The organism is Allobosea sp. Leaf344, from assembly GCF_001426225.1.
Lineage (GTDB): Bacteria > Pseudomonadota > Alphaproteobacteria > Rhizobiales > Beijerinckiaceae > Allobosea.
Genome location: NZ_LMRT01000013.1, coordinates 14,130 through 61,649, shown reverse-complemented (window position 1 = coordinate 61,649; position 47,520 = coordinate 14,130). Strand labels below are relative to the sequence as shown.

Genomic DNA, 47,520 nt, shown 5'->3' with positions numbered 1-47,520 from the left:
CCGCCCGCGCCACACGCGAGATGCGCAGGCATGCCGCCAGCGCCGGGATCCGCATGGTGCTGGAAAAGCCGCTGCAGGATTCCGCGCTGCTCGACGGCATTCGCGGCGCGCTCGGCCGCCCCCACTGACGGGTCATTCCGGCGGCGCCACGAACGCGGCGCACGCGACCTGATTCACCCCTGCAGCGGGCCCCCGCCCAGCCTCCGTAAAACCCCTTAGGGAAGCATCTGAATTTCGCACTTCGTCCTGCGCCGCTACCCCTTGAGCAACGTCACCGCCCACCGATGGAGGTTCCGATGCTCAGCGCTCTCGCCGTCTCGCCTGCCCAGATCGCTCCCGCCATCGCCCTGCGCGGCTATGTCGAACCCGCCCGGCCGGCCACTGACGCGCAGACGCTGGGTGCGACCCGCAGCTTCGGCAAGGATGAGGAGATTTTCGGCGAAGGCGACCGGGCGACCTGCTTCTACAAGGTCCTTTCCGGCGCCGTGCGCACCTCCAAGCTGCTCAGCGACGGACGCCGCCAGATCGACGCCTTTCACCTGCCGGGTGACATTTTCGGCATCGAGACCGGCGCCAGCCACCGCTTCAGCGCCGAGGCGCTGGGCGATGCCAGCATCATCGTCTATCGCCGCTGCAGCCTCGACAGCCTCAGCGCCGGCGACAGCGCCTTCCACAGCCAGATCGTCGCCGCGATGATGCGTTCGCTGGAGCGGGCGCAGAACCACATGCTGCTGCTCGGCCGCAAGAGCGCCGTCGAGAAGGTGGCGAGCTTCCTGCTCGACATCGCCGAGCGCGCCACCGATCACGGCCATGTCGAACTGCCGATGTCGCGGGTGGATATCGCGGATCATCTCGGGCTGACCGTCGAGACGGTCTCGCGCTCGCTGACCGGGCTCGAACGCCGGAACATCATCGCCCTGCCGGCCCATCGCCGCTCGATCGTGCTGCGGGACCGCGCCGCGCTGCGCCGGCTCGAGGCCTGAGAGCCGCCCCCGGGACCTAGCGGTTCAGCCGCACCTGCCCGGCGACGCCGGTGTCGTAGCCGCCGAGGATCTCGGCATGGCGATGGAATTCCGGCTCGCGCATCAAGGCGAAGAGGCGCTGCGGCCCGGGCTCGAAATAGCAGCGCCGGCGCAGCGCCAGATCGAAGCGCTCCCAGCTCAAGGGGATGAAGCCGAGCCCGGCCCCGTTCGCGATGGCCCGGCTGGCGATACCGCAATCGATCTCGCCGGCGCGGATGGCGAAGGCGAGATCCTGCCCGGTCGGATAATCCCCTCCGGCCAGCAGATCGGCCGGGGCCAGGCCATTGCGCGCCAGCAGCGCCGACAGCAGCAGCTGGGCACCCGCGCCTGACTGGCGCAAGCCGAAGCGCAGCCTGCGCTCCACCGCCTCCGAAAGCGACGTCACGGCCAGCGGATTGCCCTTCGCCGTCACCAGCCCCTGTTCGCGCCTGGCGAAACCGATCAGCACCCCGTCATGCAGCGCTTGCGCCGCCGCGACCGCGGCAGGGTTGGCGCCCTCGTCATCGTCGCCATGCAGATGGATCGCGGCCATGGCGACCTCGTCCCGCCCGAGCCGCGCCAGCCCCGCCGCCGAGCCCTCGCTGAGCAGAGCGAGCCCGCAATCCGAGCGGCGCGCCGCCCATTCCAGCAGCGGATCATGGCTGCCGCCGATGATCGGCGGTGCCGCGGCCGGGGCCGGACCGGGCGGCTGGATCAGCCCCTGCTCGATCCAGCGGTCCAGCGCCGCGCGCGGGAACAGCCATTTCCCGGTGACCTTCGAACAGGGCACCGCAGCCTGCGCCACCAATTCGTAGAGCTTGCGCTCCCGGATACCGAGATAGGCCGCGGCCTCCTCCGTGCTGAAATAGGCCTTCATGCCGTTTTCATGTCCCAGGATGCAGGAATTCCGTCCTTGCCGCTTTGTAGCGCTGTCTCGTAGAAAACGTCAAAGGATCACACCTATCGGGGCTTCATGGACGTCGCTTCGGCCTTCGCAGCCGCCTTCCAGCTCGTGCTCGGCCTCGACCCGCGATTCCTCCAGATCGTCGGGCTTTCGCTGTCGGTGACGCTGACGGCAGTCGTGCTGGCGGCGCTGATCGGCCTGCCGCTCGGTGCCTGGCTGGCGCTCGCCCGCTTTCCCGGCCGCGCCGCGCTGATCGTGCTGATCAACGGGCTGATGGGCCTGCCGCCGGTGGTGGCGGGGTTGATGGTCTTCCTGCTCCTGTCGCGCAGCGGCCCGCTCGGCGATTGGGGGCTGCTGTTCACGCCGAGCGCCATGGTCGCGGCGCAGATGCTGCTGGTCCTGCCCATCATCGTCGCGCTCACCCGCAGCACCGTCGAGGAGCTGTGGACGGAATATCGCGAGCATTTCCGTTCGATCGGGCTGACCGGCCTGCGCGCCGTGCCGAGCCTGCTCTGGGACGGGCGCTTCGCGCTGGCCACCGGGCTGCTCGCCGGCTTCGGGCGGGCCAGCGCCGAGGTCGGGGCGGTGCTGATCGTCGGCGGCAATATCGCCGGCTACACCCGCACCATGACGACCTCGATCGCGCTCGAGACCTCCAAGGGCGATCTGCCGCTCGCCCTCGGGCTGGGCCTCGTGCTGATCGCGCTCACCCTCGCCATCAATGCGGCCGCCTATGGCGCCAGCCGCGTCGGCGCGCGCTTCGCGGGATGACGGCGATGCGCCCACCGGCCACCATCCTGCCCCTGCGCGTCCGCGGCCTGAGCTTCGCCGCCGGCGGCCGGACCCTGCTGGAGGATGTCAGCTTCACCCTCCCCCGCGGCGGCATCACCGCCATCATCGGGCCGAACGGGGCGGGCAAGTCGCTCACCTTGCGCCTGTGCCACGGGCTGCTCGCGCCCCTGTCGGGCACGGTGGAATGGTGCGGCGACGGCGGCAGGATCGGCGGCACCAGCCGCCACGCCATGGTGTTCCAGCGCCCGGTGATGCTGCGCCGCTCGGCCCGGGCCAATCTGGCGCACGCCATCGCCTCCGTGATCGGCCGCGACGTCGCCGCCCGCACCCAGGCCGCGCTCGAGCGCTTCGGTCTCGAGGCTCTGGCCGACCGGCCGGCGCGCCTGCTCTCCGGCGGCGAGCAGCAGCGGCTGGCCATCGCCCGCGCCTGGGCGCTGGAGCCGGAGGTGCTGTTCCTCGACGAGCCGAGCTCGCATCTCGACCCCGGCGCGACACGCCAGATCGAGCAGATCATGACCCAGCTAGCCCAGGAAGGCCTGACCATGCTGATGACGACGCATGATTTCCAGCAGGCCCGCCGCCTCGCCGGCCGCGTGCTGTTCCTCAACAAGGGTCGCCTCGTCGAGGATGCCGATACCGCGCGCTTCTTCGGCGCGCCGGCGACCGAGGAGGCACGCGCCTTCATCGCCGGGGAGCTGCTCTGGTGAAACAAGACCGACCGACAGGGAGAATGCTCATGACGACGCGCAGAGAGATGCTGGGGCTCGCCGCCTCGCTGGCCCTGGCCTTGGGCGGCCTGGCGCAGGCGGGCGCGGCCATCGCGCAGGCGCCGCGCTTCATCACCGTCTCCTCGACGACCTCGACCACGGATTCCGGCCTGTTCGAGCATCTTCTGCCGCTGTTCAAGGCGAAGACCGGAATCGAGGTCCGCGTCGTCTCGCAAGGGACCGGCCAGGCCCTCGACACCGGCCGCCGCGGCGATGCCGACGTCGTCTTCGTCCATGCCAGGGCCCAGGAGCGGGCCTTCGTCGCCGATGGCTTCGGCGTCGCCCGCAAGCCGGTGATGTACAACGATTTCGTGCTGATCGGCCCGAAATCCGATCCGGCCGGCATCAAGGGCGGCACCGATATCCTGGCCGGGCTGAAGGCCGTGCAGGCCAAGGCCGCCCCCTTCGTCTCGCGCGGCGACAAATCCGGGACCCATGCGGCGGAGCTCAACCTGTGGCAGGCGGCCGGCATCGCCATCGCGCAGGCCAAGGGGCCCTGGTATCGCGAGATCGGCCAGGGCATGGGCGCCGCGCTGAACACCGCCGGCGCGATGGGCGCCTATGTCCTCTCCGACCGGGCGACCTGGATCAGCTTCAAGAACCGCGGCGATCTGGCGATCATGGTCGAGGGAGATGCCCGGCTGTTCAATCAATATGGGGTCATCCTCGTCAATCCGGCCCGGCATCCGCATGTCAAACAGGCCGATGGCCAGGCTTTCATCGACTGGCTGGTGTCGCCCGAGGGCCAGAAGGCGATCGCCGATTACAGGATCGAGGGTCAGCAGCTCTTCTTCCCCAACGCGGCCGAACCCGGAGCCTGAGCTCTCGGCGGCGGCACCCGCCTCGCAGGCCTGCCTCGCAGGCCTGATCGCAGGCTCGCCTGGGTCGTGCCGCCCTTGCGGAACCGCCCGCCCGCTCGTCGCGTTTCCCGGCAAACGAGACGAGGTTCATGACACTTCACCACCATACTCACTCGCAGCCCGCCCTCCTGCGCAGCGGCCGCAATTGCAGCGCGCTCGTCAACGCGTCCCGGGCCGCGGTGCTGGTCGACGGCTCCGCCTATTTCAGCCATCTGGAAACGACGCTGAAGCGCGCGCAGCGCTCGATCTTCATTCTCGGCTGGGATTTCGACGCCCGCATCGCGCTGCGCCCGGACCGTGGCGGGGAAGCGGAATCGCTCGGCGCCCTGCTGCGCAGCCGGGTCGAGGAAAACCCGGACCTGCACGTCTACATCCTGGTCTGGAGCGTCTCCGTGCTGCACGGCCCCAGCGCCATCACGCCGAATCTGCTGGGCGCGGATTGGGACAAGCATCCCCGCATCCATTTCCGGCTGGATACCCGCCACCCCTTCTACGCCGCCCATCACGGCAAGATCGTCTGCATCGACGGGCAGCTCGCCTTCGTCGGCGGCATCGATCTGACGGTGCGCCGCTGGGATTGCAGCGACCACCGGGTCGACTGCGCGGAGCGTTGCGATCCCGACGGCAAGGCCTATGCGCCGGTCCACGACATGCAGATGCTGGTCGATGGCGAGGCGGCGGCGACCTTGTGCGGCATGGCCCGGGAACGCTGGCACAGGGCGACGGGCGAGAGCTGCGAGGCGGCCGCTGCCCATTGCGGCGCCCATGACGCCTGGCCGGAGGGGCTGGAGCCGGATTTCACCGACATCCCCGTCGGCGTGGCCCGGACCATTCCCGACTATGACGGGCAGGAAGAGGTCGCGGAATGCGCCCAGCTGACCCTCGACATGATCGCCACCGCGCAGCGCGCCATCTATATCGAGGCGCAATATCTGACGGCGCCGCTGATCTGCGCGGCGCTGCAGAGGCGGCTGCGCGAGTCTTCCGGCCCGGATGTCGTGATCATCCTGACCTATGAATCGCGTGGGCTGATGGAGCGCTTCGCGATGGGAGCCAACCGCGACCGGATGCTGCGGCGTCTGGCGCGGGCCGATCGCGGCGACCGGCTGCGGGTGTTCTACCCCGTCACCCCCCGCGAGGATGGCGAGGAGCAGATCATGACCCATGCCAAGCTCGTCATCACCGACGATCATGTCGTGCGCGTCGGCTCGTCCAATCTGAACAACCGGTCGATCGCGCTCGACACCGAATGCGACCTCGCCATCGAAGCCCGCACCGACACCGAGCGCGCGGCCGTGGCGGGGCTGCGCCACCGGCTGCTCGGCGAGCATCTCGGCGTGGAGGCGCAGGAGGTGGAGCAGGCCGTGGCCGAATGCGGCAGCCTCGCCCGCGCCATCGATCGCCTGAATACCGGCGGGCGCGGCTTGCGGCCGTTCCCGGCTTTGTCCGCGGACGGCCCGGACAGGCCGCTTCTGCTCACGGCCTTGCTGGATCCGGCGCGCCCGCTCCGGCTGAAGCGGATGCTGGGCGATCGTGCGCCGCGGATCCTGTCGCCGCGCGCTGGATGAAGAGTTCCGAGGCGGCGAACAGCAGCGCGCCGCAGATGAGCGGAACGATGAAATAGACCAGCCTGAACAGCACCAACCCGGCGATGACCTCGCCGGCGCCGAAAAGATGCCCGACCACCGTCTCGATGACGCCGAGCCCGCCCGGGACATGGCTGACCAGGGTGGCGAGGTTGGCGAGGACATAGGCGGCCGCGACATCGGGATAGGAGGTCTCCGCCACGATCGCGAGCGCCTGCTGCAGGCAGGCCGCGACCAGCGCGAAATTGACCGTCCCGATGGCGAATTGCCCGAGCGCCAGCCGCAGGCTCGGCAGCTTCACTTGATGGCCGCGCAGCTCCCGCTCGCCGCGCCAGAAGGCGCAGGCCGCGAGATAGCCGATCAGGAGCAGCACGATGCCGCCGCCGATCAGGCTGAGTTGCAGCGGGCTCAGCCCGGTCAGCTTGATCGCCAGCTCCGGCTGCAGCGCCAGGCTGATCGCGGTCAGCATCGCCAACCCGATGCCGACCGTCGCGCCGCAGAACAGGATGACCTTCGCCACCTCGACGCCGGACAGGCCCCAGCGCGAATAGAAGCGATAGCGGATCGCGCCGCTGCTGAGCGCGGCGAAGCCGAGATTATGGCCCAGCGAGAGACTGGTGAAGGACGCCAGGGCGACGCGGGGATAGGCCAGCGGCTTGCCCGCGTAATGCAACGCCAGATAGTCGAACAGGGTCAGGCAGGCATAGCTCGCCAGCGCGAAGCCGAACGCGCCCCAGAGCCGCGCGGCGGGGGCGGCCGTGATCGTCTGCCACAGCACGGCCGGATCCTGCCCCTGCAGTGCGCGCCGCAGCAGGAAGGCGGCGAGGCCGAGGACCGCCACCGCCAGCGCGATCTTCAGCCAGCGAACCAATCCCGGCCAGCGTTCCGGAATGCGCTTCAGCGCCGCGATCATACGGGTTCTCCTGGCAGGACGAGGTCGGCATGCAGCGGGAAATGGTCGGATGCGATCCGCGCCAGCGCCGAGCGATGCACCCGGCTGCCGGTGATGGCGATGGCCGCGGAGACGAAGATGTGGTCGATCCGCAGGAGAGGCCGGAAGGTCGGGAAGGTCGGCTTGCCCCTCGCATTGGCGTCGAGCAGCCGGCTGCGCAGCGCCCGGTAGACCCGCCCCCCCGGCACCGAATTGAGATCGCCGAGCAGGACGAGCGGCGTCGTCTCCGGCGACCGGCCGAGCCAGTCGCTGCCCATCAGGGCTGCGGCCTGGAGCCGCCTTTCGCGCCGCCCCAGCCCGAAATGCGTGTTGAGGATCTGCAGCAGCGCCCCGTCGAGCGAAACCCAGACGGCGCCGCGCGTCTCGGCCGGACGCCAGCCGGTCGGCGTCGGCAGCGCGCCCGCCCGCACCAGCTTCGACGGTGCGCGCGTCAGGATCGCGTCGCCATATAACTCCTCGCCACGCTGCAGCGCGGGATGAAAATGCACATGATCGAAGCCGAGCTGCCTCGCGATCACCTCGGCCTGGTCGATGCCGCCGCTGCGGAGCCGCCCGACATCGAGCTCCTGCAGGCCGATCACATCGGCCTCGCATTCCGCCAGCACATCGGCGATGCGCTCCGGGCTGTAGCGGCCGTCGACGCCGAGGCACCGCCTGACATTATAGGTGAGAACACGCAGCCGCCGGTCCGGCGCTGCTTTCGGGGCGGATAGCGGCATGGCCTCACAACGCGTGGTCGGCCATGCGGTTCGCTTCGCCGACCAGTTTCGCCCATAATTTGGATCGATCGGTGCCGGGATCGCCAGAAGCTCGGCAGGGGGCCCCATCGGCGAGCCGCGTCGGCGCCGCAAATTCCTCCTATCCGGCAGCCGATGATCAGTATTCGATCAATCTGATCACGCAGGAACTATGGTAATGCGCGTGCTCGTCGCCGGCACAGCCCGCCCGCTCCCGCTGCAGGCGCGCCCAGCCCGCATCGAGCGCACCCGACCTCGACCGGGTCCATCGGACTGCTGAAACGCATGAGGAGCCTCCCGGCTGGGTTCGCGCGCATCCAGCCGCCCACGGGCGCGCATTGACCTGTAATTAGAAACCTGAATTTCCGAGGCTGCGGGCCGGCTCCGCAGCCCATCCGATGCCGCGCGGGAACTGCTCCGGCCCTGTCGCGTTTCCCAAGTCATAGCACCGATGGCGGCCGTCGCTAGAGAGGGTTTGCCAAGGTGTCGGCACAGTCGAGGGAGGATCGTCATGGGCGGCGTCTTGTTATGGCTTATCGGGATACCGATCCCGCTCATCATTCTACTTTATCTGATCTTCTGACGCAGCGGGCCCCGGATGACGGGGCCCGCTTCGTTTGAAGCCCCATCCCGCGGACCATGCGCGATCGCGAAGCGCCATCGCGCCGGTCAAAACACGGCATGGTCCGCGCGGTCCACAGAGGCTTCGCCCGAGGCCACGGCACGATAGAAATCCAGGAGGCTGTCGCGGCCGGTGGCCGGCGTCGCGGCGGCGTCGTAGCGCCCCGTCCGCGGGTCCAGCAGCAGCATCGACTCCGTGGCGTAATAGCGGCCGATGCGCGCGAACTCCGCCTTGTCCGCGAGCCGCGGCCAGATTCGGCTCATGCCGCCGAGCCCGGCGACGATCCCGTCGAGCAGCGCCACCGGGACCGATCGAAATCGCGGCGCCCGCCCTAGAGCCTCGAACAGCATCGCCCCCTGCTGGCGCGGCGTGATCGCCTCACCCGGCCCGCCGATCGGCAGGATGCGGTTCCAGCGGCTCTGCTGATCCAGACACCCGGCGATGTATTCGGCGAGATCGCGATCACTGATCGGTTTGCAGGCGGTGAGTTCGCCCGTCCCGAAAACCAGGAAGGGGCGGCCCCGGCGGACCCGCTCGATCTGGCCCGAGAGCGACTTGAACAGCGCGGTCGGCCGCACGATCGAATAGCGCAGGCCCGACGCCACCAATTCCGCCTCGAAGGCCAGCTTCGCATGCTGGAAGGCCAGACGCGGCTTCTGCACGCAGATCGCCGAGAGCAGCACGAAATGCGCCACGCCCGCCTCACGGGCCGCGCGCAAGGCGCCGGACTGGGCGAGATGATCGATCGCCCAGGCGTCGCGCGGGCCGCCATGGCGCGAGGCGAGGCAGGAGACGACAGCATCGAAACGCTCGGCCGAAAAGCCCTTCGCCAATGAGGCCTCCGCCAGTGCGACCGGTTCGAGGCGGGCCTGCGTCAGCAGCGGCAGGCTCTGCGCGCGCTTGCGATAGCGCTCCGCCCCGCCATCGGGTCTGACGAAGGCGACCACCTCATGCCCTGCCCTGACCAGCGCCTCGACACTGGCCGCCCCGACCGTCCCGGTCGCGCCGAGAACGCAGACGCGCAGGCCGGAGCTGGTCCGCCGCCCCACGTTCTCGGGCTCGGCGGCGGCTGCAGCCATTTGCGACGCGACGGGTCGGGTTTCGATCACGCGATCAGGCTAGGCAAGAGGCGCAGCCGAGGCAAATCGCGAAGGCGCCCCCTCGCCGCCGGCATGGCTGGACCCCGCGCTTCGTGCGAGAAGGACAATCCGCACGCCGCCCAGGATCGACCTGTGCGGCGGCGGCGACGGCGGGGACGAGATGGCGACGGCGATGACGGATATTGCGGAACGGGCGCGGCATTGGGCGATCTGGCTCACGCGTTTCGCCAGCGTCACCGGAACCGAGGGCGAGCGCGCGCTGCCCGCTGCGCTGGCGGCGCGGTTGCGGGAGGATCCGGCATGGCGCGGCTGCGAGATCTGGCTCGTGCCGATTCCGGACGACCGGCTCGGCCGCAGCTGCCTGGCCGCGCTGGCCCGCGGCACGGGTGGCGAGACCCTGCTGCTCACCGGGCATTTCGACACCGTGCCATTTGATGATTACGCGGATTTGCGCGGGCTCGCGACCGATCCCGAACCGCTGCGCGACGCTCTGCTGCAGCGGCTGCGGAACCCCGCCAATCCGGCCGAGGAGCTAGCCAGGGCCGATCTCGCCTCCGGCAGCTTCCTGCCGGGCCGCGGCCTGCTCGACATGAAGGCCGGTCTCGCCGCCGCTCTGGCCGCCATGGAGGCGTTCCTGCTGCAGCCGCGCCGGGACGGCAATCTGCTCTTCGTCGCGGTGCCCGACGAGGAGGTGAACTCGGTCGGCGCGCGTGGCCTGGGAGAGGCGATGCCGAAGCTCCTGGAGGAGCATGCGCTGCGCCTCGTCGGCGCAATCAATCTCGACTGCATCGGCGACCGGGGCGATGGCCGGGTCGGCCGCTCGGTCGCGCTCGGCAGCGTCGGCAAGCTGCTGCCGACGGCGCTGGTGATCGGCCAGCCGACCCATGCCAGCCACCCGCTGCAGGGCATCAACGCGGCCGCCATCGCCGGCGCCATCGCCGCCCGCGTGGAATGGGCGCCGGAACTGGCCGACGGCGCCGACGGCGAGGCCGGCATCCCGCCGACCTTGCTCAGCCTCAAGGACGGCAAGCGCCATTACGACGTCACTACCCCCGACAGCTGTTTCGCCTGCTGGAACGTGCTGACCATGGGCCGGCCCGCCGCCACGATCTTCGCCGCTTTCGAAGGACTCGTCACCGACGCCGTGCGGACGCTCGCCGCGAGCCTCGCCGAACGACAGCTCCGGGCGTCGGCGCAGCCGCACTCGCCGCCGGCGATAGAGGTGCTTCACGTCTCGGCGATCCTCGCCGAGATCGCCGAAGATCCGGAAGCCGCCGCCGCCTTGCGCGAAACCGCCGAGCGGCTGGCGCGCGAAGGGCTGTCGCTGCCGGACCAGAACGAGCGCCTCACTCTGGCCGCCTGGACGCTCACCGGCCGCAGCGGGCCGGCGGTGATCATCGGCTTCGGCTCGCTGCCCTATCCGCATGTCAGGCTGGGTGGCGGTGAAGCCGCTTGTGCCCTGGAGAGCGCCATCGCCATCGCCCGCGAACAGATGCGCGTCGGCAGCGGCGTCGAGATCGGCCTGCAGGCGCATTTTCCCGGCATTTCCGACATGAGCTTCATCGGCGAGGCCGATGTCACCAGCGTCGCCTTCATCGCCGGCAATACGCCGGCCTGGAGCAGCGGCGTGCGCTGGTCGGGCCAGGTCATCGGCACGCCGACCGTCAATATCGGCCCCTGGGGCCGCGATTATCACACCCCCCATGAGCGGGTGGAAACCGGCTATGCCTTCGAGATCCTGCCGCGTTTCCTGCTGGAGGTGGCGCAGGCCCGCTTTGCGGGGGCGACCCGGTGAGCATGAGCCAGATGCGCGCCGAAGGCGAGAAGCCGGGCTGCGGCCGGGCCCGCCGCCCTTGCCCGTGAACCCCGCGCCGATGCCGAGCGGACAGCCGGTCCTCCGCGGAGATCGCATGTGCAAGGCCCTCAACCTGTCGATCCTCTGCCTCGCGATCGTCGCCGCGCTGTCGGTCTGGTTCGCCGCGACCGCGGCCGTCGCCGATCTGATCAGCGGCGGGTTGATGACCAGCGCCGAGGCCGGGCTGCTCACATCCGCGGTGCAGGCGGGCTTCGTCCTCGGCACGCTCGCCAGCGCGGTTCTGGGCCTCGCCGACCGCATCCGCCCGACGCATCTCTTCGCGGCCGGATGCGGACTGGCCGGCGTCGCGACGCTGCTGCTGCCGCTCGTCGAGCCCACCGGCTGGACGAGCATCGGCCTGCGCGCCGTCGCGGGCGCCGCCATGGCGGCGGTCTACCCCGTCGGCATGAAGATGGCCGCGACCTGGGCGAAGGGGGATCTCGGGGTGCTCGTCGGCATTCTCGTCGGCAGCCTCACCCTCGGCTCGGCCTCGCCGCATCTCGTCAACGGCCTGATCGGCACCCTGCCCTGGACCACCGTCTATCTCGTCGCGGGCGGGCTCTGCCTGGCGGCCGGGGTGCTGATCCTCGCCTTCCGCGAGGGCGAAGCCCGCTTCACGCCCACCCGCTTCCGCTTTGCCGACATGGCGGAGGCCTGGCGCTCGCCGCGGCTGCGCCTGGCCAATCTCGGCTATGTCGGCCATATGTGGGAGCTCTACGCGATGTGGGCGTGGATCGGCGCCTTTCTCCAGCACGGCCCGCTCAACATCCAGGGCGCCGGCGCCAGCCTGATGGTCTTCTGGATCATCGCGGCCGGCCTGCCCGGTGCGATCATCGCCGGCCTGGCCGCGGATCGTTTCGGCCGCTGCGAGACCGCCATCGCCGCGATGATGACGAGCGGGCTCTGCGCGCTGGCGATCGGCCCCCTGGCCAATGTCGCCCCGGCGCTCGCCCTCGTCGTCGCGCTGATCTGGGGCTTCTCGATCGTCGCCGATTCCGCGCAATTCTCGGCCATCGCGATCGAGGTCGCGCCGCGCCAGCTGACCGGGACGATGCTGACCATCCAGACCAGCATCGGCTTCCTGATCACCATCGCCGCGATCCAGGCCCTGCCTTGGCTGCTGCCGCATACCGGCTGGAGCAACGCCTTCGGCCTCCTCGCCATCGGGCCGTTTCTCGGGGTGCTCGCGATGGGCAGGCTGCGCGCGGCGCAGCGCAGGCGGCCGGGCTGAACGACGGGCCGGCGCGTCTTCAGCCTGCGGCGGTCACAGCCGCATCCCGCCATCGACCGCGATCTCGGCGCCGTTGAGATAGGCCCCGTCCGCCGTGCAGAGCAGCAGCGCGAGCCCGGCGCAATCGGCCGGCCTGCCCAGCCGCCTCAGCGGGATCCGCTCCAGCGCCAGCGCCTCGCGCCCCGGCTGCCGCAGGATCGCCTCGTTGCGCCCGGTGCGGATGGCGCCGGGCTGGATGATGTTGAGCGTGACGTCCGGCGCCCGGAGCGTCCGCGCCAGCGTCAGGATCATGCTCGTCTGCGCCGCCTTGGTCGCGGCGTAATACAGGCAATCGGCATTGGCCCGGGCCTCCTGCACCGAGCCGATCGCGATCACGCGGCCGAAGCCGCGCGCGATCATGCCGGGCAGGAAGCACTGCAGCAGGCGCGCGGTGGCGTGGAGGTTGACAGCGCTCTGGAGCTGCAGCGCCTCCTCGCTGAGCGTCTGCCAGCTCTCGCGGATCTCCGCCGAGGCGCAGAGCACGAGGATGTCGGGCGCGCGGCCCGCTTCCTTCAGCCGGGCCAGCATCGCGGCCGGCGCGGCGGGCTCCGCGAGATCATGGATCAGCGGCTCGGCCGAATGGCCGGCGGCGGCCAGGGACGCGGCGACGGCTTCGGCCTCCCCGTCCCGATCATGGATGATCGCATGCGCGCCCGCTTCCGCCAGCCGGGTCGCGATCGCGAGCCCGATCCCGCGCGCCGCGCCGGTGACCAGCGCGACACGCTCTGCCAGAGGCGCGAGCATCAGCCGAGCAGCGGTTTGACGCGCTTCACCGCATCGTCCATCGCCTGCTTCGCCGGCTTGATCCCGAGCACGGCGGCCTGGGTCTCCTCGATGAAGATGTCATGGGCGCGCGCCTGTTCGTCGAAGGCCGGCAGATGGATCCGGGAGGCCTTGAGGGCCGCCGCCTCGTCGGCGGCATAGGGCATCGCCGCCTTGAGCTTCTCGTCGGAATAGGTCGAGATCCGCACCGGGCCATTGCCGTTCAGCGCCATGGCGGTGGTGCCGGCCTTGGACGACAGGGCGCGGATCATCTCCCAGGCGAGCGGCTTCTGCTTCGCGTTCTTCGGGATGACCAGCGACCAGAACTCGACCGTCGGCGCGAAGGCGACCTTGCCGACCAGATCGGCGGCCATCGGCGGCAGCAGCGACTTGAAGCGCCCGCCATATTTGCCCTTGGCGGGATCATTATAGGTCACCAGCCGCGCGAAGGGGTTGATGGTGATCGCGGCGCGGCCCTGCTGCATCCAGGTGGTGATCTCTTCGTTGTTCACCGTCGCGAAATTCCGCGGCAGCACCCCGGCCTTGTAGAGATCGGCCAGCACCGTCAGCGCCTTGACCATGCCGGGCTCGCTGGCGACGAGCTTTCCGTCGCTCGTCATGTAGTCGCCGCCGAGGCAGCGGGCCAGCGTCAGGAAGTTCGAGGCGAAGGAGGCGGTGAAGGCGAGGCCGTGGACCTGCGTGCCGTCCTCGCGCTTGAAGGTCAGCTTGCGGGCGAGCTCCACCAGCTCCTCGAAACTGGCCGGAAGCTTGGTGACGCCACGCTCCTCCAGCAGCGCCTCGTTGTAGATCAGCGCATTGGTGGCGTGGCGCACCGGCACGCCGTGCAACGCCCCGTCGAGTTTCAGCGGCGCGACCAGCCCCGGCGCGAAATCCGCGACATCCTCGAGCGGCGCCTCCTTCATCAGGCCGTCGAGCGGCTCGAACAGCTTCAGATTGCGCGGCACGGCCCGGCCATTGAGCAGATAGGCGACGTCGATCGTGGTCCCGCCGAGCGTCGCCTCGCGCAGCAGCCGCTCATGAATGGCGTTGACGTCGCCGAAGGTGACCCAGTTGACGCTGGCGCCGGATTGCTTGCGCCAGGCCTCGGTGGCGTCGCCGCCCGGCCCGGTCGTGGCGGAGGTCTGGTGGACGCGGTGGCCGAGCGCCGTCACGGTTTTGGCCTGCGCACTCGCCATCCCCGGCAAGGCGAGTCCGGCTGCGGCACTGCCGGCGAGCAGGCCGAAATCACGGCGGGACATCAGTTTCGACATGGCAATCTCCGAACAAAAGGATACTTGTGCCGCCGCCTCGCGCCGGACGATGACGATCTCAGGCCGGCAGGAGCGGCTGGACGCGCTTGACCAGCGAGGCCATCGCCTCCTCCGGCGTCTTCATGCCGAGCACCGCGGCCTCGGCCTCTTCCTTGAAGAAGTCACCGGCCCGCGCCGCCTCGTCGAAGGCCGGCAGCGGCACGCGCGCGACCTTCAGCACCTTCAGCTCTTCGGCGGCGTAGGGCACGGTCCGCGTGAAACCCTCATCGGCATAGGTCGAGGCGCGGACCGGGCCATTGCCGTTGAGCGCCGCCTTCAGCGTCGCCTCCTTCGAGACCATCACCTTGATGAAGCTCCAGGACAGCTCCTTGCGCCTGGCGTTCTTCGGGATCACCAGCCCCCAGAACTCCACCTTGGCCGGAGCGGCGGCGTATTTCCCCGCCAGCGCCGTCGAGGCCGGCACGGCCACGGTCTTGATCTTGCCCGGGAATTTCGACTTCTGCGGATCATTGTAGATCCGGTTGCGCCCCATGCTCTGCAGGCTCATCGCCGCGCGGCCGGTCTGCATCCAGACATTCACATCCTCCGGCGACAGCGTCGCGAAATTGCGCGGGAAGGCGCCGGCCTCGAACAGGGCGCGCAACAGCTTGATCGCGTTCAGCATGGGGGGCTGGTCGGCCACGCATTTGAAATCCGGCGTGATGAAGTCACCGTCCCAGGCCCGCGCCAGGTCGATGACGTTCGGATAGGTCACGCCCGGCATGCACAGGCCGACCACTGCGGTACCGTCGCCGCGTCGATAGGTGCAGGCGCGGGCGATCTCGATCATCTCCTCGATCGTCCGGGGCGGGCCGGAGAAACCCTTCTCGGCGAGCAGCTCCTCATTGTAGTGCAGGCCGGAGGAAGCGTGCCGGAACGGGATGGCGAGCTGCTTGCCGCCGACCTTCATCCCCTCCAACAGCCCGGGGAAGACGTCGCCGGCATCCTCGATCGGATCGCGCTTCAGATAATCGTCGAGCGGCTCGAACAGGTTGGCGGCCCGCGGGATCGCCTGGGTGTTGAGCAGGAAACCGACATCGACGGTCGATTCGGAGAGGCTCGCCTCCCGGAACAGCCGCTCCTGCAGCGGCCCCGTATCGAAGGTCGTCCACTGGATGCCGGTCTTGTTGGCCTCGGCCCAGCCCTTGGTGATGTCGCCGCCCTGCGCACCGGTCGAGACCGTCTGCATGACGCGATGGGCGAACACGTTCAGCGGGCCGCTCTGCGCCAAAGCCGCGCCTGCGTCGAGCCCGGCGAGGCCGAGCCCCGCCGTGGCTGCGAGAAACTGCCTACGGTCCAGCCCTGTCGTCCTGGTCATGGTCACCCTCCCGGAGTGTCGCGAGTTCCGCGATGGCGGCTTCGGCCGCTTCGAAATGCTTGTTCATGGCGCCGGCGGCGGCGGCTGAATCGCCGGCCCTGATCGCGTCGACCACCAGCACATGGCGCTGATAGGTCTTGCGCCAATCGGCCGCGGTACGGGCCTCGCGCGAGTTGAAGATCTCCATCACCTCGCGGATCACCGGACGCAGCCCCCTGATCTGGAAGTCGAGCAGGCGGTTGCCGGAGGAGGCGGCGACCGCCTCGTGGAAATCGAGATCCGCCTCGATCCAGCGCGGAACGTCGCCGAGCGCCGCCTCCATGCGCGCCAGGATGAAGTCGAGCCGCTCGACATCGGCGGCCGAGCGACGCTCGGCGCTATGGGCGGCGATCGGCGGCTCCAGGATGCGGCGCAGCTCCACCGCCTCGGTCAGGCCGGTCCTGCGGCCGCGGACGGCGAAGCGGAAGAAGCGGTCGAGCGGAGCGGCATCGAGCGCCTGCACCCGCGTGACCTTGCCCTGCTGGATGTTCACCACCCCCATCGCTGCGAGCTGGCGGATGGCCTCCCGCGCGATCGGCTTACTGACGCCGAAGGAGGCGGCGAGCCGTGCCTCGCTCGGCAGCGCGTCACCGGGCTTGAGGCGCCCGTCATGGATCGCCTGGGTGATCCGCGCGATCAGCGTGTCGCCGAGCCGGATCGGCACGACGTCGGACCCCGAAAACGGATCCTCGCCGCCCCGCGCCACGCCGGCCGGTCGATGTGCCTGAGCTTCCATGACGGGGATGATTGACAGAAGCCGGTCAGGTTTGCAACTGATCAACCTATCAGATAGGTAGACAATTGACGCGACGCTCCGCCGAGGCATTCCGATCCGCATGACCGCCCGCACCATCGCCAGCATTCAGAGCCATCCGCTGCGTGCGACCTTGCCCAAGGTCCAGCGGACGTCGCAGGGCGAGTTTCCGGCGATCGAGATCGTCCTGGTCGAGGTCACGACCAGCGACGGCATCGTCGGCGTCGGCGAGGCTCTGGCGCGCCGGGGCGCCGCCGGCTATGCGAGGCTGATCGACGAGGCGCTCGCGCCGAAGCTGATCGGCCGGGATCCGGCCGACCGCCGCGCCTTGTGGAAAACCATGCGCGGCGTGCTGACCGGGCGCCCGGGCGGCCAGCTGGTCGAGGCGATCTCGGCGGTCGACATCGCGCTTTGGGACATCGCCGGGAAGGCTGCCGGCGCCCCCATCCACAAGCTGCTCGGCGGCATGGGCCGGACCGAGGTCGCCGCCTATGCCTCCTCGATCAACTGGCTCGACGATGCGACGGCCGAGGCCGAGGTCGCCGCCGCGCTGGCGGCCGGTTTCCGTGAAATCAAGGTCAAGCTCGGCCATCCGTTGAAGGATGCGATCGCCCGCGCGCGGCTGGTCCGCAGGCTCGCGGGCGACGACGTCTCGCTCTATGTCGACGCCAACTGGGCCTATGACGTCGATGACGCGATGATCGTCGGCCGGGTGCTCAGCGATCTCGGCTACGGCTTCTTCGAGGAGCCGATCGCCCCGCAGGATCGCGACGGCTATCGGCGTCTCGCGCAGCATCTGCCGATCCGGCTGGCGGCGGGCGAGAGCGACTATGTCGCCTCCGAGGCGCTGGGGATGCTGCAGGACCGCTCGATCGGGCTGATCCAGCCGGATGTGACGCGCTCGGGTGGCATCACCGAGACCTGGCGCATCGCCGAGCTCGCGGCGAGCTTTCACACCGCCTACGCCCCGCATGTCGGCTGGTCGGGCGCGATCTGCGTCGCCGCCAGTCTGCAGCTCGCAGCGGCGGCCGAGAGCTTCCGCACCTTCGAGTGCATGGTCTACGCCAATCCGCTGCGCGACGCCTTCACCCGGCCGGTGGTCGGCGAAGGCTTCCAGCTCGTCGCCGGCAGGCTGGCCGTGCCCCAGGGGCCCGGGCTCGGCGTCGAGATCGACCGCGAGGCGCTGCAGCGCTTCAGGATCGCCTCGTGAACGGTCGGACGCCCCTCGGCGCGATCGCGCTCGTCGGACCGGTGCAGCTGATGGTCGGCTGCATCATCTTCCTGCCGGCGATCTATGTCTTCTGGCTCAGCCTGAACCAGTCGAGCTTCGGCCAGGCCGCGAGTTTCGTCGGCTTCGCCAATTACGCCAAGGTTCTGGGCGACCCGTATTTCTGGCGGGCGCTGGTCAACACCGTGATCGTCGTCGCGATCGTGGTGCATGTCGAGCTGCTGCTCGGCCTGCTGATGGCGCTGTTCTTCGCCTCCGGCGTTCCGTTCCGCCCCATCCTCCTCGCCATCGTGCTGGCGCCCTATGCGGTCAGCGAGGTCTCGGCGGTGGTGATGTGGCGCTATCTCTTCGAGCCGGATGTCGGGATGATGAGCCAAGTCCTGGCCTGGTTCGGCCTGCCGCCGATCGAATGGGCGGTGAAGCCCAATCACGGGCTGGCGATGGTCTCGCTGCTCTCGATCTGGCTGCATCTGCCCTTCAGCTTCATCATCATCTATGCCGCGCGCCTCTCGATCCCCGGGGATCTCTACGAGGCCGGGGCGATCGACGGCGCCACCGGCTGGGCCGCCTTCCGGCGCATCACCCTCCCCCTGCTGATGCCGGCGCTGCTGATCGCGGCCCTGTTCCGCTACATCTTCGCCTTCAGGCTGTTCTCCGAGGTCTGGCTGATGACCGGCGGCGGCCCGGCGCGGACCACCGAGGTGCTGGCCGTCTATCTCTATCTCGAGGCGTTCCGCTACAACGCCTTCGGCTCCGCCGCCGCCACCGGCTGGCTGCTCGTGCTGGCCTCGCTCCTGCTCGCTCTGGTCTATCTCCGCGGGCTCTACAGGGAGATGTTCCGCAAAAATGGCTAGGCGCGCGCTCCCCGCACTCCTGAAATGGCTCGGCGTCGCGCTGATCGCCGCATGGTCGCTGCTGCCGATCCTGCTGATCGTGATGTCGTCCTTCAAGGCCGACCGCGACATCTTCTCGACCGCCTCGCGCTTCGCCTTCACGCCGACCTTCGCCAATTACGAGCAGCTCTGGAGCCGCTGGGGCGATTTCTTCCACGGGCTCTGGAACAGCTTCCTCGTGACGGCCGGCGCCACCATCCTGGCGGTGCTGGTGTCGCTGCTGGCCGGCTTCGCCTATTCCCGCCACGCCTCCAGGGGGCTGCAGGCCAGCGCCTTCTTCCTGATCTTCATCCGGCTGATCCCGCCGATCGTGATCACCCTGCCGCTCTTCCCGGTGGTGAACCGTCTCGGGCTCAACGATACCCATGCGATCCTGATCGTGCTGTACGCGACCTTCTTCGTCTCGCTCGGCACCATCGTGATGCGCACCTTCATCGACCAGATCCCGCGCGAGCTGGACGAGGCGGCGATGATGGACGGCGCGACGCAGATGCAGATCGTCTGGCGCGTCATCCTGCCGATGGCGGCGCAGGGCATGCTGGCCGTCGCGGTCTTCGTCATCGTCTATGCCTGGAACGAGTTCCTCTTCGCCTTCATCTTCACCACGACCAAGGCCAAGACCGCCCCGCTGGTCATCTCCGAGATGATCGGCGCGGTCGAAGGCGTCGAATGGGGCGTGCTCTTCGCGGCCTCCACGGTCCAGCTCCTGCCCGTGCTCGCCTTCGTCATCCTCATGCAGAAACATCTCGTGGCGGGTCTGACCGCCGGCGCGGTGAAAGGTTAGGCCATGACCCAGCTCGACGACATGCGGCGTGCCCTGCGCGAAGCCGACCCGCGGCTCAGCCGCTTCGACCCGCTGCCGCGCATCATCTGCCTCGACGATTTCGACCGCGGCATGTGCGGCTGGACCCAGCTCGTCGGCAATTACGAGCATTCCCTGGACGCGATGCTGCCGGGCTATGCTCAGCACAGCCACGCCATGCTGTCGACGCTGCCGAACTGGGATTTCGGCTCGCATGGCGGCGTCGACGGCTCCTATGCGCTGAAGATCGCGACACGGCCGCGCAAGGGCGCCCAGAACGTCGCCATCAAGCGGCTGACCTTCCGCAAGGCAGGCCCGATCCGGATCGAGACCTATTTCACCTTCAAGCCTGAGGCGACCGCGCTGGAGCTGTCGGAAACCGATATCCGCTCCTTCGGCTTCCTCTACGACCTGCAGGTCGGCGACCAGCACGGCGCCGGCGGCGAGAGGGTGATGCCGCATCTGCGCTTCCTCAACGCCGAGAACGGCGTGCATCTGCAGAAATGGCAGTTCAAGCGCAAGACCACGCCGATCCAGCCGATCGGCACCGCCGGCAAGACGATCACCCATTACCATCTCTCCCCAGATGATTGGGAGGATCTGCCGGGCGGCGGGCAGCGGCTCTGCTACAACGAGATCCCGACCAAGGTGAACTGGCACTATCTGCGCTTCGATTTCGACCTGGCGAGCATGCAGGCCACCGGCTTCCAGGTGAATGACCGGGTCTTCGACCTCGGCAGCTACGAGCCGATCCGCATCCCCGCGATGAAGAACCTCTGGTGCATGCTGAATATCGGCTTCTTCGCCGAGACCGATACGGATAAGCGCGCTTTCGCCTATCTCGATTCCGTCTGCCTCTCGGGAGATTTCTGATGCTGCCCGAGAACCTGACCGCCATCGTCGCCCGCAACGAGACCTGGACGGGCGCCTGTGCCACGGAGCCCTATGAGGCGGGCTGGGCGAAGGAGGCGATCGTCTTCGTCCGCGCCCTGAAGACGCCGAAGGGCCCGCTGCCGAAGGCCCGCATCGAGCTCTCGGCCGATGGCATGCATTGGGTGCCGGAGGGATCCGAATTCGATCTTCCGGCCGGCGAGAACGCCGTGACCTTCCAGCGCCTGAGCCATTTCGGCAATTTCATCCGCGTGGCGGCCAGCCTGCCGCCGGGCTCGGAGATCACGCTCCTCGTCGCCCTGCATCTGAAGGCCTGAGGAGGCGAAGGTCTCGGGCGGCCGCTGAGGCTCACTGTCCGCGTCGCCGGCCAAGGTCCCGTTCGGACCCTGGCCGTCAGCGGGACGCTGCCGCTACCAGTACCTGTAATAGCCGGCGTCACGGGCGCGGCGGCCATAGGCGCGCGCATGCGGAGGCGGGCCCCCATAGACGCGGCCATAACCATGGCCCTGCTTCCAGCCCTTATGGCCCTTGAATTTCCCGCCGCCATTCTTGATCTGCTCGACCAGCTCGGGCGTTTGCAGCGCGCTGGCCGCCGCGACCGGGGCCGCCTGCGCCGTCTGCGCGAACCCCATGCCGAGGCCGCCGAGGGCGAGCATAGTCATCATGATCTTTCGCATCGATGCCTCCATGTCGTTTCAACGAAAGAGCCCACCTTCGAAAAGGTGGGCTCCTTTCGGTCAGTCGATGATCTGGACGATCTTCCGGGTCTTCGGCTCGACCAGCACGGTCTTGTTGTTCACGACCGTGTAGCGATATTCGGTCTTGCCGTATTTCGCCGGCACCTCGCGATAGGTGACGGTCTCGGGCAGCGTCGCGCCGACCACGACCTGCTCCTTATAGGTCACCGACGGGACCTTCTGCTCGGTCACATAGGTGCGGAACTCGCTGCGCCGATCGGCGGCGATGCCACCCACGACCGCTCCGGCGACAGCGCCACCGGCAGCGCCGACGGCGGCCCCGGCCGGCCCGCCGACGATGGCGCCACCGACGGCACCCGTGGCTGCGCCGCTGGCGGCACCGCCGGCGGCGCCGGAGCTGGACTGGGCGAAGGCGGCCGGAGCGATGGCCAGCGCAGTGACGACGACAAGTGTCCTGATCATGATGTCTCTCCCGTTCGAGGTAAGTCTGACCCCTGAGCCGGAAGCTGAACTGTGAACTATGAGTTCAGTTCCATGAACGCTTGTTCATCGTCCAAGCATTCGCGTGTGTTTACTTGCAGCCACCTCGGAAAATTGTATCGTCAGCTGTTCATGCCCGGCGATCGCCAGAGAAGAAGGCGCGCCCGGAGGGCCAGACGGCGCGCTCCGTCGGCTCCGCCCGGGCGGCGCTCCCTCCCCCGTCAGGCGGGACGTTCGGGCGCCGGCATCGAGACCGGGCGGGCGAGGCGGGATTGCGCGCTGAGCCGAATGCCGGCATTGGCGGCACCATAGCCGCCATAGCCGTCGCGCTGGACGATCTCGAAGAACATGCCGCCATCCAGCGTGGTGGTATAGGCCTGCCAGAAGCAGCCCTCCCCGTCCCGATCATAGAGGATGCCGAGGCTCTGCAGCGTGGCGATGGTCTCCGGAGAGAGATCGGAGCGGGACAGGAGATCCTCGTAATAATTCTCCGGGATGGGCAGCATGGTGACGCCGTTCGCCACCAGCCGCGACACGGTCGCGACGATGTCGCGCGTCGCGAAGGCGATGTGCTGGACGCCGGAGCCGAAGAAATCGGTGATGAAGCGCGCCGACATCGTGCGATGGCTCTGCGATCCGTTGAGGATCAGGCGCAGGCCATGCCCCGCTTCGCCGTCGAGCCCGCTTTCCACGACCTGGCTCTGGACGACCCCGCCGGGATCGATCACCGCCTGGCTCGGCGTCTTGGTCGTCGCGAACAGGGACGAGTAGAACAACAGCCAGGTCAGCATCTCCTCATATTGCATGGTCTGGGAGATGTGATCGACGGCGACCAGCCCGGCGCCGGCTCCGGCCGCGGCGACCGGCGCGAAATCGATCGCCGACCAGCCGCCCAGCGCCGAATTCCGGTCGATGAAATAGACCAGGCTGCCGCCGACGCCGCGCACCGCCGGCAATTCGAGCTCGCCCGGCGCCGCCGCGCCGGTATGCGGACGCTCGAGCAGCGCGCGCGCCCTTTCCACGGCCGCCGCCGCATCGGGCACCCGCAAGGCGATCGCGCAGACCGCGGCGCCATGGCTGATCTGGTAGCTATGTGCGAAGCCTTCGCTATCGGCGTTCAGCACGATGCGGATATCGCCCTGGCTCCATAATTCGACGTCCTTGCTGCGATGAAGCCCGGTTCGGCTGAAGCCCAGCGCCTGCAGCAGAGCGGAAAATTTCGGCTGTTCGGCTTCCGCGATCGCGAATTCCACGAATTCCACGGCCTCGACCGGCGCGGGCGGCGGCATCGCGACGGCCCCTTCCAGCGTCCGGCCCAGCGAGCGCGAGGTCTCGTCCAGAAGCCAGATTAGGGAGCGATGGCCATCGCGCGCCACTGACCGGGCCGACCCCGCGCGAAAGCGGTCGTTGAAGATTTCGAGCGAGAGCACGCCCTCATAGCCGGTCGCCGCGAGGTCGCGCATGAAGCCTTCGATGTCGAGTTCGCCCTGGCCGGGCAGGCAGCGCCAATGGCGGCTCCAGGAGAGATGATCCATCTGCAGCCGCGGCGCATCGGCCATCTGCACCATGGCGATGCGGTCGCGCGGGATGGTGCCGATCGTCGCGGTTTCCAGGCCGCGCGAGAGAATATGGAAGCTGTCGAGGATGATCCCGACATTCTCCTGCCCGGCGCGGCGGACGATCTCCCAGGAATCGCGGTAATCATGGACATGCCGCCCCCAGGCGAGCGCCTCATAGCCGACGCGCAGGCCGCGCTTCGCCGCGCGCTCTCCCAGCTCCGCGAAATCGGCGGCGAGCCGGTCGATCCCGCTCTGGGCCTCCGGCGAGGTGCTGGAGCAGACGAAGAGCAGCTCGGCGCCGAGCTCCTGCAGCAGGTCGAATTTGCGCTCGGCCCGCTCGAATGTGCGCTGGCGCCGTGCCGCCGGCATGCCCTCGAAATCGCGGAAGGGCTGGCAGGTGACGATGTCGAGCCCGAGATCATGGCAGATGCGCCTGATCTCGCCGGGCGAGCCGGGAAAGGCGATCAGGTCGTTCTCGAAGATCTCGACGCAGCGAAACCCCGCCGCCGCTATCGCCTCCAGCTTTTCCAGGAGCGAGCCGGAGAGGCAGACCGTGGCGATCGACGGGATCATCTGGAGCTCCTCGACAGGCGCAGGGATGCCTCGGCCGGCGCGATACAGCGAGCGTGCTCGGCAGCCTTCGTCGAAGCCGGTCACGCCACGCCGCCAGCATAGAGCGCCGGCGGTCGGGCGCAATTGCAAATGACAAAAAGCGAAATGTCCTATGAAAGCCCGTTTGCCGATTCAGCTCTGACGCGGCTCCCGGTCGCTTTCGGTCGGGAGGTGGTCGGCGCCCCTCTCAGCCTCAAGCCCTGCCTCAAACCCTGCCGCGCGGACGGGCCGGATTGCCCATCACCGTCACCCCGGCCGGGACGTCACGGGTGACGACGGCCCCCGCTCCGATGATCGCGTCATCCCCGACCGTGACCCCCGGCAGGATCAGCGCGCCGCCGCCGATCCAGACATTCGCCCCGATGCTGATCTTGCGGCCGCTCTCGACCCCCTCGCGCCGGAGCGCCGGGTCGCGCGGATGGTCGGCGGTCAGGATCTGCACGCCCGGCCCGATTTGCGTCAGGGTGCCGATCACGACCGGGGCGACGTCGAGAATGATGCAGTTGAAGTTCAGGAACACGCCGTCCCCGAGCGAGATGTGCTGCCCGTAATCGCAATGGAAGGGCGGGCGCACCACCGCGCCCTCGCCGACATGCGCGAAAAGCTCGCGCAGCAGCACGCGTCGTTCGGCGGGAGATTCGGCGAGCGTGCCGTTGTAGCGGACCATCCAATCCCGGGCCCGCTGGGCATCCGCCTGCAGTTCCGGATCGCCCGGCCGATAGGCTTCGCCCGCCAGCATCTTCTGCTTTTCGCTTCTCATCATCGCTCGTTTCCGTCCGACATGCTGCGACAGCGGCGCCGTTCCCGCCCGCAAATCCCGGTTTCATCGCGCCGGAATCGGCTCGCGAAGCCCCGCCTCGGAATGCGGCGCTTTCACTCCGCCGCGATCGCCAGGAAACGGTGGCGGTAATCGCCCGGGGACAATCCGACGACCCGGTGAAAGATCTTGCGGAACGAGGTCGCATCCTCGTAACCGACCGCGAAAGCGATCTGGTCGACCGGCCGCCTGGAAAATTCCAACAGCTCGCGCGCCTTTCCGACCCGCAGATGCTGGGCATATTCGGTCGGTTTCATCCCGGTCGCGGCCTTGAAGCGCCGCTGGAAGGTGCGCTCCTCCATCGCCACGAGCCTGGCCATCTCGACGACGCTGACCGCCTTGGCCTCGCGGGCCTGCAGCCAGTGCTGCACCTTGAGGATGGCCTCGTCGCCATGCGTCAGCCTGGGCGCGAAGCGCGAGTAATGGCGCTGCTCCCGCCCCGTCGTGTCGATCAGCATGAAGCTGCCGGTATCGGCCATCACCGTCGAGCCGAGCAGCCGATCGACCAGCCGCAGCCCCAGATCGGTCCACGCCATCAGCCCGCCGGCGGTGAGGATGTCGCCGTCCTCGATGACGATGCGGTCGGTGTCCAGCCGCACATCGGGAAAGCGCGCGCGGAACTGATCGCCGAAGAGCCAATGCGTCGTCGCGGGGCGGCCCGAGAGCAGCCCGGTCGCGGCCAGAGCGAAGACCCCGCCGCAATTGGCCGCCAGCGTCGTTCCGCGCGCGTGGCGGTCAAGCAGCCAGCGCGCATAGGGCGCCGCCTCCTGCGCCTCCATCGGGCCGGTCAGCCGCCCCGGCACCAGCAGGATGGACGGTTCGATGTCCTGCCGGAGCTCCGGATGGCTGTCGAAGGCCCGCGCGAATCCACCATCCGGACCAAGCCGCCAATGGCTGACGCGCACGCTGGCGCCGCCCCGCTTGACCGAAAACTGGCCGGCGATCTCGAACAGGTCGGTCATGCCGTGGACCATCGCCGTCTGGCAGCCGGGATAGAGAATGATCCCGAGCTCCGCTCTGGCTGCGCCTGTCATGGGTCGCGACATCGGATCGCCCTCTTTGTCGGTTTTGCCCCGGCTAATGTCGGTTTCGCCGATCCCCATCATTTCTGAAGCAATCTATTCATTCAATCACAGGGCGCCGCTGCCCTGGCGAGGTTTTCGGCAACAGAAGGATCAATATCATGGCCATGATCACCACCAGGGACGGCACGCGCATCTTCTACAAGGATTGGGGCAAGAAGGACGGGCAGCCGATCGTCTTCTCACATGGCTGGCCGCTGACGGCCGATGCCTGGGATGCGCAGATGGTCTTCTTCGCCGATCGGGGCTTTCGCACCATCGCCCATGACCGGCGCAGCCATGGCCGCTCCGACCAGGTCTGGGCCGGCAACAGCATGGACCAATATGCCGACGATCTCGCCGAGCTGATCGACACGCTCGATCTCCGCGAGGCGATCCTGGTCGGCCATTCCACCGGCGGCGGCGAGGTCACCCGCTATATCGGCCGCCATGGCACGAGCCGGGTCGCCAAGATCGGGCTGATCGGCGCCGTGCCGCCGCTGATGCTCAAGACCGAGGCCAATCCGGGCGGCCTGCCGATCGACGTCTTCGACGGCATCCGCAAGGGGACCTATGACAACCGCTCGCAATTCTTCCTCGACCTGACCATTCCCTTCTACGGTTACAACCGGCCCGGCGCCGTGATCTCGGAGGGGATCCGCCAGAGCTTCTGGCAGCAGGGCATGATGGGCGGGCTCAAGGGCCAGCTCGACTCGATCCGCGCCTTCTCCGAGAGCGATTTCAACGGCGATTTGAAGCGCTTCGACAAGCCGACGCTGGTGCTGCACGGCGATGACGACCAGATCGTGCCGATCGGCGCTTCGGCCCTGTCGACGGTGAAGATCGTGAAGCACGCCGTTCTCAAGGTCTATGAGGGCGTCGATCACGGTCTGACCCAGACCCATCAGGACCGCTTCAACGCCGATCTGCTGGCCTTCATCGAGAGCTGATCGGCCGCCGGCCCGCCGGCTCGCCCTCCTACTGAACCGGACTACCCGGACGGCGATTGCGCCGTCCGCAGGCTCCCGCTCGCCCCCGCACCGCTCCCTCCGCAACCCCGCCACCGCGCGACCGCGCCCGAGGCGCCGGCCCAACCAAGGACATCGTCATGATCCCCGGCCTCCCCATCGAAACCCTGCTGATCATCCACGTCGCCATCAGCCTGGCCGGCATCGTCACGGGTCTCGTCGCCATGGCGGCCCTGGCGGCCGGGCGCTGGCTCGGATCCTGGCAGGCCGCCTTCCTGGTCACCACCGCGCTGACCAGCCTGACCGGCTTCCTATTCCCCTTCGGCGGCGTCACCCCGGCCTTCCTCTTCGGCGTCGTCTCGATGGCGGCGCTCGCCATCGCCGCAGCGAGCTGGCCGGTGAGGAGAATACGCGCCGCCGGCATCGCCTACGCCGTCGCCGCGACGCTCGCGCTCTATCTCAATCTCTTCGTGCTGATCGTGCAGTCTTTCCAGAAACTGCCGAGCCTGCAGCCGCTGGCGCCGACGCAGAGCGAGCCGCCCTTCCTGATCGCGCAGATCCTGCTGCTGGTCGCGGCCCTCGTCATCGGCACCCTCGCCATCCGCGCCGATCGTCGCCCGCTCACCCCGGCGCGCTGAGCTCCGCGGCCGCATCCCGGTCGATCAGGAAGGTCGTATCCGGGTGGCCCTGCAGGGCCGAGGCGGGTCGCTCCGGCCGGGCCGGAGCCGCGAGCGCATCGGCCACCGCCCGGGCCTTGCCGCGACCGCAGGCGATGAGCAGGATCCGGCGCGCGTCCAGAATGCTGGCGATGCCCATGGTCAACCCGCGCATCGGCACCTGTTCCCCGCCGGCGAAAGACCCGCCCGCCGCCTCCCGGGTGGTGGAAGCCAGGGTCACCGGCCTGGTGCGGCTGGCGAAGTCCGAACCCGGCTCGTTGAAGGCGATGTGCCCGTTGCGGCCGAGGCCGAGCAGCTGCAGATCAATGCCACCCGCAGCTTCGATCCTGGCCTCGTAAGCCGCCGCCTCCCGCTCGAGATCGGCCGCCATGCCATTGGGCATGTGGCAGCGGTCGGGGGAGATGTCGATATGGTCGAACAGCGTCTCCTGCATGAAGCGGCGGAAGGAGGCCGGGTGCGCGGCAGGCACGCCGACATAATCGTCCAGGTTGAACGCCGTGACGCCCCGCCAGCTGGTGCCGTTCTCCCGGACATCCCTGACCAGCGCCGCATGGAGGGGCCGCATGGTCTCGCCGGTGGCGAGGCCGAGCACGAGGTTCGGGCGGGCCCGGACGGCCGCGATCACCAGCCGCGCCGCCTGCTCCACCACCTCCTCCGGTGTGGCAAACTGCCTGACCCTTACCATGGCCCGCTCCCGCCTATCGCCTGCCGCCAGGGCGCAGGCCCGGCCCTGCCGGCGAGAGCAGCGCCGACAGCGCTGCGAGACCGGCTCCCGCCAGCACCGCATGGGGCCCGAGCGCGCTGGTGCGGACGGTCGGGGCGAATTCATGCGCCTGCGCCTTCGCCGCGACCGGTTCGGCGATCTCCGGCTGGACGCCGATGCTCCCGCCCAGCACGATCAGCTCGGGATCGGCGATGGCGCTCACCGCCAGCAGCGCCTCGAACAACGCCTCGCCCGTCGCCGCGATGGCGGCGCGGGCCGCCGGCGAGCCGCTGCGCGCCTCCGCGAAAAGCTGTTCGACGGTCTCGGCCTGGACCGGCCCGGCCCGCCGCGCCGCACAGATGATGCCGACACTGCCGATCTCGCGCTCCAGAACGCTTCGGCCTGAATTGCCGCCGCCTGACGGTCCCGCCGGCAGCAGTGCGATCTCGCCCGCCATGCCACGATGCCCGCGGGCCAGCCGGCCATCGAGCACCAGACCCATGCCGATGCCGGTGCCCAGAGCGATGAAGGCGAAGTTCTTCAGGCCCTGCGCGTAGCCCGAGGCACTCTCGCCCAGCGCCGCCAGATTGACGTCGTTCTCGAGCGCGACGCCATGCCCGAAGCTCTGCTCCAGCTCGGCCCGCAGATCGCAGTCGTCGAGCCCGGCGATGTTCGGGGCGAAGCCGACGCGCCCGGTTCGGGGGTGGACCGCGCCCGGCACGCCGATCGCGGCGGCGGCGATCATGGCGAGGGGGATCTCGCAAACGGCGGCGAGCTCGCGCCGGAGCCTGGCCATCTGCGCGATGACCGCATGGACACCGGCCGCCGTCGGCTCCTGGCGCTCCGCGAGGACAGCACCGGTCTCGTCGACGATGGCGGCGTGGAGCTTGGTTCCGCCGAGATCGGCGACGAACAGGCGCAGCGCGCGGCCGGTCCGGCGCAGCCCGGGCCCATCCCGTTCCACCAGCCCGGCCCGGATCAGGCCGTCGACCAGAGCGGCGATCTGCGCGGGCGACAGCGAGACGGATGCAGCGGACCCCGGTGCAGCGACCGCTTCCCCTTGCCGCGAGCCGGACAGGACGGCGCGGGCGGCGAGCGGCGCCACCAGATCGAGATCGGAATCAGAGAAAGCCATATCGGTCTCGCGCCGCCTGCGCCCCCCGGATAGCGACCCGGGAGGCGCGGAGCCATGTCAGCTGCGATAATGATCGTCGATCATCTTCTGCTCGGCTTCCGCCATCTGCCGGACGGCGGCGAGCGGGTCCTGGTTCTGCAGCAGGATCCGGTCGAGCATGTCCTGGAAGAGCTGGCCCTGCGCTTCCTCGGCGACGAAATCGGTGGTGAAGGCGTCGTTCATTCCCGCCAGCATCGGGCCGCTGAGCGGATCGGCCAGGTTCTTGGGCGTGAGCGCCGAAGCCTTCTTGGCCGGCAGCTCGCCCGTCTTGTCGAACCAGAGCTGCATCGCCTCGTCGCTGGTGATGAAGGCGAGGAACTTCACCGCAGCCTCCTTCTTCGCGCCGGTCACGTTCGCCGCGAGACCGTTCACCCAATAGGAGGAGTAGTTGCCCTTGACGCCCTTATGCGCGGGCAGCTCGGCGACACCCCAGTCGAAGCCGCGCGCGGTGCGGAACGAGCCGAGCCGGAACGAGCCGTCGACATGCTGGGCGGCGCGCCCCGCCTTGAACGCCGCCTGGCTCTCGGAAAGGAACCCGGCCTGCGCGACCTTATGGCGGCGCTGCAGATCGGTGTACCAGGCGATGCCGGCGGCGCCGGCTTCATTGGCATAGGTCACCTTTTTGAAATCGGGGCTGTAGGGCGTGCCGCCATGCTGCCGCACCAGGACCTCGCGCCACCAATGATAATCCTGCGAGGGAATGCCGATCGTCGCGCCGGCCTGGGTGAGATTGCCGCTGCCGTCGCGCTTGGTCGTGGCCAAGGCGTATTTGACGTAGTCGTCGAGCGAGGAGGCCGGGGTCTCGCCGAGATTGGCCTCCTTCATCAGCCGCTTGTTGTAGAACATGCCGAGGCTGCGCACCGCCGTCGGCAGCGCCCAATAGCCGTCGGCGTTCTTCATCATCTTCACGACGTCGAAATATTCGCTGTCGATCTGGGCCGTGTTGAAGACCTCGGCGGGCAGCGGCTGGATCAGCTTGGCCTTCGCATATTCGCGCATCCAGCCGAAGAACAGCTGCATCACCGCCGGGCCCTCGCCGGCCGGCACGGCGGCCGCCGTCTTGGTGCGGTATTGGGCATAGGGGAAATGCGTGTGCTTGACCTTCACACCCGGATTGGCCGCCTCGAACTGCTTGATCAGCGCGTCCATGGCTTCGACGCGTTCCTTGAAGAAATACTGCCAGTATTCGATCTCCACGNNNCGCCGCGATCGTGAGAGCGGCAGCCGCCGAGCCGATGGCGAAGCCGCGGCGCGTCAGGGTGGTCTCGGTGGTGTCCTTGGCCATGTCGTTCTCCCTCTTTCTATGGCAATAGGAATGGGTCAGCGCCTCGAGCCGCTGGTGGCGGCGAAGCGATCCTGCGATGCGTAAAATTCAGTTCGGCGATGCGACGCTCGTCACCCTGACGGATGCGCGGCCGCCTCCGGCGGATTTCCGCTACGCCTTCGCCGCTCACACGGCAGATTTCGACGCGCCGGCGCGGCAGATCTGGGCTCCTGACGGCCTGTTCCACACCCGCTTCGCCGTCCATGCGCTGGTGCAGGACGGAGCCGTCACGCTGATCGATGCGGGAATCGGCCCGGAACCCAGCGCCTATTTCAACGGGCTGAGCGGCCGGCTCGACACGGAGTTGGCGCAAGCCGGGCTCGATGCCGCGATGATCACGCGCGTCGTCTTCACGCATTTCCATCTCGATCATGTCGGCTGGGCGAGCCGCGAGGGCCGGCCCTGTTTCCCCAAGGCCCGCTATGTCGCGCCGGAGGCGGAACTCGCGCATTGGCAGCGTCTCGGGGGCGAGGCCGCTCTGCCCCATCACGTCGCGGCCTTCGCCAGGAGCATCGCGCCGCTGCTGGCACAGGGGCTGGTCGATCCGGTGCGGCCCGATCATCCGCTGCCGGGGCCCCTCGCCCTGACCTACAGGTCTTTGCCCGGCCATACCGCCGGCCATTGCGCCGTCATCGCCGCGGATGGAGCGCGGCGGCTGGCGATCGCGGGGGATAGCTGGCACAGCCCGGCGCAGATCGAGCGGCCGGATTGGGGCCACAGGGCCGATGCCGATCCGCAGGCGGCCAGCGCCGCGCGCCGCTCCTTCGCGCGCTGGGCCCATGACACCGGCGCGGTGGTCGCGGCCGGGCATTTCCCCGAGCACCAGGCCTTCGGCAGGGTCGCGGCCGGAGACGATGGCGGGCTCGTCTGGGAGCCGCTGGGCTGAGGCGGGTTTCACTGCCGCAGCTCCCGATTGCGCTTCGCCGGCAGCAGGACAGGGCGTAGCCGGGCGATCCGCGCCGCCCGCGGCTGCGGGCTGAGTGCGCGGAACAGAGGCAGGGTCGCGCCGCCGAGCGCCGAGGCCGAGCGGCCGCTGCGCGCGATCGTCAGGCGCGGCTGCGTCCGGTTCGGGCGTAGGCTCACCGAGGCCGGCAGCGGCTCGAGCCTCTCCGCCAGCTGCAGCAGCGCGCGCGTCGGCAAAGGCCCGCCCAGGACGATCGCCTCCGGATCGAACAGGTTTTCGAGGTTCAGCACGGCGAAGCGCAAAGCGGCGGCCGCCCGCCCATACCATTGGTCGCGCGTCGCGGGATCGAGCTCCAGCAACTCGTCGGCTTCGGCCGTCAGCGCCTCGGCGTAGCCTGCCGAGACCAGCATCTGGCGCAGCGCGCTGATCGAGGCGATCGACTCCAGCGCCGAGGCTCCGCCGCCCTCGGGATCGACGACCAGCATCCGGCCGATCTCGCCGGCATTGCCATAGGCGCCGGTCAGCGGGTGGTCGTCGATGAAGATGCCGCCGCCGATGCCCTCCCCGATATAGAGATAGACGAAATTGCGCAGGTCGCGGGCCGCACCGTCGAGATGCTCGCCGATCGCGGCCGCGGTCGCGTCATTGCCGACGATGACGGGGCAGCCGAGCGCGGCGCTGTAATCGGGCACGAAATTATGCCGCGTCCAGCTCGGCATGGTCAGCGGGTCGGCCTGATCGGCCTCGACGCCGAAGGGCCCGGGCAGGACGATGCCGACGCCCCAGATCCGGGCCCGCGCGATGCCGGCGCTCGCGACCAGCCGGTCGACCAGCGCGTTGACATCGGCCAGCGCCGCGGCGGGATCGTCGGTGCAGCAGGGCATATGCTGCTGGGAGCGGATGCGGGTTTCGATATTCGCCACCAGCCCGGTGACGCTGCCGCGGTCGATCTGCAGCCCGATCGCGAAACCGCCCTCCGGATTGAGCCCGAGCTCGATCGGCGGCTGGCCGCGCGCCGCCTGCCGGCGCCCGAGCTCGATCAGCAGCCCCTCGTCCAGCAGCTCGTCGACGAGCACGGTGACGATCTGCGCGGACAGCCCGGTCGCAGCCGCCAAGTCGGCGCGCGACGCCCGCTCCGCCCGGCGCAGCGCATCGACCAGCAGGCGGCGCTGATGCCCCCGGCGGTCGAATGGCGCGAGACCAGACAGCAGCATCAATCTCTCTCCAGCGGCGCCCGAGCGGGTTTCCTTCTTGCATCATGGCGCGTCATCCGTCTTAAATCAACGTGACGGACTTAATCGCAGCGGTGGCCGCCCGGAGGAAGAAGCGAGCGCGATGAGAGGGGGCGGACGCATGACGATCGAGCGGAAGCTTGCCGTGCAGGCCTGGATCTTCCTGGCCTTGCCCGTGGTGTTCTTCTGCCTGATCCGCTTCTATCCGGCGCTCGAATCCTTCGGCATAGCCTTCAGCGAATGGAACCTGCTCTCCCCGCCGAAATTCGTCGGGCTGGCCAATTTCAGCCGGATGATGGGCGATCCGGTGTTCTGGCTCGCCTTCCGCAACACCTTCCTCTACCTCGCCATCGGCACGCCGCTGAGCCTGCTGCTCGCCTTCCTGGTGGCCTATTACCTCGATCAGGTCCGCTTCGGGCATGGGCTGATCCGGGCCTGCTATTTCATCCCGCATCTGACCTCGGCCGTCGCCATGGCCTGGGTCTGGCGCTGGTTCTACCAGCCGCCCCCGGTCGGGCTGATCAACAATCTCCTCAATGCCGGCGGCTTCGAGACCCAGCCCTTCCTGCGCTCGACGGCGCAGGCCCTGCCCGCCGTGCTGGCGCCGGCGATCTGGGCCGGGCTCGGCTTCCAGATCGTGCTGTTCATGGCGGGCCTGCGCGCCATCCCCTCGAGCTATTACGAGGCGGCGCGGATCGACGGCGCGGGCCGCTGGATGGTGCTGCGCGAGATCACCATCCCGCTGCTGCGCCCGACCATCGTCTTTCTGGTCGTGATCTCCTCGATCGGCTTCCTGCGGATCTTCGACACCGTCTACAACATGACCGATAACGGCGCCGGCGGCCCGCTCAACAGCAGCAAGCCCCTCGTGCTCTACATCTATGAGAGCGCCTTCCGCTCCTACCAGATGGGCTATGCGGCGGCGCAGACCATCGTCTTCTTTCTCATCCTGCTCGCCGTCAGCCTTATCCAGCTGCGGCTGATGCGGACCCGGTGACGCGATGAGCCAGATCCCGCTCGATGCCGATCGACCCTGGCGGCAGCGCCTCGCCGCCTCGCCTGGCCGCGTCGTCGCCTGGGCCCTGCTGGTCCTGGGCGCGATCGTGATGATGACGCCGCTGGCCTATATGGTCGCGACCTCGCTGAAGCCGCCGCACGAGGTCTATGACATCAACATCATCCCGATCGAGCCGACGCTGGAGAATTACCGCTATATCCTGGCGAACAGCCCCTTCGGCCTGTGGTTCCTGAATTCGCTGGTGACCAGCACGCTGGTCACGCTCTCCGTGCTCTTCTTCGATTCGCTGATCGGCTACACCCTGGCGAAATTCGAGTTCCGCGGCCGCAACCTGGTCTTCATCGCGATCCTGACGACGCTGATGATCCCGACCGAGATGCTCGTCGTGCCCTGGTACGTCATGGCCAAGAATTTCGGCTGGCTGAACGGCTATTGGGGCATCATGTTTCCCGGGCTGATGACCGGGTTCGGCGTGTTCCTGATGCGCCAGTTCTTCATGGGCGTCCCGGACGACTACATCCATGCGGCGCGCATCGACGGGCTGGGCGAATTCGCGATCTTCTGGAAGATCGCCCTGCCCCTGGTCACCCCGGCGCTCTCGGCGCTGGCCATATTCACCTTCCTCGGCAATTGGACGGCCTTCCTCTGGCCGCTCATCGTCACCAGCAGCCGCGATCTCTACACGCTGCCGGTCGGGCTCTCCTCCTTCTCGAGCGAGAACCTGACCGCCTGGGAGCTGGTGATGGCGGGCGCAACCATCGCGACGCTGCCGACCCTGATCGTCTTCATCATCTTCCAACGCTACATCATCCGCGGCGTCGTGCTCGCGGGTCTCAAGGGTTGAGCATGGCCACCATCGCCCCATCCGCAGCCGTGGCAGGCAGCGACGACCGCTTCCCCGCCCCGGAATTCGCCGAAACCGTGCTCGGGCCGGGCTTCGCGCATGCGCAGGCGCATCATCTCGGCCATCTCCTGCAGCTGCACCGCGCCCATGGCGTGATGCTGGCCGAGCAGAAGCTGCTGACCCGGGCCGAGATCGGCGCGCTGCTGCAGGCTCTGGACGAGACGGAGCGGACGCTCGCCGCGCGCGGCGCCAGTGCCTATACCGGCGAGCACGAGGACATGTTCTTCTTCGTCGAGAGCCTGCTGCGCGAGCAGGTCGGCGCCGAGACCGCCGGGCGCCTCCATACCGGCCGCTCGCGCAACGACATCGACCACACTCTGTTCAAGATGCGGTTCCGGGAGGAGCTGGACCGGCTCACCGCCAGCCTCGCGGCGCTGATCGATACGGCGATCGCCCGCGCCGAGGCCGACAGGGCGACGATCATCTGCGCCTATACCCATGGCCAGCCGGCCCAGCCCTCGACCTACGGCCATTATCTCGGCGCGGTGATCGAAGCCCTGCTGCGCAGCGCGGAGCGGCTCGAACAGGCGCGCGCCATCGTCGATCTCTGCCCGATGGGCGCCGCCGCGATCACCACCACCGGCTTTCCGCTCGACCGGCGGCGGATGGCGGCGCTGCTCGGCTTCCGCGACATCCTGCGGAATTCCTATGGCTGCATCGCCTCCAGCGACTATACGGCCGGGCTCTTCGCCGCGCTGAAGGTGCTGGCGCTGGATCTCGGGCGCTTCGCCCAGGACATGGCGTTCTGGACCTCCTTCGAGGTCGGGCAGCTGCGCTTCTCCGACGGTTTCGTGCAGATCAGCTCGATCATGCCGCAGAAGCGCAACCCGGTGCCCTGCGAGCATATGCGGCTGATGGCCTCGCTCTGCGTCGGCCGTTGCGACGCGGTGATGACGGCGCTGCACAACACGCCCTTTACCGACATGAACGACAATGAGCATGAGGTGCATGGCCAGGGCTATGCCGCCTTCGCGATGGCCGAGCGCGTGATGACGCTGATGGCGGCGGTCATCCGCTCCGCCTCGATCGACGAGGCGCGGGCGCGCGGCAATATCAGCCGCTCCTATGCGACGATCACCGAACTGGCGGATACGCTGGTGCGTGACGAGGGCCTGCCCTTCGTCGAGGCGCACCATATCGCCGCCGATCTGGCCCGCGCCATGCAGGGTACCGGCGACACGCTGGAGAGCGTGGCTTTCGCGACCTTCGCGCGGATATTCGAAGCCCGGGCCGGCCGGGCGCCCCGCCTGGCGGAAACCCGCTTCCGCGAGATCGTCACGCCCGAGCATTTCATCGCGGTGCGCAAGCTGCCGGGCGGGCCGGCGGCCGAGGCCATGACCGAGAGCCTCGCGCTCTACAGGGAGGCTGCGGCGCGGCTGCGGACGAGGCTGGCCGCGCATGCGGCGGCCAAGGCCGAGGCCGAGGCGCTGCTCCGATCCGCCATGATCCGAGCCGGGGCCTGAGCGATGGCACGCCTGACTCTTCGCAATCTGGTCAAGCGCTACGGGCAGACCGAGGTCGTGCACGGCATCGATCTCGACGTCGCCGATGGCGAGTTCATCGTGCTGGTCGGGCCGTCGGGCTGCGGGAAATCGACCACGCTGCGGATGATCGCGGGGCTGGAAAGCGTCACCGGCGGCACGCTTACCATCGGCGAGCGCGTGGTCAACACGGTCGAGCCCAAGGATCGCGACATCGCGATGGTGTTCCAGAACTACGCGCTCTACCCGCATATGAGCGTCTACCGGAACATGGCCTTCGGCCTGCGGGCCGCGAAACGCCCCGCCGACGAGATCGACAGGAAGGTCCGCAAGGCGGCCGAGATGCTCGGGCTGACGCCGCTGCTCGAGCGCCGCCCGCACGAGCTGTCGGGGGGCCAGCGCCAGCGCGTGGCGATGGGGCGCGCCATCGTGCGCGATCCGCAGGTCTTCCTGTTCGACGAGCCTCTGTCCAATCTCGATGCGCAATTGCGAGGCCAGGTGCGCACGGAGATCAAGCGCCTGCACCAGGCGATCGGCACGACCATCGTCTATGTCACCCATGACCAGGTCGAGGCGATGACCCTGGCCGACCGGATCGTGATCATGCGCGAGGGCCGGATCGAGCAGGTCGGCTCGCCGCTGGAGGTCTTCCATCAGCCCGCGACGCAATTCGTCGCCGGCTTCATCGGCACGCCCACGATGAACCTCATCCCGATGCAGCTGAGCGAGATCGGCGGCGCCCCCGCGCTGGTGCGGGAGGGACAGAACGACGCCGGGGGCCTGCTCATCCGGATCGAGGAGGAGCATGCCCGCCGTCTCGCCGGCCGCGGGACGATCACGGTGGGGCTGCGCCCGGATGATCTGAAGGTGGCGCCGCTCTCCGAGGCCCCCGGCCACAGGCTGACCGGCACGGTAGTGATCAGCGAGCCGCTCGGTCCGACCACGCAGATCACGGTCGCGAGCCATGGGCTGGACCTGATCGGCATGGGAGGCGGCCATTACCTGCCCCGGACCGGCGAGGAGGTCGCCCTGACCTTCGAAACCGCCAATCTGCATTTTTTCGGCCCGGACGGCCGCCGCATCGACGCCTGAGCCGACCGGCGCGCGTGGTCCGGCACGCCGCGCCTCCCCCGGGACAGGGCCGCCTCGCGCGGGACCCGCTTGCGCCCCGCTTCGCGCTCGGGCTGGGGCGCCCGAACGGACCCGCGCCCACTTCTTCGCCCGCGCAGGACAAGGCCCGCCACGCTCGCGCAGCCATTTGGCCGCGGCTGGAACGTACGCCCCGGCGGCTCGTTATGTGGACAATTTCCAACCACAGGAGCCGACCGATGAACCGCTTTATTGGAGTTGCCACTATCGCGCTGCTGGCTCATTCCGGCGCAGCCCTCGCCCAGCCCGTCCTCGTCGCGCCGCCCGATGACGGGCCTCGCCTGCGTGTCGAACGCCCCGGCGGCGCGGAGAGCCGCAATCCCGAGACGCGCGGGTCTTCCGAGACGCGCGGTTCGGCGGAGCGCCAGGCGCAGGAACGCCGCTCCGAGCCCTCCTCCCGCACGCAGCGCGGCGCCGGGTCCGACGAGCAGCGCGCCCAGGACGGGCCGCGCTCGCAGCAGCGGGACCGCGACCAGGCGCAGCGCGAACGGCCTGCCCAGCCCGATGCGCGCAGCCCCGAGCCGCAGCGCGCGCAGACGCCCAAGCGCGACGATGACAAAACGCAGCGCGACCAGGCGCAGCGCGACAAGGCGCCCGACGCCAATCGCGCCCAGACCGAGCCGGCAAAGCCCGACAGCCGGTCCCTGCAGAGCGCCGAGCCGCAGAAGACCGAGACGCAGCGCAGCACCGACACGGCGCGTCCCGCCGCGCAGCCCGGCCAGCCCTCCGGCGACACGGCGACGCAGCGCAGCGCGCCGCAGCCCGGCAGCACCACCGCCGGAGCGCCCGCGAGCGATACGCAGCCGACGGCCAACACGGCCGGAGCGCCCGCGAGCACGACCCAGCCGACCACGAACACGGCCGCGACGAGCTCCGGGAACGAGGCCGAGCAGCGCATCGCCACGACGGTCCGCGAGCAGATCGAGCGCAAGGAGATCAGCCCCGTCTCGGATTTCGGCGTCTCGGTCTCGGTCGGTGCGGAGCTGCCCTCGCGCGTGCAGCTGCAGCCTCTGCCGAGCGACATCGCCGCGATCCGCCCGCAATATCGCAACTATCGCTTCACGGTCTCGGAGAAGGAGATCGTGATCGTCGATCCGCGTACGCGCCGGATCGTCGAGGTCATCGACCGCAGCGGCGGCCGCGGCGGCGCCGATGTCTACACGGTGTTCGAGCAGCGGCGTGACATCCGCCGCTGGGAGCGCCCGACCAGCATCGTCTTCCGGGAAGGCATCGAGCTGCCGGCCTCCGCGCCCTATTACGACGTGCCCGTCGAGATCGTCGAGCGCAACCCGCAATGGCGCGGTCATAAGTACGTCATGACCAGCAGCGACGAGATCGCCATCGTCGAGCCGCGCAGCCGCCGCATCGTCGAGGTGGTCGACCGCAGCGATGGCGGCATGCGCAATGCCTCGGCCGGCGGCGCCACCTCCTCCCAGCCGGCGATGGCCTCCGCCCCCCGCAACGGTCTGGCGCGGATGATCCTGAACGCCGCCCGCCCGGGCGACATCAACACGGTCGACAGCCTGAAGGGCGTGGTGCTGCCGCAGGACGTGATCATGCAGCCGCTGCCGACGGAGGTCGCCGAGCGCGAATCGCAGCTCAGGGGGCTGAACTATGCCCTGCTGGGCGACGAGGTGCTGATCGTCGAGCCGAACACCCGCCGGGTCGTCGATGTCATCAAGTGACCGAAACGGCGCGTTTTAGCTGACCCGATCGAACGCCCGGCGCACAGCCGGGCGTTTTTCTTGGCCGGGTCGCGTCGTTCGGCGATTGGCAACGACAGGCGGGCGACCGGCTCGTCATCGCGATACGGCGTCGGTCCCGCCTCGCGCCCCGAGCGGCTCGGGGCGCCGTCGCCCGCTTCAGCCGAGGGCGGAGGATCGGCGGGCGAAAGCCGTGCCTCCGCTCAGCCATCTCAGCCCGGCGGGGACCTCGACGCCCTGGCTCGTGCCGGAGATCCTCAAGTGCCAGACGGCGTTCAGCGCCAGCGCCAGATCGGCCAGACTGACCGGCTTCTGGATGAAGGCTTCGCCGCTCGCGGAGGTGAGCGTCTGCGCGAGCGGGGTTCCGGAGAGATAGAGCACGGCCGGCCGCCCCTGCTTCTGCCCACAGCAGAAGATCTCCGTGCCCAGCTGCCGGCCGAGATGATAATCGACGAGGGCGATGTCCGGCCGCCGCGCGGCGATGCTCTCTACTGCATCCGAAACAGTGCCGAAGGCACCCAGTACTTCGAAACCGACCTGCTCCAAATAATCCGCGAAGAGCTCCCGGAGCATTTCGCTGTCATCGACGATCGTGACGCTCGGCATGGCAGGCCCGTCCCCTTGGAATCGAACAGCACCCCTGCCTGACGGAAACCTAATAGACTTGCGTCGCGCAGATCAAGCCGGAGGAAAGGCCGGCGAGCTTTCGGCGGGGAAGACTACTCGCAGCCTCGGCGAAAGGTCTCGTCATGCTGCGGTGGGCTTCGGATCCGGCGAATCTGTCGAGGTCCGATGAAAGACTGGTCGACGCAGCGCGAGCCGGGTCCGGGCCGGGTTTGGCCGGCTCGGCGGAGGGCGCGATCGGGATCGGCGCCCGGAGGATATCCGAACCCGTCTGGGTGGTGATCGCTCGCCATCTGGAGAAACTGGCTGACGACGCAGTCAGAGGCAAACCGGTCTCAGGGCGAATTCCCTGGAAACTGGGTATTTACAGGGAAAATTCTGATTTTTCGCAACCTGACCGGCCTTTCGAGGAGGAAAAGCCGTCGTATGGCAGTGGGTTATGGAGATTTTCCCTATGCAACAAAACAGGGAATTTTGTTCGGATAACAGCGACGCAAATTTGCGCATCAGTGAACACAGCTGTGACTATCAACAACCCAGATCTTGTCGCTGAAGACCGCCTCCTCGGATCCCTGTTTTGCCAGGAAAAACAGGGAAATTTCGCACGGAAACAGGGGTTGACGTTACAGTGAGCCGAATTTCGTGGGCGTTGCTTGCGACGCAAACAGCGAAGCCTGACTCGCCTTCATCCTATTGACATTGGGCGGTGCGGCTCGTAGCTGCGATAGTGAGGTAGGGTCCGTCAATCTTCGGACCTGAGCTTCAGCGTCAGCAGCACCCAATATCCTCCCCGGTGCGAAGGGGCAGCACAAGCGGAGCAGCAGACGACATCACCGGATCTCCTTGCTGGAGATCGGGGAGTGTCGATTCTTGCCTGGTCCGGTACATCGCCCTCTTTCCCGATCCCGACATCGAGATCCTCACGTCACCAGTTCCGGTGTGTCCGGACTGCTTGAGAGGATCAGATCATGTCTTCGAGGATAAAGGCCGCGGCATCGAGTCCCGCCCGCCGTCAAAATGATACACTTGGCGACAAAAGTAACACGCTGCTCGCCAGCGTGATCGAGCACCTGCCCATCACGGCGGTGGCTGCCTATGAGCGCAATCCGCGCGATCACGACGACCGTCAGGTCAACAAGCTGGCCGGTATCATCCGCGCGGTCGGCTTCCTAGTACCGATCGTCGTCGATCATGCGGGCATCGTCATCGCCGGCCATGGCCGGCTCGCCGCTGCAAAGGAGCTGGGGCTGCGCACCGTGCCCGTGATCCGTGCAGGGCATCTCAGCCCCCATCAGGTGCAAGCCTTCCGCCTGGCCGACAATCGCATCGGCGAACTGTCGAGCTGGAACAAGACCGCCCTCGCACTCGAGTTCAAGGCCCTCACGGAGGCGGTCGATCTCGATCCGGATATCCTGGAGCTCACCGCGTTCGAGACCGCCGAGATCGATCTGCACATTCACAGCCTCGACGAGCACGATTCTTGCCCCGACAAGGCGGACACCCTCCCCGAGCCCGGCCCAGCCGTGTCGCAGCTCGGCGATCTGTGGATCATGGGAGCGCATCGGCTGCTGTGCGCCTCCTCGCTCGAGCCCCACAGCTATGACCTCCTCCTTCAGGGACACGAGGTGCGAGCCGTCTGGAGCGACCCGCCTTACAACGTCGCGGTTTCCGGTCATGTTTGCGGTCTCGGCCAGGTCCAGCACCGCGAGTTCGCCATGGCTTCGGGCGAGATGAGCGAGGATGAATTCGCCGGGTTCTTGGCGAGCTATCTGGCGCTGGCCAAGCAGCACTCGCTGCCGGGTTCGCTGCACTATGTCTGCATGGACGGGCCACATGCCCTCGAACTGCTGAGTGCCGCCCGTCGGGTGGATCTGCGCTTCAAGGTCACCTGTACCTGGGCCAAGACCAATGCCGGCATGGGCAGCTTCTACCGTCAGCAGACAGAGTTTGTGCATGTCTTCAAGAACGGCGGTGATGAGGTCCCGCACGTCAACAACGTCCAGCTCGGCAAGTATGGCCGCTACCGCACGACGCTCTGGACCTATGCGGGCGTGAACACCTTCCGCAAGGGGCGGATGGACGATCTGCAGGCGCACCCGACGGTGAAGCCCTGGGCCCTGGTGGCTGATGCGATCAAGGACTGCACCCGGGTCGGCGATAGCGTCCTCGATTGCTTCTGCGGTTCCGGCACAACCCTCATCGCCGCCGAAAAGGCCCGTCGGATTGGCTATGGCATCGAGCTCGATCCCGTCTACGTCGATGTCGCGGTCCGGCGCTGGCAGGCCTTAACCGGGCAGGACGCGGCCCACGCCCAGACCGGGCAGAGCTTCGCCGCGATGCAGGCCGAGCGCTGCGTCCCGCCGGCCGCTGCTACGAATGACGCGGAGGTGCGCCATGGCTAAGCGGCCCCCTGCCCCGGACGAAGTCCCGACGCCGGATCCGGCCAGCGCGCCGAAGGACTACGAGGTCGGCCGTGGCCGACCTCCCATCGCCAACCGGTTCAAGCCTGGACAGTCCGGCAATCCCAAAGGCCGGCCGAAGGGCGCGAAGAACCTGAGCACCCTCACCCTGGAGAAGCTGCAGGCCAAAGTTCCTGTGCGCGAGGGTGGGCGCGAACGGCGGATGTCCAAGGGCGAGATCGGCGTCACCAAGCTGGTCAACCGCTTCGCCGAGACCGGCGATCCGAAGCTGTACCTTGCCCTCGTCAAACTGTCCGAGGGCAACGCACCAGCCAAAGAAACCACAGCCACCACGGTTCCCGAGGCGGCGGAGGAGCAGGCGTCGCATGCCGAAATCCTGACCTGGTTCCTCAAACAGAACCGGACCGATGGAGGGCGGGAGTGATGAACGAGCAGACCGTCGTGAAGGCGCTCCAGCGCCGGCACCTGTTCCCCTTCGTGTGGCGCGCCTTCGAGCTCCTGCATCCGGGAAAGCAGTTCCTCCCATCCTGGCATGTCAACGCAATGTGCCACGTCTTGGAGAAGGTCGCGTCGGGAGAAACGAAGCGGCTCATCATCACGGTTCCGCCCCGGTATGGAAAGTCGATCTGTGCTGCGGTGGCGCTACCGGCCTGGATGCTCGGACTGGATCCCGCTCTCAAGGTTATGGTGGCGAGCTATGGCGGCGATCTCGCAGTCAAGCACGCTCGCGACTTCCGCGCGGTGATCACCTCGGACTGGTACAGCGCCCTCTTTCCGGGCACCCGCCTCGAGATCGGGGGCAACCGGATGGATGAGCAGATCACCCAGGCTCAGGGTGGCCGCAAGGCGGTTTCCCTCGGTGGGGCTGTCACCGGCTTCGGCGCGGATCTGATCATTGTCGATGACTTGATGAAGGCAGCCGACGCCAATTCGCCGGTCGAGCGCCAGAGGGCGCGGGACTATTACGAACAAACGTTGCTTTCACGCCTGAACGATAAGATTGATGGGCGAATCGTCGTCATCCAGCAGCGCCTGCATGAAGACGACCTGCCCGGCCATCTGTTGGCAACCGGCCAGTTCGAACATCTGAATTTGCCGGCCGTAGCCGTGGACCGCGAGGAGATTTCGCTCGCCTTCGGCAAGGTCATGCGTCGACAGCCTGGCACCGCGCTCTGTCCCGAGCGCGAGCCGCTGGAGACCCTTGAGAAATTGCGTGTCGAAATGGGCGCATATGCCTTCTCAGCTCAATACCAGCAGACCCCGACGCCGCCCGGCGGCAATCGCCTCCGCTGGGAGTGGTTCGGCACTCACGAGGGAACGCTTCTGCGGCAGGACTACCAGTGGATCGTCCAAAGCTGGGACACTGCCCTCACCGCCGAGCCGACGAGCGACTTCTCCGTCGGGACGACCTGGGGCTTTCACGCCAAGCGTTGGTATTTGTTGGATGTCATCCGCGAACGGCTCGACTTCCCCGACCTGAAGCGGCGGGTTCGAGGAGCCATGCAAACATGGAATGCCGATATCGTTCTGATCGAGCACGCCGGCTCCGGGATCTCGTTGCTGCAGCAGCTTCGCCAAGAGGACAACCGCTCATGGCGATACCATGCGCTCAAGCCCCGCCTCGACAAAGCGACGCGGCTTGAGGCTCAGACCGCACGACTGGAGACTGGGCAGTATCTCATCCCCGCTGAAGCGCACTGGCTCTCCGAGTTCCGGCGCGAGCTGATGGCTTTCCCGATGGGCAAATATGACGATCAGGTCGACAGCCTGGTGCAGTTCGTCGAGTGGTCCGCCTCGCCGCGGACGAACGCCCGCCTGTTGGAACGGCATCCGGAAACTGGCCGCCCGCTGCGGGTCAACCGCCCGCAACGTCGCTTCTGAAGCCAATTGATCGATGACACGCGCGCTGCAGATGTGGGTACGCCAATGGCCCAGGCTGACGTCAGGAATGTCTGCTCTCTCGCAGCCCCATAAGGTCAGCCATCGAGCGACCGTAGCTGGCCCTTAGCCGACCTTGAGAATGTCTGCTTCTGGTAGCCCGGTGAGTCGGCGGCCAAGCAGCCGCCCGCGATGATCGTAAGCGAATTGGGTCAGGGAAAAAATACCTTCAAGCTGCCTTCATGTCGGCAAAGAAGGTGCCGACCGCACTGCGCAGCTCATGGGCCTCCTGCGCCAAATTCTCAGCGGTGCTCAGCGCCCGGTTGGCGGACAGCATAGCTGCTTGGGACGTCGCGGTCACCTGCTCCATCTGATGGGCCACGCCCGCCGTGCCGCTTGCCGTGGCCTGAGCACTTCTGGCGATCTCCGAGGTCGCGCTCATCTGCTGGGAGGTGGAGCCGGCAATGGCGACCGTATGCTGCGCCACCTCGCTCATGACGTGCGCGATCGTTTCGATCGCCGCGACCGCACCTCTGGTCTCGCTCTCGAAGGCGAGGATGCGCTCGGCGATCTCGTCGGTTGCCTCGGCGGTACGCTTAGCCAGCAGTTGGACCTCGCCGGCGACGACCGAAAAGCCGCGCCCTGCATCGCCGGCGCGGGCAGCCTCAATCGTTGCATTGAGTGCCAGCAGGTTGGTCTGCGACGCGATTTCGCGGATGAGGTCGACGACCCGCGCGATGCTTTCTGACGCACCTAGCAGGTTCCCAACGTTGATGCGCGCCCGCGTCGCATCCTCGGCCGCCGATCGGATAACGCCATTAGTGTGGCCGATGCGTTCGGCGATCTCGGTGATGGACCCGGACAGTTGCTCCGAGGCGGCCGCGATTGAATGAACATTTTGGAACGCGTCAAGGGCTGCTCCCCGTGCTTCATTGGCCTGGGCGGTAGCGCTTGTGGCGACGGCGTTGAGGCTGCGGGCCGTATCCTCCATCTCGTCGACACTGACCCGAACCGTGTCGAGAACCTGATCGATGCGGATGTTGAACTCGGCGGTAAGCTCGTCGCGCTTGACCTGGCGACGCAGCCGCGCCGCGTCGCTAGCCTTGGCCTTGGCCTCGAGCTCCGCGCGCTCGGTCGCAGTCCGGTGGAACACGGCCACCGAGCGCGCCATGTCGCCTATCTCGTCGCGCTGTAGGATTGACGGGATCTCCGCGATGGGCTGGGCATCGGCAAGACGCTGCATTGTCGCCGCAAGATGGCGCAGGGGCCGCGCCACGCGTAGATGAACTAGCGCGAGCGCTCCCGCGAAGCCGGCCACCACCAGCAACCCACCCCCGAGCTGCAGCCACAGGCTGTGGCGTTGCAGCAGGTCCCGCTCGGCATTGGTCACCTCGGCGCGGCTTTCATTGAGGAGGGCCACACGCCTAAGCGCCGTATTAAGCGCCTTACGGTTGTCGCGGTTGCTTTCGTTGTTGCCGAAACGGTCAGCGGCCGCGGGCCCATCCGCACGCGCCCGTTTGACCAGCTCCGTTCTGAACCTCAAGAAGGCGTCGAGTTGCTCAGCCACCGCGCCGAAGGCTGACTCGGGGTAACCGCCGTGCAGGCTTCGCCAGTCGCGGACGAGGCGCTCGATCTCCGCGAGATTGGCGAGCAGCGGCGCCACGAAGCGCTCCGCGTCGGCGATGTCCCTCGCCAGATAGATCCCGCGCGATTCCATCACCGCGCCGTTGACGAGGCTATCTATGCGCTCGACCATGAGGATGCGGCGCGTCACCGCCTCCATCTCGCTCGTCATCGTTGCGTAGCGCGAAAGGGTCTGGACGCCGAGCCCCACTGCCAGGGTGGCAGCCAGCGCGAATAATGCAAAGGCGCCAAAGATCTGGGACGATATCTTACGCGGGCCGATCATCTCTAAAATTCCTGAGGGTAAACCTATAATCTGCTGTTCGCGGTATGATGGCCCGAAAGCATTAAGGGCGCCTAACTCCTGTTTTAGGGCCGGGATACGGGCAGTCCGCGGCTATTGGATTTGCCGCCCTAACTATGCAAAATCGGCAGCGGACGCATAGGAACGTGGCGACAGAGCTCGAGGTTCGCCACTAGATAAAGTCGAGATAGTTTCTGAGGGGGTCTTGCGGATCTTGAACCGTCTGCAGCGGTTTGGGCGTTACAGATGGTTCACCTGGACCAGGTGGAGCCTTCGCTGCCGCTCGCTCCGGAACAATCGACGACGGCTCCCAAGACGGCGGCGCAGCTTCAGCGAGAATGATCGTTAACGCGCTAACGAGCTTCGCTCGCCTAACCTCTGGAACAACAAACCGAACGGCGAAGCTGCCTTGCTGCACCCGGACCGCGATGCCTTCTAATCGACCGACGCGGTCCAAATAGAGAATGACGCGCTGCCCTCTAAACGGCACGAAATTAGCCTCAAGGCGGGCGCCCGTGGGAGAAATGTCGACCGTAGTGCACGCAGCTTCTGTCCTGTCCGGCAGCATATAACGCCCAGAAAGCTGAACGATTGCACGTGCCTGGGATCGGCGACTGGACGACATAAATATACCGTTGGGGGGCCGTTTATATACGGGTGGCAACCTAGCTCAATTATTGTTTTGGGCTAGCTGCCATTCGTCCCCTAACTGTGCTGGATTCAACCTAAAGTACTGCCCAATCGCTTTGGCTCGGTTTTACTTCATCCAATCCATGCGGCTTGCACGGGGTTACCGTCAGCGATGGTCCTGGCGTATGTTGAGGCATGAGCCAGCGCCGCGCACCATCCTGACGGCACCGAAATTCCGCCGCTACGGTGGGCGGCCATCTCGCGAAGGACCTGCACCTACTCGATGTGCAACGACTGCAACTGCTGCGTGGAGGGGGGTCTCGAAGGTGTGCCCCGCAACCTGCCGATCCCTGACATCGCCCTGCGCTTCCTCTGCTCAACCTGCGGCGGCCGGAACACCAGCAGCAGCATGAGCACCGCCGAGTTCTACCGCAGCTTCAAAATGCGATGATTGCAACCTGCTCCGGTTGCACCGGCCTTACGCGCTGATACGATCCCTCGCCCGCTCCCAACCACCCCCGGTCCAGCGGGCCGGTTGCTGGCGGGCTGATGGTCAACTTCGCAGCCCGCCAGCGACTGCCCTCGAGGCGCCCACTCGTGAAGCTGGGAGAGCCAAGCGTTGGTCGACCCAACGCTGCGTTTGCCGTCCGGGAAAGCTTACATCTCGTCCATGTTCGGCGGACGCGCCTGCCCAACTCTCTATGCTCGAATGGCCCGACCTACTGCGTCAGGCGGACGGCGCTGATCTCGGCTGCGATCTTCTGGAAGACTGGGGTCAACTGCGAGGCGTTCTTGACGTCGTAATACATGGAGGGGTCGGTCGCGCAGTCGCGCAGCAGATTGGCGTCGCCATCGATGACGCGGACCGTATAGATCTGGATCCCGGCCTTCTTGGCTTCCTTGCAGGCGAGGCCGGTGCGGGCGTCGATCGCGTTGCCGTTCTTCGTGAAGCGGTTTTCGGTGTTCAGCCCGTCGGTCAGGACGATCATGTATTTCGACAGGCGCGGCGTGCCGTAATCCTTGGCCTCGTCGAGCGGCAGCGCCTGGCTGAGGCTGGCCCAGCCCCAGCTGACGCCGATCGTGACGTTGGTATTGCCCGACGGCGTCATCTGGTCGACCTTGGCGTTGAGGTCC

Annotated in this window: 43 protein-coding genes; 23 read left to right on the top strand and 20 right to left on the bottom strand. The window is 67.8% G+C overall.

Translation table 11 applies throughout. From position 1 onward, the window contains the following. Positions 1 to 296 precede the first annotated feature (296 nt). Entirely contained in the window at positions 297 to 983 is a 687-nt protein-coding gene (locus tag ASG72_RS08945) for a helix-turn-helix domain-containing protein (protein ID WP_056712508.1), read from the top strand. 16 nt (positions 984 to 999) lie between these two features. Here the strand turns inward: ASG72_RS08945 and ASG72_RS08940 are convergent, their stop codons facing one another. Beyond that, positions 1,000 to 1,878 carry a helix-turn-helix transcriptional regulator gene (locus tag ASG72_RS08940; protein WP_056711276.1) on the bottom strand — a complete coding sequence of 293 codons (879 nt, stop codon included), beginning with the start codon at positions 1,876 to 1,878 and terminating at the stop codon, positions 1,000 to 1,002. A 96-nt stretch (positions 1,879 to 1,974) separates the two neighbouring features. Between ASG72_RS08940 and ASG72_RS08935 the strand changes: the two genes are divergently transcribed. The 4 genes from ASG72_RS08935 to ASG72_RS08920 all read left to right on the top strand — a co-directional run bounded on the left by ASG72_RS08935 (position 1,975) and on the right by ASG72_RS08920 (position 5,892). Beyond that, positions 1,975 to 2,676, top strand: a complete 702-nt coding sequence (locus ASG72_RS08935) for an ABC transporter permease (RefSeq protein ID WP_056711274.1) — start codon at positions 1,975 to 1,977, stop codon at positions 2,674 to 2,676. Positions 2,677 to 2,681: 5 nt separating this feature from the next. Beyond that, the gene (locus ASG72_RS08930) at positions 2,682 to 3,404 is read left to right on the top strand and encodes a phosphate ABC transporter ATP-binding protein (RefSeq protein ID WP_056712506.1); all 723 of its coding nucleotides are present in this window, start codon (positions 2,682 to 2,684) and stop codon (positions 3,402 to 3,404) included. A gap of 29 nt (positions 3,405 to 3,433) precedes the next feature. After that, positions 3,434 to 4,285 (top strand): substrate-binding domain-containing protein, encoded by an 852-nt coding sequence (locus ASG72_RS08925; protein WP_156395875.1) that lies wholly within the window; start codon positions 3,434 to 3,436, stop codon positions 4,283 to 4,285. Positions 4,286 to 4,413: 128 nt separating this feature from the next. After that, positions 4,414 to 5,892 (top strand): phospholipase D-like domain-containing protein, encoded by a 1,479-nt coding sequence (locus ASG72_RS08920; RefSeq protein ID WP_082540218.1) that lies wholly within the window; start codon positions 4,414 to 4,416, stop codon positions 5,890 to 5,892. Here the strand turns inward: ASG72_RS08920 and ASG72_RS08915 are convergent. The 3 genes from ASG72_RS08915 to ASG72_RS08905 form a co-directional block, all read right to left on the bottom strand. After that, positions 5,801 to 6,823, bottom strand: coding sequence for a lysylphosphatidylglycerol synthase domain-containing protein (locus tag ASG72_RS08915; RefSeq protein WP_056711270.1), 1,023 nt, complete (start codon positions 6,821 to 6,823; stop codon positions 5,801 to 5,803). The genes ASG72_RS08920 and ASG72_RS08915 overlap by 92 nt on opposite strands. Continuing rightward, complete coding sequence (locus tag ASG72_RS08910) at positions 6,820 to 7,581, bottom strand: endonuclease/exonuclease/phosphatase family protein (protein ID WP_056711269.1); 762 nt, start codon at positions 7,579 to 7,581, stop codon at positions 6,820 to 6,822. The genes ASG72_RS08915 and ASG72_RS08910 overlap by 4 nt, the downstream gene beginning before the upstream one ends. A gap of 687 nt (positions 7,582 to 8,268) precedes the next feature. After that, complete coding sequence (locus ASG72_RS08905; RefSeq protein WP_082540217.1) at positions 8,269 to 9,300, bottom strand: NAD(P)H-binding protein; 1,032 nt, start codon at positions 9,298 to 9,300, stop codon at positions 8,269 to 8,271. A gap of 193 nt (positions 9,301 to 9,493) precedes the next feature. Between ASG72_RS08905 and ASG72_RS08900 the strand changes: the two genes are divergently transcribed. After that, the gene (locus ASG72_RS08900; protein ID WP_056712503.1) at positions 9,494 to 11,116 is read left to right on the top strand and encodes a M20/M25/M40 family metallo-hydrolase; all 1,623 of its coding nucleotides are present in this window, start codon (positions 9,494 to 9,496) and stop codon (positions 11,114 to 11,116) included. A gap of 115 nt (positions 11,117 to 11,231) precedes the next feature. After that, the gene (locus tag ASG72_RS08895) at positions 11,232 to 12,407 is read left to right on the top strand and encodes an MFS transporter (RefSeq protein ID WP_244488751.1); all 1,176 of its coding nucleotides are present in this window, start codon (positions 11,232 to 11,234) and stop codon (positions 12,405 to 12,407) included. Between the two features lie 33 nt (positions 12,408 to 12,440). On the opposite strand, the gene ASG72_RS08890 is transcribed toward ASG72_RS08895, so the two are convergent. Genes ASG72_RS08890 through ASG72_RS20680 form a run of 4 tightly spaced genes read right to left on the bottom strand, consistent with a single transcriptional unit; the run spans position 12,441 to position 16,611 of the window. Then, positions 12,441 to 13,190, bottom strand: coding sequence for an SDR family oxidoreductase (locus ASG72_RS08890; RefSeq protein WP_056711265.1), 750 nt, complete (start codon positions 13,188 to 13,190; stop codon positions 12,441 to 12,443). Continuing rightward, the gene (locus ASG72_RS08885) at positions 13,190 to 14,479 is read right to left on the bottom strand and encodes an extracellular solute-binding protein (protein WP_056711262.1); all 1,290 of its coding nucleotides are present in this window, start codon (positions 14,477 to 14,479) and stop codon (positions 13,190 to 13,192) included. The genes ASG72_RS08890 and ASG72_RS08885 overlap by 1 nt, the downstream gene beginning before the upstream one ends. A 58-nt stretch (positions 14,480 to 14,537) precedes the next feature. Further along, on the bottom strand, positions 14,538 to 15,836 hold the full coding sequence (locus ASG72_RS08880; protein WP_056711261.1) for an extracellular solute-binding protein: 1,299 nt from the start codon (positions 15,834 to 15,836) through the stop codon (positions 14,538 to 14,540). Next, positions 15,808 to 16,611, bottom strand: a complete 804-nt coding sequence (locus ASG72_RS20680; protein WP_162246221.1) for a FadR/GntR family transcriptional regulator — start codon at positions 16,609 to 16,611, stop codon at positions 15,808 to 15,810. The genes ASG72_RS08880 and ASG72_RS20680 overlap by 29 nt, the downstream gene beginning before the upstream one ends. A 100-nt stretch (positions 16,612 to 16,711) precedes the next feature. Here ASG72_RS20680 and ASG72_RS08870 point away from each other — a divergent pair, with 100 nt between their 5' ends. The 5 genes from ASG72_RS08870 to ASG72_RS08850 are packed head-to-tail and all read left to right on the top strand — an operon-like array spanning position 16,712 to position 20,760. Then, the gene (locus ASG72_RS08870; RefSeq protein ID WP_056711256.1) at positions 16,712 to 17,839 is read left to right on the top strand and encodes a mandelate racemase/muconate lactonizing enzyme family protein; all 1,128 of its coding nucleotides are present in this window, start codon (positions 16,712 to 16,714) and stop codon (positions 17,837 to 17,839) included. Next, positions 17,836 to 18,711 carry a sugar ABC transporter permease gene (locus ASG72_RS08865; RefSeq protein ID WP_244488750.1) on the top strand — a complete coding sequence of 292 codons (876 nt, stop codon included), beginning with the start codon at positions 17,836 to 17,838 and terminating at the stop codon, positions 18,709 to 18,711. The genes ASG72_RS08870 and ASG72_RS08865 overlap by 4 nt, the downstream gene beginning before the upstream one ends. Next, a complete protein-coding gene (locus ASG72_RS08860) occupies positions 18,704 to 19,534 on the top strand; it encodes a carbohydrate ABC transporter permease (RefSeq protein ID WP_056711254.1) in 831 nt (276 codons plus the stop codon). Before ASG72_RS08865 ends, ASG72_RS08860 begins: the two co-directional genes overlap by 8 nt. Before the next feature lie 3 nt (positions 19,535 to 19,537). After that, a complete protein-coding gene (locus tag ASG72_RS08855; RefSeq protein ID WP_348271572.1) occupies positions 19,538 to 20,425 on the top strand; it encodes a DUF6772 family protein in 888 nt (295 codons plus the stop codon). Then, a complete protein-coding gene (locus tag ASG72_RS08850; RefSeq protein WP_056711250.1) occupies positions 20,425 to 20,760 on the top strand; it encodes a hypothetical protein in 336 nt (111 codons plus the stop codon). The genes ASG72_RS08855 and ASG72_RS08850 overlap by 1 nt, the downstream gene beginning before the upstream one ends. A gap of 93 nt (positions 20,761 to 20,853) precedes the next feature. On the opposite strand, the gene ASG72_RS08845 is transcribed toward ASG72_RS08850, so the two are convergent. The 5 genes from ASG72_RS08845 to ASG72_RS08825 form a co-directional block, all read right to left on the bottom strand. Beyond that, positions 20,854 to 21,105 (bottom strand): hypothetical protein, encoded by a 252-nt coding sequence (locus tag ASG72_RS08845; RefSeq protein WP_210168556.1) that lies wholly within the window; start codon positions 21,103 to 21,105, stop codon positions 20,854 to 20,856. 75 nt (positions 21,106 to 21,180) lie between these two features. Continuing rightward, complete coding sequence (locus ASG72_RS08840; RefSeq protein ID WP_056711245.1) at positions 21,181 to 21,603, bottom strand: DUF1236 domain-containing protein; 423 nt, start codon at positions 21,601 to 21,603, stop codon at positions 21,181 to 21,183. A 239-nt stretch (positions 21,604 to 21,842) separates the two neighbouring features. Then, on the bottom strand, positions 21,843 to 23,753 hold the full coding sequence (locus ASG72_RS08835; RefSeq protein WP_056711242.1) for a sugar phosphate isomerase/epimerase and 4-hydroxyphenylpyruvate domain-containing protein: 1,911 nt from the start codon (positions 23,751 to 23,753) through the stop codon (positions 21,843 to 21,845). Between the two features lie 244 nt (positions 23,754 to 23,997). Then, positions 23,998 to 24,552, bottom strand: coding sequence for a sugar O-acetyltransferase (locus ASG72_RS08830; RefSeq protein ID WP_056712498.1), 555 nt, complete (start codon positions 24,550 to 24,552; stop codon positions 23,998 to 24,000). A 113-nt stretch (positions 24,553 to 24,665) separates the two neighbouring features. Continuing rightward, entirely contained in the window at positions 24,666 to 25,643 is a 978-nt protein-coding gene (locus ASG72_RS08825) for a GlxA family transcriptional regulator (protein ID WP_082540284.1), read from the bottom strand. 149 nt (positions 25,644 to 25,792) lie between these two features. On the opposite strand from ASG72_RS08825, the gene ASG72_RS08820 reads away from it, so the two are divergent. Together ASG72_RS08820 and ASG72_RS08815 are read left to right on the top strand one after the other, a co-directional pair. After that, entirely contained in the window at positions 25,793 to 26,620 is an 828-nt protein-coding gene (locus tag ASG72_RS08820; protein WP_056711240.1) for an alpha/beta hydrolase, read from the top strand. A gap of 158 nt (positions 26,621 to 26,778) precedes the next feature. Next, positions 26,779 to 27,276, top strand: a complete 498-nt coding sequence (locus ASG72_RS08815; RefSeq protein ID WP_056711237.1) for a hypothetical protein — start codon at positions 26,779 to 26,781, stop codon at positions 27,274 to 27,276. Here the strand turns inward: ASG72_RS08815 and ASG72_RS08810 are convergent. The 3 genes from ASG72_RS08810 to ASG72_RS08800 are packed head-to-tail and all read right to left on the bottom strand — an operon-like array spanning position 27,260 to position 30,341. Further along, complete coding sequence (locus ASG72_RS08810) at positions 27,260 to 28,000, bottom strand: glucosamine-6-phosphate deaminase (RefSeq protein WP_056711235.1); 741 nt, start codon at positions 27,998 to 28,000, stop codon at positions 27,260 to 27,262. The two genes, ASG72_RS08815 and ASG72_RS08810, sit on opposite strands and share 17 nt — an antisense overlap. 13 nt (positions 28,001 to 28,013) lie before the next feature. Further along, the gene (locus tag ASG72_RS08805; protein ID WP_056711232.1) at positions 28,014 to 29,153 is read right to left on the bottom strand and encodes an ROK family protein; all 1,140 of its coding nucleotides are present in this window, start codon (positions 29,151 to 29,153) and stop codon (positions 28,014 to 28,016) included. A 57-nt stretch (positions 29,154 to 29,210) separates the two neighbouring features. Next, complete coding sequence (locus ASG72_RS08800) at positions 29,211 to 30,341, bottom strand: extracellular solute-binding protein (protein WP_200939929.1); 1,131 nt, start codon at positions 30,339 to 30,341, stop codon at positions 29,211 to 29,213. A 212-nt stretch (positions 30,342 to 30,553) separates the two neighbouring features. On the opposite strand from ASG72_RS08800, the gene ASG72_RS08795 reads away from it, so the two are divergent. Next, on the top strand, positions 30,554 to 31,402 hold the full coding sequence (locus ASG72_RS08795) for an MBL fold metallo-hydrolase (RefSeq protein WP_056711229.1): 849 nt from the start codon (positions 30,554 to 30,556) through the stop codon (positions 31,400 to 31,402). Positions 31,403 to 31,410: 8 nt separating this feature from the next. Here ASG72_RS08795 and ASG72_RS08790 read toward each other — a convergent pair whose 3' ends face one another. Further along, the gene (locus ASG72_RS08790) at positions 31,411 to 32,634 is read right to left on the bottom strand and encodes an ROK family protein (RefSeq protein ID WP_056711228.1); all 1,224 of its coding nucleotides are present in this window, start codon (positions 32,632 to 32,634) and stop codon (positions 31,411 to 31,413) included. Between the two features lie 121 nt (positions 32,635 to 32,755). Here ASG72_RS08790 and ASG72_RS08785 point away from each other — a divergent pair, with 121 nt between their 5' ends. The 5 genes from ASG72_RS08785 (at position 32,756) to ASG72_RS08765 (ending at position 38,889) form a co-directional block, all read left to right on the top strand. Then, positions 32,756 to 33,649: a sugar ABC transporter permease gene (locus ASG72_RS08785; RefSeq protein ID WP_056711226.1), complete on the top strand. Its 894-nt coding sequence runs from the start codon at positions 32,756 to 32,758 to the stop codon at positions 33,647 to 33,649. Between the two features lie 4 nt (positions 33,650 to 33,653). Further along, positions 33,654 to 34,514, top strand: coding sequence for a carbohydrate ABC transporter permease (locus ASG72_RS08780; RefSeq protein ID WP_056711224.1), 861 nt, complete (start codon positions 33,654 to 33,656; stop codon positions 34,512 to 34,514). Between the two features lie 2 nt (positions 34,515 to 34,516). Further along, positions 34,517 to 36,037, top strand: coding sequence for an argininosuccinate lyase (gene argH, locus ASG72_RS08775; RefSeq protein WP_056711222.1), 1,521 nt, complete (start codon positions 34,517 to 34,519; stop codon positions 36,035 to 36,037). Positions 36,038 to 36,040: 3 nt separating this feature from the next. Continuing rightward, the gene (gene ugpC, locus ASG72_RS08770; protein WP_056711221.1) at positions 36,041 to 37,147 is read left to right on the top strand and encodes a sn-glycerol-3-phosphate ABC transporter ATP-binding protein UgpC; all 1,107 of its coding nucleotides are present in this window, start codon (positions 36,041 to 36,043) and stop codon (positions 37,145 to 37,147) included. 236 nt (positions 37,148 to 37,383) lie between these two features. After that, entirely contained in the window at positions 37,384 to 38,889 is a 1,506-nt protein-coding gene (locus tag ASG72_RS08765; protein WP_056711219.1) for a DUF1236 domain-containing protein, read from the top strand. Between the two features lie 177 nt (positions 38,890 to 39,066). On the opposite strand, the gene ASG72_RS08760 is transcribed toward ASG72_RS08765, so the two are convergent. Next, positions 39,067 to 39,513, bottom strand: coding sequence for a response regulator (locus ASG72_RS08760; protein ID WP_056711216.1), 447 nt, complete (start codon positions 39,511 to 39,513; stop codon positions 39,067 to 39,069). A 986-nt stretch (positions 39,514 to 40,499) separates the two neighbouring features. On the opposite strand from ASG72_RS08760, the gene ASG72_RS08755 reads away from it, so the two are divergent. From ASG72_RS08755 to terL, 3 genes are read left to right on the top strand one after another with little or no spacing between them, the layout of a single operon-like run. Continuing rightward, a complete protein-coding gene (locus ASG72_RS08755) occupies positions 40,500 to 41,933 on the top strand; it encodes a DNA methyltransferase (protein ID WP_082540215.1) in 1,434 nt (477 codons plus the stop codon). Next, complete coding sequence (locus tag ASG72_RS20310) at positions 41,926 to 42,375, top strand: DUF5681 domain-containing protein (protein WP_200939918.1); 450 nt, start codon at positions 41,926 to 41,928, stop codon at positions 42,373 to 42,375. The genes ASG72_RS08755 and ASG72_RS20310 overlap by 8 nt, the downstream gene beginning before the upstream one ends. Beyond that, the gene (gene terL, locus ASG72_RS08745) at positions 42,375 to 43,832 is read left to right on the top strand and encodes a phage terminase large subunit (RefSeq protein WP_156395872.1); all 1,458 of its coding nucleotides are present in this window, start codon (positions 42,375 to 42,377) and stop codon (positions 43,830 to 43,832) included. Before ASG72_RS20310 ends, terL begins: the two co-directional genes overlap by 1 nt. 226 nt (positions 43,833 to 44,058) lie before the next feature. Here the strand turns inward: terL and ASG72_RS08740 are convergent, their stop codons facing one another. After that, positions 44,059 to 45,738, bottom strand: coding sequence for a methyl-accepting chemotaxis protein (locus ASG72_RS08740; RefSeq protein WP_056711211.1), 1,680 nt, complete (start codon positions 45,736 to 45,738; stop codon positions 44,059 to 44,061). A 1,367-nt stretch (positions 45,739 to 47,105) separates the two neighbouring features. After that, positions 47,106 to 47,520: VWA domain-containing protein (locus ASG72_RS21030; protein ID WP_162246219.1), on the bottom strand; the 415-nt coding region annotated here is incomplete at its 5' end.

Bases quoted from the DNA above. Each gene is read 5' to 3' on its own strand.
- ASG72_RS08945 (WP_056712508.1), top strand. From the start codon at position 297: ATGCTCAGCGCTCTCGCCGTCTCGCCTGCCCAGATCGCTCCCGCCATC.
- ASG72_RS08940 (WP_056711276.1), bottom strand. From the start codon at position 1,878: ATGAAGGCCTATTTCAGCACGGAGGAGGCCGCGGCCTATCTCGGTATC.
- ASG72_RS08935 (WP_056711274.1), top strand. From the start codon at position 1,975: ATGGACGTCGCTTCGGCCTTCGCAGCCGCCTTCCAGCTCGTGCTCGGC.
- ASG72_RS08930 (WP_056712506.1), top strand. From the start codon at position 2,682: ATGCGCCCACCGGCCACCATCCTGCCCCTGCGCGTCCGCGGCCTGAGC.
- ASG72_RS08925 (WP_156395875.1), top strand. From the start codon at position 3,434: ATGACGACGCGCAGAGAGATGCTGGGGCTCGCCGCCTCGCTGGCCCTG.
- ASG72_RS08920 (WP_082540218.1), top strand. From the start codon at position 4,414: ATGACACTTCACCACCATACTCACTCGCAGCCCGCCCTCCTGCGCAGC.
- ASG72_RS08915 (WP_056711270.1), bottom strand. From the start codon at position 6,823: ATGATCGCGGCGCTGAAGCGCATTCCGGAACGCTGGCCGGGATTGGTT.
- ASG72_RS08910 (WP_056711269.1), bottom strand. From the start codon at position 7,581: ATGCCGCTATCCGCCCCGAAAGCAGCGCCGGACCGGCGGCTGCGTGTT.
- ASG72_RS08905 (WP_082540217.1), bottom strand. From the start codon at position 9,300: ATGGCTGCAGCCGCCGCCGAGCCCGAGAACGTGGGGCGGCGGACCAGC.
- ASG72_RS08900 (WP_056712503.1), top strand. From the start codon at position 9,494: ATGACGGATATTGCGGAACGGGCGCGGCATTGGGCGATCTGGCTCACG.
- ASG72_RS08895 (WP_244488751.1), top strand. From the start codon at position 11,232: ATGTGCAAGGCCCTCAACCTGTCGATCCTCTGCCTCGCGATCGTCGCC.
- ASG72_RS08890 (WP_056711265.1), bottom strand. From the start codon at position 13,190: ATGCTCGCGCCTCTGGCAGAGCGTGTCGCGCTGGTCACCGGCGCGGCG.
- ASG72_RS08885 (WP_056711262.1), bottom strand. From the start codon at position 14,479: ATGTCGAAACTGATGTCCCGCCGTGATTTCGGCCTGCTCGCCGGCAGT.
- ASG72_RS08880 (WP_056711261.1), bottom strand. From the start codon at position 15,836: ATGACCAGGACGACAGGGCTGGACCGTAGGCAGTTTCTCGCAGCCACG.
- ASG72_RS20680 (WP_162246221.1), bottom strand. From the start codon at position 16,611: ATGGAAGCTCAGGCACATCGACCGGCCGGCGTGGCGCGGGGCGGCGAG.
- ASG72_RS08870 (WP_056711256.1), top strand. From the start codon at position 16,712: ATGACCGCCCGCACCATCGCCAGCATTCAGAGCCATCCGCTGCGTGCG.
- ASG72_RS08860 (WP_056711254.1), top strand. From the start codon at position 18,704: ATGGCTAGGCGCGCGCTCCCCGCACTCCTGAAATGGCTCGGCGTCGCG.
- ASG72_RS08855 (WP_348271572.1), top strand. From the start codon at position 19,538: ATGACCCAGCTCGACGACATGCGGCGTGCCCTGCGCGAAGCCGACCCG.
- ASG72_RS08850 (WP_056711250.1), top strand. From the start codon at position 20,425: ATGCTGCCCGAGAACCTGACCGCCATCGTCGCCCGCAACGAGACCTGG.
- ASG72_RS08845 (WP_210168556.1), bottom strand. From the start codon at position 21,105: ATGACTATGCTCGCCCTCGGCGGCCTCGGCATGGGGTTCGCGCAGACG.
- ASG72_RS08840 (WP_056711245.1), bottom strand. From the start codon at position 21,603: ATGATCAGGACACTTGTCGTCGTCACTGCGCTGGCCATCGCTCCGGCC.
- ASG72_RS08835 (WP_056711242.1), bottom strand. From the start codon at position 23,753: ATGATCCCGTCGATCGCCACGGTCTGCCTCTCCGGCTCGCTCCTGGAA.
- ASG72_RS08830 (WP_056712498.1), bottom strand. From the start codon at position 24,552: ATGAGAAGCGAAAAGCAGAAGATGCTGGCGGGCGAAGCCTATCGGCCG.
- ASG72_RS08825 (WP_082540284.1), bottom strand. From the start codon at position 25,643: ATGACAGGCGCAGCCAGAGCGGAGCTCGGGATCATTCTCTATCCCGGC.
- ASG72_RS08820 (WP_056711240.1), top strand. From the start codon at position 25,793: ATGGCCATGATCACCACCAGGGACGGCACGCGCATCTTCTACAAGGAT.
- ASG72_RS08815 (WP_056711237.1), top strand. From the start codon at position 26,779: ATGATCCCCGGCCTCCCCATCGAAACCCTGCTGATCATCCACGTCGCC.
- ASG72_RS08810 (WP_056711235.1), bottom strand. From the start codon at position 28,000: ATGGTAAGGGTCAGGCAGTTTGCCACACCGGAGGAGGTGGTGGAGCAG.
- ASG72_RS08805 (WP_056711232.1), bottom strand. From the start codon at position 29,153: ATGGCTTTCTCTGATTCCGATCTCGATCTGGTGGCGCCGCTCGCCGCC.
- ASG72_RS08800 (WP_200939929.1), bottom strand. From the start codon at position 30,341: ATGGACGCGCTGATCAAGCAGTTCGAGGCGGCCAATCCGGGTGTGAAG.
- ASG72_RS08795 (WP_056711229.1), top strand. From the start codon at position 30,554: ATGCGTAAAATTCAGTTCGGCGATGCGACGCTCGTCACCCTGACGGAT.
- ASG72_RS08790 (WP_056711228.1), bottom strand. From the start codon at position 32,634: ATGCTGCTGTCTGGTCTCGCGCCATTCGACCGCCGGGGGCATCAGCGC.
- ASG72_RS08785 (WP_056711226.1), top strand. From the start codon at position 32,756: ATGAGAGGGGGCGGACGCATGACGATCGAGCGGAAGCTTGCCGTGCAG.
- ASG72_RS08780 (WP_056711224.1), top strand. From the start codon at position 33,654: ATGAGCCAGATCCCGCTCGATGCCGATCGACCCTGGCGGCAGCGCCTC.
- argH (WP_056711222.1), top strand. From the start codon at position 34,517: ATGGCCACCATCGCCCCATCCGCAGCCGTGGCAGGCAGCGACGACCGC.
- ugpC (WP_056711221.1), top strand. From the start codon at position 36,041: ATGGCACGCCTGACTCTTCGCAATCTGGTCAAGCGCTACGGGCAGACC.
- ASG72_RS08765 (WP_056711219.1), top strand. From the start codon at position 37,384: ATGAACCGCTTTATTGGAGTTGCCACTATCGCGCTGCTGGCTCATTCC.
- ASG72_RS08760 (WP_056711216.1), bottom strand. From the start codon at position 39,513: ATGCCGAGCGTCACGATCGTCGATGACAGCGAAATGCTCCGGGAGCTC.
- ASG72_RS08755 (WP_082540215.1), top strand. From the start codon at position 40,500: ATGTCTTCGAGGATAAAGGCCGCGGCATCGAGTCCCGCCCGCCGTCAA.
- ASG72_RS20310 (WP_200939918.1), top strand. From the start codon at position 41,926: ATGGCTAAGCGGCCCCCTGCCCCGGACGAAGTCCCGACGCCGGATCCG.
- terL (WP_156395872.1), top strand. From the start codon at position 42,375: ATGAACGAGCAGACCGTCGTGAAGGCGCTCCAGCGCCGGCACCTGTTC.
- ASG72_RS08740 (WP_056711211.1), bottom strand. From the start codon at position 45,738: ATGATCGGCCCGCGTAAGATATCGTCCCAGATCTTTGGCGCCTTTGCA.